General features: G+C 51.7%; 42 protein-coding genes. 27 read left to right on the forward strand and 15 right to left on the reverse strand.

What is annotated here, in order from left to right:
• Positions 1-798: 798 nt before the first annotated feature.
• The 4 genes from ACG2F4_RS12755 (at position 799) to ACG2F4_RS12770 (ending at position 4,713) form a co-directional block, all read left to right on the forward strand.
• Positions 799-1,638, forward strand: coding sequence for a ZIP family metal transporter (locus tag ACG2F4_RS12755; protein WP_395261261.1), 840 nt, complete (start codon positions 799-801; stop codon positions 1,636-1,638).
• Between the two features lie 125 nt (positions 1,639-1,763).
• Entirely contained in the window at positions 1,764-2,144 is a 381-nt protein-coding gene (locus ACG2F4_RS12760; protein ID WP_395261262.1) for a response regulator, read from the forward strand.
• Positions 2,145-2,565: 421 nt separating this feature from the next.
• Positions 2,566-3,678, forward strand: coding sequence for a fatty acid desaturase family protein (locus ACG2F4_RS12765; RefSeq protein WP_395261263.1), 1,113 nt, complete (start codon positions 2,566-2,568; stop codon positions 3,676-3,678).
• Between the two features lie 564 nt (positions 3,679-4,242).
• On the forward strand, positions 4,243-4,713 hold the full coding sequence (locus ACG2F4_RS12770; protein ID WP_395261264.1) for a hypothetical protein: 471 nt from the start codon (positions 4,243-4,245) through the stop codon (positions 4,711-4,713).
• 13 nt (positions 4,714-4,726) lie between these two features.
• Here the strand turns inward: ACG2F4_RS12770 and ACG2F4_RS12775 are convergent, their stop codons facing one another.
• The 4 genes from ACG2F4_RS12775 to ACG2F4_RS12790 form a co-directional block, all read right to left on the reverse strand.
• Positions 4,727-6,202 (reverse strand): PH domain-containing protein, encoded by a 1,476-nt coding sequence (locus ACG2F4_RS12775; protein ID WP_395261265.1) that lies wholly within the window; start codon positions 6,200-6,202, stop codon positions 4,727-4,729.
• Positions 6,195-6,677 (reverse strand): PH domain-containing protein, encoded by a 483-nt coding sequence (locus ACG2F4_RS12780; protein WP_395261266.1) that lies wholly within the window; start codon positions 6,675-6,677, stop codon positions 6,195-6,197. Before ACG2F4_RS12780 ends, ACG2F4_RS12775 begins: the two co-directional genes overlap by 8 nt.
• A 307-nt stretch (positions 6,678-6,984) precedes the next feature.
• Positions 6,985-7,161, reverse strand: coding sequence for a histone H1 (locus tag ACG2F4_RS12785; RefSeq protein ID WP_395261267.1), 177 nt, complete (start codon positions 7,159-7,161; stop codon positions 6,985-6,987).
• Between the two features lie 118 nt (positions 7,162-7,279).
• Positions 7,280-8,581, reverse strand: a complete 1,302-nt coding sequence (locus tag ACG2F4_RS12790; RefSeq protein WP_395261268.1) for an MFS transporter — start codon at positions 8,579-8,581, stop codon at positions 7,280-7,282.
• A 494-nt stretch (positions 8,582-9,075) separates the two neighbouring features.
• Here ACG2F4_RS12790 and ACG2F4_RS12795 point away from each other — a divergent pair, with 494 nt between their 5' ends.
• From ACG2F4_RS12795 to ACG2F4_RS12850, 12 genes are all read left to right on the forward strand, one after another.
• Positions 9,076-9,660: a hypothetical protein gene (locus ACG2F4_RS12795; RefSeq protein ID WP_395261269.1), complete on the forward strand. Its 585-nt coding sequence runs from the start codon at positions 9,076-9,078 to the stop codon at positions 9,658-9,660.
• A gap of 967 nt (positions 9,661-10,627) precedes the next feature.
• The gene (locus ACG2F4_RS12800) at positions 10,628-12,394 is read left to right on the forward strand and encodes a metallophosphoesterase (protein WP_395261270.1); all 1,767 of its coding nucleotides are present in this window, start codon (positions 10,628-10,630) and stop codon (positions 12,392-12,394) included.
• Positions 12,395-12,413: 19 nt separating this feature from the next.
• The gene (locus ACG2F4_RS12805; protein WP_395261271.1) at positions 12,414-14,744 is read left to right on the forward strand and encodes a GMC family oxidoreductase N-terminal domain-containing protein; all 2,331 of its coding nucleotides are present in this window, start codon (positions 12,414-12,416) and stop codon (positions 14,742-14,744) included.
• 19 nt (positions 14,745-14,763) lie between these two features.
• Positions 14,764-15,792 carry an alpha/beta fold hydrolase gene (locus tag ACG2F4_RS12810; protein WP_395261272.1) on the forward strand — a complete coding sequence of 343 codons (1,029 nt, stop codon included), beginning with the start codon at positions 14,764-14,766 and terminating at the stop codon, positions 15,790-15,792.
• A 24-nt stretch (positions 15,793-15,816) separates the two neighbouring features.
• Positions 15,817-16,704 (forward strand): acetoacetate decarboxylase family protein, encoded by an 888-nt coding sequence (locus tag ACG2F4_RS12815; protein ID WP_395261273.1) that lies wholly within the window; start codon positions 15,817-15,819, stop codon positions 16,702-16,704.
• A 136-nt stretch (positions 16,705-16,840) separates the two neighbouring features.
• On the forward strand, positions 16,841-17,314 hold the full coding sequence (locus ACG2F4_RS12820; protein ID WP_395261274.1) for an anthrone oxygenase family protein: 474 nt from the start codon (positions 16,841-16,843) through the stop codon (positions 17,312-17,314).
• Between the two features lie 65 nt (positions 17,315-17,379).
• On the forward strand, positions 17,380-17,823 hold the full coding sequence (locus tag ACG2F4_RS12825; protein ID WP_395261275.1) for a DUF4345 domain-containing protein: 444 nt from the start codon (positions 17,380-17,382) through the stop codon (positions 17,821-17,823).
• Positions 17,824-17,838: 15 nt separating this feature from the next.
• Positions 17,839-18,222 carry a patatin gene (locus tag ACG2F4_RS12830; protein ID WP_395261276.1) on the forward strand — a complete coding sequence of 128 codons (384 nt, stop codon included), beginning with the start codon at positions 17,839-17,841 and terminating at the stop codon, positions 18,220-18,222.
• 19 nt (positions 18,223-18,241) lie between these two features.
• On the forward strand, positions 18,242-19,909 hold the full coding sequence (locus ACG2F4_RS12835; RefSeq protein WP_395261277.1) for a patatin-like phospholipase family protein: 1,668 nt from the start codon (positions 18,242-18,244) through the stop codon (positions 19,907-19,909).
• A gap of 185 nt (positions 19,910-20,094) precedes the next feature.
• Positions 20,095-21,078, forward strand: coding sequence for an N-acetylmuramoyl-L-alanine amidase (locus ACG2F4_RS12840; RefSeq protein WP_395261278.1), 984 nt, complete (start codon positions 20,095-20,097; stop codon positions 21,076-21,078).
• Positions 21,071-21,820, forward strand: a complete 750-nt coding sequence (locus ACG2F4_RS12845) for a hypothetical protein (RefSeq protein WP_395261279.1) — start codon at positions 21,071-21,073, stop codon at positions 21,818-21,820. Before ACG2F4_RS12840 ends, ACG2F4_RS12845 begins: the two co-directional genes overlap by 8 nt.
• Before the next feature lie 266 nt (positions 21,821-22,086).
• On the forward strand, positions 22,087-23,322 hold the full coding sequence (locus tag ACG2F4_RS12850; protein WP_395261280.1) for a Gfo/Idh/MocA family protein: 1,236 nt from the start codon (positions 22,087-22,089) through the stop codon (positions 23,320-23,322).
• Between the two features lie 392 nt (positions 23,323-23,714).
• On the opposite strand, the gene ACG2F4_RS12855 is transcribed toward ACG2F4_RS12850, so the two are convergent.
• Positions 23,715-25,196, reverse strand: coding sequence for a histidine kinase dimerization/phosphoacceptor domain -containing protein (locus tag ACG2F4_RS12855; protein WP_395261281.1), 1,482 nt, complete (start codon positions 25,194-25,196; stop codon positions 23,715-23,717).
• A 1,051-nt stretch (positions 25,197-26,247) separates the two neighbouring features.
• Between ACG2F4_RS12855 and ACG2F4_RS12860 the strand changes: the two genes are divergently transcribed.
• Positions 26,248-26,892, forward strand: coding sequence for a LuxR C-terminal-related transcriptional regulator (locus ACG2F4_RS12860; protein WP_395261282.1), 645 nt, complete (start codon positions 26,248-26,250; stop codon positions 26,890-26,892).
• 237 nt (positions 26,893-27,129) lie between these two features.
• Positions 27,130-27,621, forward strand: a complete 492-nt coding sequence (locus ACG2F4_RS12865; protein ID WP_395261283.1) for a DUF4149 domain-containing protein — start codon at positions 27,130-27,132, stop codon at positions 27,619-27,621.
• 102 nt (positions 27,622-27,723) lie between these two features.
• Here ACG2F4_RS12865 and ACG2F4_RS12870 read toward each other — a convergent pair whose 3' ends face one another.
• From ACG2F4_RS12870 to nirK, 3 genes are all read right to left on the reverse strand, one after another.
• Positions 27,724-28,386 carry an SCO family protein gene (locus tag ACG2F4_RS12870; RefSeq protein ID WP_395261284.1) on the reverse strand — a complete coding sequence of 221 codons (663 nt, stop codon included), beginning with the start codon at positions 28,384-28,386 and terminating at the stop codon, positions 27,724-27,726.
• Positions 28,387-28,398: 12 nt separating this feature from the next.
• A complete protein-coding gene (locus tag ACG2F4_RS12875) occupies positions 28,399-29,187 on the reverse strand; it encodes a formylglycine-generating enzyme family protein (RefSeq protein ID WP_395261285.1) in 789 nt (262 codons plus the stop codon).
• Between the two features lie 124 nt (positions 29,188-29,311).
• Complete coding sequence (gene nirK, locus ACG2F4_RS12880; RefSeq protein WP_395261286.1) at positions 29,312-30,754, reverse strand: copper-containing nitrite reductase; 1,443 nt, start codon at positions 30,752-30,754, stop codon at positions 29,312-29,314.
• A gap of 474 nt (positions 30,755-31,228) precedes the next feature.
• Here nirK and ACG2F4_RS12885 point away from each other — a divergent pair, with 474 nt between their 5' ends.
• The 3 genes from ACG2F4_RS12885 to ACG2F4_RS12895 are packed head-to-tail and all read left to right on the forward strand — an operon-like array spanning position 31,229 to position 35,991.
• Positions 31,229-33,304, forward strand: coding sequence for a multiheme c-type cytochrome (locus tag ACG2F4_RS12885; protein ID WP_395261287.1), 2,076 nt, complete (start codon positions 31,229-31,231; stop codon positions 33,302-33,304).
• Positions 33,305-33,316: 12 nt separating this feature from the next.
• Positions 33,317-35,125, forward strand: a complete 1,809-nt coding sequence (locus ACG2F4_RS12890) for a CRTAC1 family protein (protein WP_395261288.1) — start codon at positions 33,317-33,319, stop codon at positions 35,123-35,125.
• Positions 35,126-35,133: 8 nt separating this feature from the next.
• Positions 35,134-35,991 carry a tetratricopeptide repeat protein gene (locus ACG2F4_RS12895; RefSeq protein WP_395261289.1) on the forward strand — a complete coding sequence of 286 codons (858 nt, stop codon included), beginning with the start codon at positions 35,134-35,136 and terminating at the stop codon, positions 35,989-35,991.
• A 213-nt stretch (positions 35,992-36,204) separates the two neighbouring features.
• Here ACG2F4_RS12895 and ACG2F4_RS12900 read toward each other — a convergent pair whose 3' ends face one another.
• On the reverse strand, positions 36,205-37,470 hold the full coding sequence (locus ACG2F4_RS12900) for a serpin family protein (RefSeq protein WP_395261290.1): 1,266 nt from the start codon (positions 37,468-37,470) through the stop codon (positions 36,205-36,207).
• A gap of 854 nt (positions 37,471-38,324) precedes the next feature.
• On the opposite strand from ACG2F4_RS12900, the gene ACG2F4_RS12905 reads away from it, so the two are divergent.
• The 3 genes from ACG2F4_RS12905 to ACG2F4_RS12915 all read left to right on the forward strand — a co-directional run bounded on the left by ACG2F4_RS12905 (position 38,325) and on the right by ACG2F4_RS12915 (position 43,241).
• Positions 38,325-39,932, forward strand: a complete 1,608-nt coding sequence (locus tag ACG2F4_RS12905; RefSeq protein ID WP_395261291.1) for an AAA family ATPase — start codon at positions 38,325-38,327, stop codon at positions 39,930-39,932.
• A gap of 215 nt (positions 39,933-40,147) precedes the next feature.
• The gene (locus ACG2F4_RS12910; protein ID WP_395261292.1) at positions 40,148-41,983 is read left to right on the forward strand and encodes a sulfatase-like hydrolase/transferase; all 1,836 of its coding nucleotides are present in this window, start codon (positions 40,148-40,150) and stop codon (positions 41,981-41,983) included.
• Between the two features lie 124 nt (positions 41,984-42,107).
• Positions 42,108-43,241 (forward strand): site-2 protease family protein, encoded by a 1,134-nt coding sequence (locus tag ACG2F4_RS12915; RefSeq protein WP_395261293.1) that lies wholly within the window; start codon positions 42,108-42,110, stop codon positions 43,239-43,241.
• 399 nt (positions 43,242-43,640) lie between these two features.
• Here ACG2F4_RS12915 and ACG2F4_RS12920 read toward each other — a convergent pair whose 3' ends face one another.
• The 3 genes from ACG2F4_RS12920 to ACG2F4_RS12930 form a co-directional block, all read right to left on the reverse strand.
• Positions 43,641-43,871, reverse strand: coding sequence for a hypothetical protein (locus ACG2F4_RS12920; protein WP_395261294.1), 231 nt, complete (start codon positions 43,869-43,871; stop codon positions 43,641-43,643).
• A 143-nt stretch (positions 43,872-44,014) separates the two neighbouring features.
• Entirely contained in the window at positions 44,015-44,419 is a 405-nt protein-coding gene (locus ACG2F4_RS12925) for a TraR/DksA family transcriptional regulator (protein WP_395261295.1), read from the reverse strand.
• Positions 44,420-44,750: 331 nt separating this feature from the next.
• Positions 44,751-45,290 (reverse strand): carboxymuconolactone decarboxylase family protein, encoded by a 540-nt coding sequence (locus tag ACG2F4_RS12930; protein WP_395261296.1) that lies wholly within the window; start codon positions 45,288-45,290, stop codon positions 44,751-44,753.
• Between the two features lie 410 nt (positions 45,291-45,700).
• Between ACG2F4_RS12930 and ACG2F4_RS12935 the strand changes: the two genes are divergently transcribed.
• Positions 45,701-47,131 (forward strand): AMP-binding protein, encoded by a 1,431-nt coding sequence (locus ACG2F4_RS12935; protein ID WP_395261297.1) that lies wholly within the window; start codon positions 45,701-45,703, stop codon positions 47,129-47,131.
• A 45-nt stretch (positions 47,132-47,176) separates the two neighbouring features.
• On the opposite strand, the gene ACG2F4_RS12940 is transcribed toward ACG2F4_RS12935, so the two are convergent.
• Positions 47,177-49,717 (reverse strand): RND family transporter, encoded by a 2,541-nt coding sequence (locus ACG2F4_RS12940; RefSeq protein WP_395261298.1) that lies wholly within the window; start codon positions 49,715-49,717, stop codon positions 47,177-47,179.
• A 543-nt stretch (positions 49,718-50,260) separates the two neighbouring features.
• On the opposite strand from ACG2F4_RS12940, the gene ACG2F4_RS12945 reads away from it, so the two are divergent.
• Together ACG2F4_RS12945 and ACG2F4_RS12950 are read left to right on the forward strand one after the other, a co-directional pair.
• Positions 50,261-51,118 (forward strand): family 16 glycosylhydrolase, encoded by an 858-nt coding sequence (locus ACG2F4_RS12945; protein WP_395261299.1) that lies wholly within the window; start codon positions 50,261-50,263, stop codon positions 51,116-51,118.
• A gap of 67 nt (positions 51,119-51,185) precedes the next feature.
• Entirely contained in the window at positions 51,186-52,742 is a 1,557-nt protein-coding gene (locus tag ACG2F4_RS12950) for an arylsulfatase (protein WP_395261300.1), read from the forward strand.
• Between the two features lie 153 nt (positions 52,743-52,895).
• On the opposite strand, the gene ACG2F4_RS12955 is transcribed toward ACG2F4_RS12950, so the two are convergent.
• Positions 52,896-55,697 carry a cation-translocating P-type ATPase gene (locus ACG2F4_RS12955; protein ID WP_395261301.1) on the reverse strand — a complete coding sequence of 934 codons (2,802 nt, stop codon included), beginning with the start codon at positions 55,695-55,697 and terminating at the stop codon, positions 52,896-52,898.
• A gap of 397 nt (positions 55,698-56,094) precedes the next feature.
• Positions 56,095-57,243, reverse strand: coding sequence for a chemotaxis protein CheB (locus ACG2F4_RS12960; RefSeq protein ID WP_395261302.1), 1,149 nt, complete (start codon positions 57,241-57,243; stop codon positions 56,095-56,097).
• Positions 57,244-57,671 lie beyond the last annotated feature (428 nt).

A 57,671-nucleotide genomic window follows, 5' to 3' on the forward strand; every position in this document is an offset into this window, starting at 1 on the left:
GCTTTCAAGCGCCGGCCGCCTCTCCCCTTTTGCGTGCCGCCATTCCCCAGACCCCGAGGGCTGCTTGCTACCATATTGTCAACAATCCAATACTAGTAACCGGTAACAAATAACTAACCCGCGCCGCCGCTGCGTTTGCACCAGACGGCTCATAAATCCAAGGCCGGATTGAGAGGACCCGTCCTGAAGGGGGAGATCGTATGAACGAGGTATAGCACCATGCCCAAGACCGAAAGAAGTTCTGTCTGACGAGGGAGCGAGCTACAAAATATACAACCTGGTCTTTCCCGGCCTTGAATGGGGCGCGGAGGCCGAAGCCGGCGTTTGTGGATGTTGCACCGGTGAGGGCTTTGATAGCGGGCAACTTGCGTGACGGACCATCAACATCCACGCCTGCACAGGCTGCAGCGGGTGCCCCATTCACCGCCTTGATTTTTTGGTTCCTTTTGTATCAAGACAAAAGGGACACCTCGGTTGGGGAAAATAGTCTCCTGTTTCATATTAAGGCTTCGTTATCCTCCTTCCCTGTTCACTTTTTGAAAGATCAAGAACGAACAAAGTACATGCAAACGTAAATATCTTGGGTTTTCCTGAAGTGTTTCCAGTTCGTTGTCGACTCACCAATAAATGAAAATCCCTCATCCCGAGATAATTAAGTCGCTGCGGCACCCGGAAATATCAATTTCCTGTCCGGAGACATCCTAAAAAAATCATTTTAGCCTTGGCTAATTTATTTTTTGTTTTAATCAACTTTTCTTATTCTTTGCTTTAATCATTTTGAAATACAGGTATTTTCATATGGCGGATTTTATTGAACTTAAGGAATGGTTTCTTTCGCTCGGGGCTATCAACCAGAGCTTACTAAGCGGAATTTTTACGTGGACCCTGACAGCACTGGGAGCAGCTCTTGTGTTTTTCTTCCGAACAATCAATCAAAAAGTGCTGGATGCCATGCTGGGTTTTGCCGCGGGGGTGATGATAGCAGCCAGTTTTTGGTCACTGCTCGCCCCGGGTATAGAGATGGCGGCAGCGCAGGGAATACCCGGATGGCTGCCGGCGGTTATCGGCTTTTTAGTCGGTGGCGTATTCCTGCGTGTTTGCGATGCCTACATGCCCCACCTCCACCTTGGATTTCCGATGGAGGAGGCCGAGGGACCGGAAACCTCCTGGCGCCGGGCCACGCTGCTGGTGCTGGCCATCACTATTCACAATATTCCCGAGGGTCTGGCTATCGGCGTGCTGTTTGGAGCGGCCGCCTCCGGTATTGAAGCGGCGGGCGGAGCCACCGTGGGAGGCGCCATCGCCCTGGCTCTGGGCATCGGCATCCAGAATTTTCCCGAAGGTACCGCCGTCTCCGTCCCCCTTCGGCGCGAGGGCGTATCGGTTGGAAAAAGTTTTTGGTACGGTCAGCTTTCGGGAATCGTGGAGCCGATCTCCTGCGTAATCGGGGCGGCGGCGGTGCTGCTTGTTCAGCCGATCCTGCCGTATGCCCTGGCGTTTGCCGCGGGTGCCATGATCTACGTAGTCGTGGAGGAACTTATCCCGGAGTCCCAGCTCTCTGGCAACACCGATATAGCGACCATGGGAACCATGATCGGGTTCAGCATCATGATGCTTTTGGACGTCGCTCTGGGTTAAAAAGATCTTATCTGGGTTAGAATTTCCAAATACTATAGCCCGGGAACCTCTGAATTTATTATGTTTGCCCTCCATTGAAACAAAGCATAACAAGGGCGTTGCAAAGCCCATTAAATTCAGTTGCCGTGAGTGCCACCGCTGCAAAAAAAATCCTGATTGTTGAAGACGACATGATCATCTCCATGGTGCTGGAACGGATGATCGAAAAACTAAATCACCAAATTGTGGACACCATTACGACCGGTAAGGGTGCCATTAAAGCAGCACTGACTACAAGTCCTGATCTCATCTTGATGGATATCCAGCTTAAGGATGATACGGATGGGATAGATGCAATGCGGGAGATCAAAAAAGACAGGGATATTCCGGTAATCTATATTACGGGCAATTCGGATCTTTACAATCAGAAAAGGGCTAAACAGCTGGGATACCTGAAATATATGATCAAACCGGTCCGTATGGATGACCTGAAAGAAGCGATATCCAACTATTTTACCGGCAACTAGGATGATGTCAAATCCTGGATTTCGGCCGTTACTTCCAGAACGCGGATAAACACCGATCATCCTGATCTATACAGATCGTTCATACAAAATTCTGTCAAAACTACTATTCCGTGGTGATCTGCAGCATCAATGTTAGCTGCGTCCCAGCAAACCTGAATATTCCTATTTTTACATGACCCAGTGCCATAATCCATAAACATATAACCCAGTAATCGCCTCTATCAAGAATCTTTCCGCATTCATTACAACTCCCTGCCCTCCACTTCAAGGGGAGATAACAGGGAGTGCCATTCTCCAAATGAAAAGGCGGAAATAAGTTTACTTTTCTACCAGTCATTTCACCGGCCCACGCTATTTTGTTTTGGGCAGATAAAACCGTAACTAACCTGCTTAATAGTAATGTGGGTTAAATACTTATCTAATGGGTGTAACACGAGTTTCCTTTGAACGAGGCAAGGGCAAAGGCTTTGCCAGAGATCTAAAGCAGCGGGTCAATGCATATTTTGAAGAAAACGGGCTCTCAAAACATGCAAATGCGGAAATGGTCGTCAAGACCGTCGTTTTGCTTTCGCTCTATTTTGGGGCCTATACACTCATCCTTACCGGCTGGTTTTCTCCGCTTCAGATGCTCTTTTTCTGTTTTGTGATGGGGATCGGCATGGCCGGAATCGGGTTTTCGATCTCGCATGACGCCCTGCACGGGGCCTATTCATCCAACAAGAAGGTCAATAATATTCTTGGACTCAGCTTTGATCTGATGGGAGCCAACGGGTATATCTGGAAGATTACCCATAATGTGATACACCACACCTATACGAATATTTACGAACACGATGAAGATCTTGAAGTTGCGGAATTCATCCGGCTCTCCCCCAATGCAGAACACAAACCGATCCACCGCGCACAGCACATCCTGGCGTTTTTTGCCTACAGTTTTGCCACCCTGTTCTGGGTATTTGTCAAGGACTACTGGTATTTCCTGAAACCCAACCTGGGTCCCTACGAAAATAAAACCCACCCGTTTTCCGAGTGGGTCACGCTGATCGTGACAAAGCTGCTCTACTACAGTTATATGCTGGTTATCCCCTACCTGCTGCTTCCCATCGCCTGGTGGCAGCTGCTGATCGGGTTTTTAGTGGTACACCTGACCGCCGGCCTCATCCTCGGTATCATCTTCCAGCTGGCCCACGTGGTTGAAGGGACTGAACATCCTGAACAAAATGAGGAGGGCAATATCGAAAATGCATGGATGATTCACCAGATGGAAACCACCGCCAACTTCGCCCACGACAACAAGCTGCTTTCCTGGTATATCGGGGGACTCAATTACCAGATCGAGCATCACCTGTTTCCCAAAATTTGCAGTGTTCACTATCCGGCGATCAGCCGAATTGTCAGGGAAGTCGCCGACGAGTATGACGTCCCCTACAACTACAATGAATCGTTTTACAAGGCGATCCGCTCTCACTACCGCACGCTCAAAATTTTCGGGCAGTACAAGCAGGTCCCTGCTGAACATCTGCCATCATATTAATGTTTTAGCTATCTTGTTTATACGGTTTCAATAATTAATGCCGGTCATAATTTCGTCCGAATAGGGGAAAACAGGCCTGCAGCTGGAATTTGAATCCAGCAGGATTACCTGTTATGAGTAGCAAACGTAAAATATTTTCATAAGGACAGCTGGAATCCCTTATTTCGGAAAAGTAAGCGACTACATCGTTGAAACGTGCAGTTGCGAGGTCAACCTCATTGGACCGAACATTTATTGTCAGGAACCTTTGCGGAACCTGTTATTTTGCTGGAAGGTGGCTGTACTACTGACCTTATTGACCTTTTGACGGGAGTACAACTCCCTCAGAACGAGGCATTGCGGGTTGCGCAAAGTTCTCTGTCAAACCATATTGTGTATTGAAAGACCAAAGGGATATCACGTTTGATAAAATAGTGCCATTTTTCTGCGAGGCTTCCTCCTGAAGTACCACATCGACCGACGAGGCAGCTATGTCGGCTATCGGAAGCCTGATCCGTAACGAGTTTCTGAAAAGAGAGCGGTTAAAACCAGAACAACCAAATACAATGTTGGGAGGAAACGATTATGGGTGTCAACTTATTTCTTGCTGGTGTGGCCGGTATCGTCGGAGCGGCGGTTATGGCATTGTTTATCTATCTGTTTAAAGCGGTGGGATATAACCTTGATATTCCGTGGCTGCTGGGTACCCGTTTTGTTCCGATTGAAGATCGCAGCAGGGCGTATACCGTGGGCATGACGCTTCACCTGCTGCTGGGAGCATTTTGGGGAATATTCTACGTTTTTACTCTTTCCGCCATGGCCGTTACGCCCAACTGGCCGGCGGGAATCATGTATGGAGTATCCCATAGCATTTTTATCGGGGCCATGATCGGTATTCTCTCCTCCGAGCATCCCCATATTGGTGAGGGGAAGGCGATGAGTGATCCCGGCATGTTCGGCCACCAGTGGGGAATCGGGGTGACGGTGGAGCTGTTTGTGATTCACATTATCTACGGGGTTTCGACCCTGGGGATCTACTACAACCTGTTCCTGTAGAACCCCTGGCTAACTAAAATCCCGGCAGCTTCAATTTCAACTGTTCGGCAGCCAACTCGCGTTGCTCGGCATGGACCGAAGGCCATTCCCAAAAACCGAGGGCTGTCTCCACATCCAGGTCGCGCACCGTAAACCGGTGACCCTCACTGCCGGAAGCAACCGTAACGGTAAAATGAGCCAGACCCTGCCTTTCCTGGAACGGGTTGGCGTTGACCTGTACGGTTTGCAGCCTATAGCGCTTGAGAATCACCGTATTCCTGCTCAACAACCGGTAGCGCAGGATCATCGTGTCGTTATTGATGCCGATAGCTGCATCCTTGTGCTGTTGATATCCCAGGAACAGGGCCGGAAGCAGCAAAAGCAGGGAATAGTAGCTAAGTGGAAGCAGCAGCCAAAGCGGAATGACAATCGCCAGTGCCGTCAGCACGCTTCGTACGATGTAGCGGCGCACCGATCGGCGGGGAGGTCGAACGGCGGGCGTCTGCTCGGCATATTCCGGCAATACCTGTTCCACAAAGGCCGCTACCTTTGCTTTCGGGATGAGGGGAAAAAGCATCACCGATTTGCCTCCCTGGTCGCCGTAGCCAGCGCTGTCCAGCTTCAGCGTCGCATAGCCAAACGGCTGCCGCAGCAGCTCTTCTTTAACCTGGACTGCCTGTATCCTGTTGTATGGTATCGTGAGCTGCTTCTGTTCAAAAATCCCATGGGATATAACCAGCTCATCCTCCTTAAGCTGAACCGAAAAATTTCCGTAGGTAATGACCGTTCCGAGAAATGAGAGTATCCACGAGACCACCAGGATAAAAATGACCGAACTGACAATCAGTGACGTGCTCGCCGTGGTCGGGACCATCGATTCCAGGTAGCGAACCATCTGCTCATCGGAAACCAGCTGGTCCAGCTGCGAAAATACCGTACCCACGATCGAAAGGGCCACCCCCAGCCTCCCGGAGGTCGAGGCGGCAACAACCAGATCTTTTGCACCCAGGCGGTATATTTTCCGGGGCGTTTCCACCGCTGTCTCCTCATCATCGGCCTCCTCCGCATCCGTCCGTTCTTTCCGCAGCTTTTCCCGGAGTTCGCGGGCAACCTCTTTGGAGACAGCACTTATCTTCGCCTCTTTTGAGCTGCTTCCCGCCGTCTTGACCTGTACTTCCACCAACCCAAACATGCGCTGCAGGATCCCGGAAGTTATATCGATCACCTGCACACGATCTTTGGAGATATACAGCTTCTGCCGCATCAGCACGCCCGACTCAATGACGAGCTGGTCCTCTTCAATCCGGTAGGAAAAACGGAGCCACGACAAAATGCCCCAGACCAGCAGCACGACGATGGTGCCCAGTATCCACGTCAGGTTCAGCAGGGTCTCCTCATCCCCGCTTCCCCCGACAAACAGGATCACCAGAATCGTAATAAAGTTGCCCCGAACAATTTCGAGCACTTTGGTAATGGCCGCTACGGGATGTTGTCGGCGGGATTCAAACATCTTCTTCGGCTAGCCGGGCAAAATTAGAAATTTGGTTGCGAACTTCATCCGCAGTTTCATCGTCGAGGGCCGGGATCTCATGGGTCGTCGCTGCCGTAGTTATCGCCACACTTGAGAGTCCATACTTCCGTAAAATCGGTCCCTGCCGGGTATCTACATGCTGAACGCGTTTTACGGGAATCAGGGTTCGCTTGATCACGAAAATACCGCGCCGCAGGTCGACCTCGTGCCTGTCGATCTGGTAGCGCCACCGCTTCCAGCGCAGGCTCGGCAAAACAGTAGCTGCCGCAATAGTGACAACAAGCGCACATATTCCCACCAGTATATTGAACCACCAGGGCGGTCCCTCCCCCTGAAGAGTCAAAAAAACCAGGAAAAGAGTAATCAGGCAGAGAATGAACGCCCAGATCATTCCACTGATACGCCAGGCTTTGATCGCTGTTTTCGGTAATCGGTGCTGTGGTTGAGATCTCACTATACTGCTGTTAGCGGTGCGTGTTACTTGTCAATTCAATACATCTTCTTATCCGCACGGGATCAGAACATGAAATTTATTGCGTACTTTACCAAAGCCTCATATAATAGAGGTGTTTGCAAAGCCCTCGTATAGTAAGCATTCAAATACTAATGACACAAACCCAATTGTGGCCGTACTTTCTTTAACGGATGTTCCGGAAAGTCCTCCATAAAATTACACCATCTCTGCAAGCCAGCCCGGATATAAAAAAAGCCACAGTGAGCCGTGGCTTTTTATCTTATATCCTGTATCCTGAACTTAAAAATCAGGACCGGTTTTTAACATCCTGAATTTCCAGGCGAACATCCTGGGCCAGCTTTTTTAGTTCCTGAAGGCCCTTCCTGGCACGCGTACCAGCGGCTTTATTTCCTTTTTTATAAAATTTATCCATATCGCCTTCAAGGCTGCTGATCAATGTTTTGATTTCATCAAATCGACTCATTTAGTTTTCCTTATTGGATTATTGTTAATTGACGCGGTTATCACTGCGCCCCGATTAGTTATCAGCTAATGCTGAAATTTATACAGCAGCTAATGTATCACTTTACCGGATAAATCGATCACCTGTTTTCATTTTCTAATGTTTTCGGGGAGGTGACAGCTGGAACACCGAACATGAGAGCCATACCGATCATAAAAAACAATACGATAACGCTCATACCGATTCGCTGACTCCCGGCCAGGTAGGAGAGCCAACCGACCAGGATCGGTCCCACAAATGCCGTCACTTTTCCGGAGAGAGCGAACAGGCCAAACATCTGGTTGCGGAGCTGTTCCGGTGCAATACGTCCCATATAGGTACGGCTGGCAGCCTGTACCGGGCCGACAAAGACACCCAGCAGCAGTCCAAATACCCAGAACCACAGCTCAGCCGTTACCAACAGTACCGTGGTTGTTGTCACAATCAGTCCCGCAAGCGAAAGGAGGATCGTTTTCTTGCTGCCCACCCAGTCATCGATCCAGGCAAAGAGCGCTGCTCCCACCCCGGCCGTCAAATTAAGTCCAATGCCGAAGATCATCACATCCTGCTCGTTCATGTCAAACGTTCCCGCCGCGTAGATTCCCCCAAAGGCAAAGACTGTGGCGAGCGCATCAATAAAGATCATGCGTGCAATCAAAAAGCGCACAATCGGCTTATATTTTTGCACATTCCGAAGTGAGGTTTTGAGCTGTCTCCAGCCACTGCGCACGGCGTCCCCGATCCTGATCGTTTTTCGCTCCAGGTCCGGCGTAGACGTAAACAGGGGAATAGAGAATACGAGATACCACGCCGCCACCAGTAGAAATGTTGCCCGTACATGCTCGGCCCCGGCCGTCTCAAGGCCAAACGGGGGTACCTCCACCTGTATAAAAACAACAAGGGCCACGACCAGGCACGCGAGTCCCCCGGCATACCCCAATCCCCAGGCCCAGCCCGACCAGCGACCCATCCGCCTGTCTTCAACGAGCGTGGGCAACATGGCGTTATAAAAGATGATTGCAGCTTCGGAGCCGACCGTACCGAGAAAGATAAGCGCCAGTGCCAGGACCAGGTAATCGTTGCCGGGTTCCACAAACCAAAGCAGGGCGGTGGCCCCGATGCACAGCAGGCTGAAGCCCAGGATCCACGGTTTGCGACGGCCCGTCTGGTCGGCAATCGATCCCAGTACCGGTCCCAAAACGGCGATCACAAGTCCGGCGGCTCCGATGGTATTTCCCCACCAGGCGCTGCCGGAAGCATCGCTTTCAGCCACCGAAGAAACAAAATAGGTAGCAAATACAAACGTCTGAATAACGGCAAAAAAAGCACTATTTGCCCAGTCGTAAAGAGCCCATGAGAAAAGTGCCCATCGTGAAACCTTCCCATCCCGAATATCTTTCATAGAATACCTGTTTGGTTAAAACGCCGGATGAAGTTGCAGAATAATCGGTAGCGGACTGTGCAATCCGCTGTATACCCGGAAAATCAGTATCGAATATAGGAGATTCTGTGACAAGCTCAGAATAGGTGTCTTTACTGTCAGTGAATGTGGCCGAAGAACTGCTTTGAACCGAGCTCTCTTTTTTGCTCTTTCGAGCAGGTGTTGGTCCTCTTGATCAAACCCTGATTTTTTCCATGAACCGGTGCTGGTAATATTCAGCTGCAAATTCTCCTAATTTTTTGGGTACCGAAGAACTGAAAGAGAGGCTTTTCTGTTTACAGTTGAACGATGCTTTTTTAAGTTTGTTCAACATTTTAGCAGGGTGACAACAGACCCTTGCAAAATCAGAACACGAAACAATATTTACTGCGAGTCAGCAGTTGAAGGACAATACCTGTTGGTATCATTCGACTGTTGTGAACCATCCACACAAACTTCAAAACACCTGAACCTTTATGACCTCCAACGCCCGAGACTATATCTACATTTATGACGAGGAGAGTCATAAAATTATCGTAATTGACGGGGAAACCGGCGAAGAGATCGACCAGAAAGAGGATCGCGTCACCTCCCTGCTCCGGTATTTCAGTGAGGAGGGAGAAACTGCCAAACTGCGCAAGTTTGCCATATGGTGTGCCCACCAAACCAACAGGGAGCTAAAACCGATCCAGGCGAAAATGCTTGACCTTGCAGAAAAGGCGGTCTACGGCAAGGCTGACACCCCGCAACTCGAAACCCTTTACCAAAAGACCGAGGGCACGGCTGTTGCCACCAACACGGTAGGGCTGCAGCACGGGTCTACGAACGCCCCGGCATTTCTGGCCACCCGTGAGTGTGTCAATCCGGATCCCTATCAGGGGGCGCTGCAGGCAGCGCGCTTTCACCGTCTCTGGGCCGACCTCGTTGCCCGGGAGACCTCAGATGAGGAGAGTGCCCAAAAGAGCTATCTCAGAGAGATGGAGGTAAGCGCCGCGGAACAAACCATCCAAAACACCGAGCAGAAACAGATTGACCGGCTGCTGGACCTGATGAATGAGTGAACCCTCGATCCTCCTTCTCGCAGTTGAACAGCAGAAAATGTAACGTCGGCCCGAGTCAAATACTTTTGAAGGCAGAATCCTGCATCCGAGAAAATTATTTTATTTTTTAATAAGGTCTGGTATACACTGAAAATGGAATTCCGCCTGAAAAAAAGCTGAGAATTTGACAACTTTTTGCTGCACAGATGACCGTATCCTCTTCTAAAACAAAATAAAACAACATCTTACGCAAAAATTAATAGCTTTTTAAAAAGCAATTATTAAATTGTAACAACTTCAACCCCGATAAGCTCTTGAACTGTGGTAAATTGCAGAGATAATGTGATACGGGAACGGTTGAGAGACATGTTGAGATATTCGCTGTATTTGAGGAACCTTTGCAGAACCTGCTATTTTGTTGGGAGGTAGTTGTACTACCGCGACCTTATTGATCTTTTAACGGGAGTACAATCCCTCAGACCAGGGAATTGAGGGTTTTGCAAAGCCCTCTTTAAAATTTTCATCTTGATACATTATCGACAGAGGTGACGGGCCCATATTAATATGGGTGGGTATCGAGGGACAAAAATTATACGAGTCTCCGCGAGTAAACAGCACTGCCCTTCGTGAATATTCGGGTGGATTTGTCTCATTCGCGTTTGGAAACACTCAACTTTTGGGATATGCAATATAGTTAACAGGAGAGCTTTGCAGGCATCAAGCATCATTCAATGAAGGGATCGAAAGGGATGAAATACAACATACCAGGATTAACATTGATGCCCCGCATTTCAGCGGATTCACATGAGTGGAGTGCGAGGTGTCTGCACATGCCTGTTTCCGGTGCCAGGGATCAAGATCAAAGCCGAATCGAACTCCCCGTTGGAACGCGTCCCATTTTTGATCGCCCTGATCCCCTCCCTGCATGCTTCAAACCATTTCTTTTACCTGTTACCAGCTAACAAAAATCGAAATTTGCGAGAATTTTATGGACAACAAAAATACAGAATCCGGGTCCCCAAACAGCTTGGATTCCTTTGAACGGATGGACATGGTCGACTGGTACAGCCCCGCCCAGCTTGCCTCAACGGGAATGAGGGCGGTTGTATCCGCCGTATTTGGAGACTATGCCGACAAACGGGAAATCCAGGCCGCCCTGGAACGGAACCAAAAGGCGATGAAACCGTTTGATTTCTCCGAACGAAGCGAGCTTTGGATGGACTACGTTTCTGATCTGGGGTCGGGCTGGGATTCAACCTACAGTGTGGCTTACCTGCTGGGGCGCGAGTCGCTGTCAGCGGCAGACCGGCAAGGAAACAAGCATCATCTCAAACGAGGAAATATACTGGTAATGGGGGGCGACGAAGTGTATCCCACGGCCACTCCCCTGGAATATAAAAACCGGCTGGTGGGGCCCTACACCTCGTCCCTGTCTTATGTCGATAAAACCGATGACCCTCCCACCCTTTTTGCAATCCCAGGCAATCACGACTGGTACGACGGGCTTTCCAGCTTTCTTAAACTGTTTTGCCAGCAGCGCTGGATCGGCGGCTGGCAGACGCGACAGACACGGAGCTATTTCGCAGCAAAGCTCCCTCACAACTGGTGGCTTTGGGGCATCGACATCCAGCTTAGCGCCGATATTGACAAACCCCAGATCGACTATTTTGACGAGATGCACAAGCAGGCTTCCAAAGGCGACCGAATTATTTTATGTACCTCAGAGCCGGTCTGGGTATACCAGGAATACCAGCCGGATGACAAACCGTACCGCAACCTCCGTTTTTTTACCAGCCGCTACACTAAAAAGAAAGAGAAAAAGCTGAATTTTCGGCTGATGCTCACCGGCGACATGCATCACTACACCAGTTTTAAAAATACTGAAAAGGATCCGCCAGACTGGAAAATAACGGCCGGCGGAGGAGGGGCGTTTGCCCATCCCACCCACCAGGTGCCCGACCAGCTAAACCTGGAGGAAGGAACATATGAAAAGAGTGCAGCCTTCCCGGATGAAAGTGAATCGCGGCGAATGGCGCTGAATAATCTCAAATTTCCCTTTATAAACCTGAGGTTCGGAGCGCTGTTTGGATTTGTTTATATGCTCTTCGGTTGGATTATCGGGACCTCCGGCACCGGATCGGCCTCTGTTATGCATACGTGGGCCGCAACAGGACTGACTGAATGGGCCCGGGTTTGCAGTTCAACAGCCACCCTCCTGGCGGGAAGCCCCGGTCTGTCCCTGCTGTTATTGCTGCTTTTTTCCGGAATCCTTGCTTTCGCAGATACCAAACGCAAAAAGCCGGCTGCCTCCTGGATTGCGGGCCTCATGCACGGGGCACTGCAGGTTGTGCTGCTTATTTCAGCAGTATGGCTCACTTACTACCTTGTTTTTGGGGTGGGCGGGTTTTTACCCGATACCGTTTCTGGCATTGGATTAAGCGCCCTGGCGCTCCTGGTTTTCGGATGGCTTTTCAGCGGATTTGCGATGGGATTCTACCTGATGAGCACCACCCTGCTGCTGAAGACCCACGAAACGGAGGCTTTTTCCTCATTCCGGGGAGAAAATCACAAGAATTTTGTACGTCTCCATCTGAGTGACGAGGGCCTTACCCTCTACCCAATAAAAATTCCCCGGGCATACAAACACTGGGTAAAAGCAGAGGGAGACCTCAGAAAAGGCGCCCCGCGGTATGTGCCCAGGGCTGGAGACCATTTGGAATACGGGCTTATTGAAGATCCGATTGTCATCAAATAACATGAATACGGAGGTTGCCATGCAACGTTTGTCCTTACCCATCGAAAATATAAAAGAACATTACGAAGTCGTTGTAATTGGTTCGGGCTATGGCGGCAGCATCAGCGCCTCACGGGTAGCACGGGCGGGGCGTTCGGTGTGCCTGCTGGAGAAAGGGCGTGAAATCCATCCCGGCGACTATCCCGACCATGAAACCGAGGCTCACAAGGAGATGCAGATGGATATCGAAGGTGATCATATCGGAGCGGAGACGGGATTGTACGACTTTCGTTTTAACGAGGATATCAACGTATTCCAGGGATGTGGCCTCGGGGGCACCTCCCTGGTAAACGCAAATGTTTCCCTCCCTCCCGAAGATTGGGTGTTGGACCGCGAGGAGTGGCCGGAAGCGCTTCGAAATGACCGCCAGACCCTTGTGGAGTGCCAGGAGCTGGCCCGCCAGATGCTGCAGCCCGTGCCCTACCCTGACGATTGGCCTACGCCCGCCAAGCTCAAGGCGATGGAGATCTCTTCGACAGAGTGGGAGGGCGACCCATTTTACCGCCCCCCCATTAACGTCAGGTTCGAGGATGGAAAGAACGCCGCGGGTGTCCACCAAAACGCCTGCACCGGGTGCGGCGACTGCGTTACGGGTTGTAATTACTCCGCCAAAAACACCACACTGATGAACTACCTGCCCGACGCCAGGCGGCACGGGGCGGAAATTTTCACCCAGACCGCCGTCGATCGGCTGGAGCGCAGCGAAGAAAACTGGATTGTGCGGTACCGGTCCATGGATACGGGGCAGGAAAAGTTCGGTGGCCCCACCAGCTTTGTGACGGCAGATATCGTTATTTTGGCGGCCGGAACACTGGGGACGACCGAGATCCTGCTGCGCTCAAAAGAGGAGGGACTCCCCCTCTCCGACCTGCTGGGCAGGCGGTTTACCGGCAACGGGGATTTCCTGGGATTCGGGTATAACAATGACGTCCGGGCCAACGCCATCGGGATGGGGCACAAAGAGCCCGATCCCCAAGATCCGGTCGGTCCCTGCATTACCGGTATTATCGACCTGCGGGATGAACAGTACACCAACGGCAAACCGACCGACGGAATGGTCATTGAGGAAGGCGTCATACCGGGGGCACTGTCTGCCTTTGTGCCGTGGCTGCTCTCATTTGCATCAAAATTTACCGGGGACGACACCGACAGCGGATTTCGCGATTTCCTGAGGGAACTGTGGCGCCGGCTGGGCTCACTTCTCGGGGGCGCCTATCGCGGGGCCGCCGAGCACACCATGACCTATCTCGTAATGACGCATGACGACGGGCAGGGGAAGCTCTTCATGAAAGATGGGCGCATTCGGATTGACTGGGACGAAGTAGGCCATCAAAGTATCTTCCAAAAAGTCAGTGATAACCTGCGCAAGGTCACCGATCTGCTGGGAGGGACCTATATCAAGAATCCAACCTGGAATAAGCTCTTCAGGCACCGGCTGACCACCGTCCACCCGCTGGGGGGCTGCATCATGGGTGAAGATGCCGGCAGCGGGGTCGTCAATCACAAGGGACAGCTGTTCAGGGGAGCTGACGGCACCGAGGTCTATGAAAACCTGTATGTCAGTGACGGCTCCATCATCCCGCGCACCCTGGGAGTCAACCCCCTGCTGACCATCTCGGCGCTGGCTGAACGAAACTGCGTATACATGGCCCGCGATCGCGGCTGGGAGATCGACTACCACCTGGATGGCGCCTACCAGCAGCAACAGGAACACCAGGAGCCCGGTATCCAGTTTACGGAGCGGATGAGCGGTTACATAGCAAAAGGGGCGGAAAGCTACGAGGCGGGTTATGAAAAGGGTAAAGCCGGTCAATCTCCCTTCGCCTTTATACTGACCATCCGTTCAAACGACATTGAACAGATGTTGGAGAACCCCGATCACCCGGCCAATATGTTCGGATCGGTACAGGCCCCCGCCCTTTCCGAGGATGATCTCTCGGTTTCGGCGGGCACCTTCAACCTGTTTGTAGAAGATCCAGAAGATGAAGACACCCGGTATATGCGGTACCGGATGAAGCTTCGGTCGGAGGAGGGCGAAATCTACTATTTTGAGGGCCATAAAACGATTCACGACGACCCGGGATTCGATATCTGGAAAGATACCACTACCCTTTTTATCACCGTGTATGACGGCCCTGATGCCGAGGCGCCGGTCTGGGGCAAAGGAATGCTCAGGATCAAGCCCGATGACTTTCGCAAACAGATCGGAACAGTCCAGGTCACCGGAGTATCACGCAACATCGAAAAACTGAAGTACCAGGGTAAATTCCTGAAATTTTTCTCTGAACATATTGTCGACGTATATCTCTGACCAACAGCGAGGGTTTGCTATGGAATCGAAATACATGGAACGTACGATCCCTTTCCGGGCCGGCGACGGCTTGCAATGTAATCTGGTGAATGTAAAAGGGGAAGAACGTCCTCCCAGGGGGCCGGTCTTGGTGGTTCACGGGGCCGGCGTTCGGGCCAATATCTTCAGGGCGCCGGTAAAGACCAACTTTGTGGACTATCTGGTTCAACAGGGATATGACGTGTGGCTGGAAAACTGGCGGGCCAGTATCGATATCGGTCCGAACGAGTGGGATCTGGACCAGGCGGCTCAGCATGACCACCCCGAAGCGGTAAAAAAAGTGGTGGAAGAGACCGGCTACGACGAGATCAAGGCGGTAATACACTGCCAGGGCTCCACCAGCTTTATGATGTCGGCCGTGGCGGGTCTGGTGCCACAGGTCAGCACCGTTGTCAGCAATGCGGTTTCTCTTCACCCGGTGGTTCCCGACTTTTCCAGGTTCAAGCTCAGCGTGGCGCTCCCCCTGGTGGCGCTGGGTACCAAATATCTGAATCCCCAGTGGGGCAACAGGGCCAGCGGGATCTTTCCCAAGATCATTCGCACTCTTGTGGAAGCCACGCACCACGAATGTGACAACGGGGTGTGTAAGCAGGTCAGTTTTACCTACGGCAGCGGCTTTCCCGCACTGTGGAAGCATGAAAACCTGAATGACGCCACCCATGAGTGGCTCAAACAGGAGTTTGCCGAAGTACCGATCCGTTTTTTTAACCATATCAAAAAGTGTATCAGGCAGGGACACCTGGTGGCCTTCCAGGACGATGGGGAGCTGCCGGACGACTACACCGCCCGACCGCCCGACACCGGAGCTCGCTTCGCCTTTTTTGCAGGCGAAGAAAACCTCTGCTTTTTACCCGAAAGCCAGGTCCGCACCCACAAGTACTTTGAACAACGGGAGCCCGGGCGCCATGCCCTGCACGTACTGCCGAAATACAGCCACCTTGATGTTTTTATGGGGCAAAATGCCGCTGAGGATGTTTTCCCGCTGATTGTGGAAGAGCTTGAAAAATAACCTGAAAAAAAGAGGACTTATTAAATGGGAGTACCCAAAAGGATAAAACGATATGAAGGCCAGCACGCCCTTGTCGACGGCATCCCTTATGTAATGCCGATCAATTGCGTGGATTCACCGGCCCTGTTCGCCGGGTTTCAAATTAATGCCGACAAGGCCCGGGCTTTTCTGCCCGGTAATGAACTTCATCCCTTTCGGTTGTGGAATGGGAAAGGGCTCCTGCTGATTACCGTCATAAACTACCTGGAAACCAGCATCGGCAAATATATCGAATTCAGCGTTGCGATCGCCTGCACTCACGGCCGCAAGCCCGCCCCCCGTCTGCTGCCCGGACTGATGATGGGTTTTTACGGGACCGGTCAGTATGTCGTCGACCTGCCGGTCAGTTCCGAGATTTCGGTCAAGGGAGGAAAAGGGATCTGGGGCATGCCCAAACACCAGGCCAACCTGGATTACGAGATAACCGATGATACCGTAAGCAGCCAGTACGAGAAAGACGGGCAGTTTGCAATGCGGATCGAAATCGACCGGCCTTCCCGTGCATGGATCCCGTTCAATATCGGGGCCACCAACTATTGCCAGTTCCGAAACATGCTGTTCGCCTCCTACATCTACTTCAAGGGGAAAGCGGGATTTCACCTGTTCAACAGTGCGAACGCGCGCCTTTACATCGGTGACCATCCCCGGACAGCCCCCCTCCGGGAGCTCGAAATCGACGGGGATGCGATTTTAACCGCGTTTATCCCGGAAGCCAACGGCATCCTGGACGATCATTTTGACACCTGGTTTTTAACGTATGATGAGGCCCCGGAAACCATGCCGGAAGGAATGGAGAGCGTAGTCGACCTGGGATTGAGCGAAGAGTGGCTGGCGTCTCCCTCAATCACTGACTACCAACAGTTCAAAATCTGATATGTCATTCATGTTAGCGAATCTTCCAGGTTCACGCCTGTGAATAAAAATATCGGATTTCTAACCCGGCAACGGCAAGCCCACAGGATTTTACCGTCTTCTAACTCTTTCGTTAATCACGCAAACAGGAGCAGCCATGAAAAAATTATTACTCAAAATTAACAAGGGCATTTTATTTGCCTGTGTATCCATGTATTTCGGAACGGGATGGTCGCTCGTCTTTTTCCAGTTTCCCTCTGCAGAAGGACTTACGCCCGACACCTACTACGAACAGTTTGTCCCGCAAGTCACGCGAGCCACTGATTTTTTTACCATTATGACGATGGTGATGATGGTTTCGGCCGTCATCATGATTATTGAGCACTGGAAATCGGTAAAAAAATGGTTTCCAATTGGCGTTTTGGTCGGCGTTGTTGTCGCCACGCTGCTAACCATGCTCTACATCTTCCCCTATAACGAACGCATGGCGGAGGGCATTTCCCAGATGGCCGAACTGCAGGAGGTGCTTGGAAAGTGGATGCGCCTGAATGTGGTCAGAGTCTCCATATGGACCGTGGAATGGTTGTGCATGCTGCTTTATTTCCTGATCGACTTCAACGAAGATCGTTAGCCCGAATTGCTTATCGCCAACACTGATATTCCAGGGTGTGATAATGCGGAAAGCCAGATGATATCATGAAATTTGCCGCCTTTTTTTTCTTCTATTGCTATATCGGGCTGGTCCTGGCTGCCGGTTTTTGGGGAGCGTTCCTGGGAGCCGACTTTGATCACCAGATGCTGTTCAAGCTGGATACCGGTACTCTTTCGGAATACTCGCGAACCAACATGCTCAGCCAGTACCGTTTTTTAAGGGCAATGGAGTTTGGATACGGCCTGTTCGCCATCACGTTCAGGAAGGAAATCTTTTCCGTCAAAAAATTTAACCGGCTGTATCTTGTCATCATGCTGGCGGGCGTACTGGCCCGCATCGTTTCACTGGTGGATGAAGGCTCTCCCTCGGCCCTGTTCTGGTTCTTCCTGGCCTTCGAATCTCTCGGCGTGGTGATTATCTATATTTATTTCAACCAGAAAAAGAAACCTGAAACAGCAGAGCACACGCACAGAAAAATCAATAGATAACAAATCTTCAAACCCATGGCCTATCGCAATTACCTGAAACTAATTCTCAAAATTATCGCCCTGGTTACTGTTGCCAGCGGGCTCGTACAGATGTTTATTCCCGATTTTGTACTGGGGATTATCGGCGGTGAAATAACCGCTTCCACCCTCCACTTCTTTGGAATCGTCGGCATGTTTATGGTCTTTTTCGGCGGACTCCTGTTTCACGCACTCAGCGTAAACAGGCCCCTCCCCGTGGCGATTCTCTGGTGCGGATTCCAAAAATTTGGGGCGGCGGTGGCCGTGGGCCTGGGGGTCGGGCGTGGACTTTTTTCATGGCTGGCCCTGGGCGTGGCGGGTTTCGACCTGCTCTCGGGCGTGCTGATCATGATTCACTGGTATTCGATCAAGAACCGTTAACCTGAATGCAAAGGCCGATATGATGAATCAAGATCAACATATAGTTTCCGGGAGTCCTCCTGAAGGATATGAAGGTCCCAAACGCTCTCTTGTGCTGGCCGGCGGAGGGATGCGGGTCGCCTACCAGGCGGGGGTGATCCGGGCCTTGCTGGAAGAAGAGCTCTGTTTCCACCATGCGGACGGCACCTCCGGGGGGACCATGAATCTTGCGATGCTGTTCTCCGGTCTGTCACCGGAGGAGATGGGAGATCGCTGGCGGACGCTCGATGTCAAAAAGTTTGTCTCCATGCTGCCGTTTGATAAATACCTGCGCCTCCACAAGACGGAGGCGATGGGCGACGCGGATGGAATCAAAAACCATGTCTTTCCCCATCTCGGTATCGATCCGGAGCATATCCGCAAAGCGGGAGGAATGGAGGGAACGTTCAACGTGTGCAATTACACCCACAAGACCAACGAGGTGATTCCCCATACCCGGGTGGCCCAGGAGCTGCTGGTTGCCGGTATATCACTCCCGATCTTCATGCCGGCCGTGGAATACCGGGGAGAGGAATATATCGACTCGGTATGGATTAAGGATGCCAACCTGATGGAGGCGGTTAAACGGGGCACGGAGGAGATCTGGCTGGTCTGGTGCATCGGCAATCACGGCATCTACAGGGACGGCATGTTTGACCAGTACGTTCATATGATTGAGATGAGCGCAAACGGCGCGCTGTTTGAGGAGTTTGACCGTATTAAGGAGCTGAACGAGCGGATTAAAAACGGAGATTCTCCATACGGGCAGTCCCGGCCTGTAACACTGCATGTGATCAAGCCGGAGTACCCGCTGCCGCTGGATCCCGATTTTTTCTTTAACCGCATCGATGCCTCAACGCTTGTTAGCATGGGCTATGCTGACGCCTCCCGCTATCTCTCAAATTATGACCCCGCGGGCGTCCCACTCTCTCCCAACGCAACCCGCATGAAAGATCCGGCGCCCGGTATCGCCTTCCGGGAGACCATGGAAGGTGGATTCAGTCTCCATACCGGAGATCCTGAAGATGGTGCCCGGAAAGGAGCAGAACAGAACACCCGGTTGTCGCTGAGCGCCTCCATATATGTCCACGGCCTGCGTCATTTCATGGAGGAACCCAACCACAGCGCCACCATGGCCGGACATGTCAGTTTTGCCCCGTTCGACGATTACCTCCCGGCCAAAACAGGTGTGTTTAACCTGTTCGTGGAAAATGACGATACCGCTGAAAAGCCGAACACCAAATGGATGATTTATGAAATGGAGTTCGAATATGAAGGCACATCCTACTACCTGGCGGGAAAAAAAGAGGTGCGTGACGATCCCGGATTCGACCTGTGGACCGATACCACGACCCTGAACGTATACCTTCACGAAGGTACCGACAAAACCGGTCCCGTCGTCGGAGCCGGCGTGCTGAAACTCAGCAAGGGAGAACTGGTGAGCCTGCTTCGCTCAATGCATGCCATCGACGCCCGTGACACCGCCGAGCGGTTCAACCTGGTGGCAAATTTCGGGGCATTCTTTTTGGGGGAACTGTGGGATTCATACAAGAGCCTGGCCACCGGCAAAGATGACGCGAACACAGGTAGCCCCTATATCCGACCGATAATCATAATATCGGTACTGGCGATCATTATATTTTTGATTTACTACCTGTTTTTCAGATAACCCAAACCTGAGACCGTTGCCCGTATAATTATTGATTACCAGGACAGCAGTTATTCGCCCGAACCGCATGTTGGTTTTCAGTTTTGTGCCTGACATATTGATTGTTCTTTTATTATCGTCAACAGATTTTTCCAAACATAAACGTAGCCTGATTTCAGTAATTTTCACACAAACAGAAATAAACTATGGCGCTGCAGATTAAAAGAGACTGGCAAATGCCGGATGCGGAATATTTTAAAACGGTCAGTGAAAAAAGCGGGATTTGTGTCCACCACACGGTGGGCGGTACCGCCCGTTCTACCTTCAACTGGTGGAACCAGGATTCCCACATGGTGGGGACCGCCTTCATTATCGACCGGGATGGCGCGGTCTACAACGTGTTTGATCCCGAATGCTGGGCGTGGCAGTTCGGCCTGCCGTGGGATTACGAAGAAAAGATCGCGTTTGAAAAACGGTTCATCGGTATTGAGCTCGCCAGCGAAGGCGGACTACTGGAGGAGGATGGAAAATTTTACTGTTTTGACCGCATCTCTCCCCGAACTGAAAAGCCGGAAGATGAGGTCTTCGACGCGGGATCCGACTACCGCGGCTACCGCTATTTCGACCGTTACGAGCCCGAGCAAGTCGACTCACTCGTTGAGCTGATTAATCACCTGTGCGATGAATATGATATCCCGCGCCGGGTGCAGGCCGAACCCACCCGGTATTACGGGAAACAGCTGAAAAACTTTGAAGGAATCATCGGCCACACAATGGTGCGCAGGGATAAATCTGATCCCGCCCCGGATCCCGAGCTCTGGGAGCGGCTTATCGACGGTTGTAACCTGGAGGTGGTCGGTTCGGAATCGGAGCAGGATCCGGATGAACCCGATTCCGAACGCCCGGAAGAAGAGGCCCTGTCCAAACAGGAAATTGAAGACCTGTTCCAGCACAATATAAGGGCACTCAACGAAATGGACGTGTCGGCCGGCAGCATGGTAAAAGGACTGATCATGGAACTGGAGCGGGGAGAGCGCGATACCTACATAAAACTCCGGGATCCCGAACCGGGAGGCCACACCATTCACTACGATTTCCTGGAGGGAGACAACGACCTTGTTCATCGAATAGGCAAGGCTCTTGGATTCAAAAAAATCACAAACGACACGCTGGAGGTACGCCATGGATAGCTTAAAGACGGGACTCATCATTGTAAGTGTCATTGCCGGTCTGCTGGCGATCGGGATGTCCTACTTCCTCGGCAGGGAAATCAACCGGGAAGAGATTCAGCGCGCCCGGATGGAGATGCAGCAACTGCGGGCCTCACGCGACTCAATCCAGGCGATCGTGTCGCTCAAGGACTCCCTGCAGTCACTGCTGAGCAGCCAGGTCAGGCAGCTGCAGTCGGAGACCAACAGGCTGCGAAATGAAGTACAGGAGCTGGAGGAGCAGCGCAGGGAGGACCAGCTTACGGTGCGTTCAATCCGGAAAAAAGAGGACCTGCAGGATCGCCTTGAGAAAACGTTCCCGGAGATGGCCAACTCCGACTGGGGCGTTACGGAGGTCTATAACGAAGAGGCGGGCGTCGGCGTGGAGTACCTCCTGGTCCCACTCTGGTTTAGTGAGACGTTTATTATTGACCATCAAAATTCCGAATCCTACAAGCAACAGCGGGACAAGCTGTTTGCCGTGGACTCCCTCCACCAGCAGGTGAGTGTGCTCAAGGACAGCCTGTTCACCCTGGAACGCGAAAAAGCCCAGGCCTATGAGACGGGATACAACGATGCCTACGTCAAGTATGAGGATCTCAACGAAAAATATATTGACCTGCTTGAACGGCCCCCTTCGGTTGAGCTGGGATTCCCCAAATGGGGTGTAATCGGCGCCAGTGTGGGGGCAGGTGTACTGATCGGAACCCAAATTAAAAAGTAATACACCGGCAACGAGCGGTCTCTTTGCTTTCACTCACCGCGATCCCCTCGTGGAATCCATTCGGGATGAACTCGTCTGCCACTTGCCGCTTGTTGCTGAGTTTGTTACCATCGAAAGCAGATGATATGATGTTGCCATGCACTACAATATTAAGGAAAAGGGGGCTTTGAAAAACCCGGAGTTTTGTTCACGACCAAAGCCTGAGCGGAATTGAGCAAAACTACGGTTTTGCAAAGCCTTCGAAAAGTAAAGTACAGGAGACTTACATGTTGAAGATCGGATTCGCGGGATCAGGATTTATTGCACATTTTTTAGCAGAATCGATGCGGTATGTTCGGGGTGTTGAACTTGCGGGTGTTCTCAACCGCAGCGGTGCCGGAGAACTGGCCTCGTTTGCCCGGGAACAGCAACTCGGGGCCTGCACAGTCTGCGATTCTGTCAAAGAACTCTGCAGGACCAGTGACGTCATCGCTATCTTTGCTCCCAACTTTGCACGGGTTGGCATCGTGGAGGAGATCGCCGATGCTGTCAAAAGCGGGATCGACCTGACGGGCGTGATCGCCGAAAAACCGCTGGGCCGCACGGTGGAGGAATCGCGCCGACAGGTTGAGCTGGCCGATGAGTGTAACCTGCTTACCGCTTATTTTGAGAACCAGGTCTTTATGCCCGCCATTACAAAAGCCATGGCCCAGCTCGAGCCTCAACAAAAGGCGATGGGTCCTCTCACCCTGGCCCGTGCCGGCGAAGAACACGCGGGACCGCACAGCAGCTGGTTCTGGGATCCCCGCAAGCAGGGAGGCGGCGTACTCTCAGACATGGGCTGCCACAGTATCGCCGTGGCCTGGTATGTGCTCACCCCGATCGGCAAGCCGCTGGATTTCCTGGAACCCGTAGCGGTATCGGCCGATACCTCGCTGCTGAAATGGGGGCAGCCCAAATATCGAACACAGCTCAGGGAGCGTTTTGGAGTGGACTACGAGGAGACCCCGGCCGAAGATTTTGCCACCGGCATCATCACGTTCCAAAACCCGGAGACCAAGCAGCGCGTCAAAGCCCAGTTTACGGTCTCCTGGATGTACGACAAACAGGGACTCCGCCTTAATTTGGATGCGCTCGGACCAGGTTATGCCATGGAGATGAATTCGCTGGACTCCCCTTCCGAAATCTTCATCGGGGACGAGGCGGCGGATGCAATTGCGGATGCCGAGCTGGCCCTGGAAAAGTCGACCGCCTCCCGCGGACTGCTCACGGTACAGCCCAATGAAGCCGACCTGTATGGCTATGTGGATGAACTGATTGATATGAGGGATCGCTTCAACCAGGGACGCGATGCAACGCTGGACTGGCATTACGGGCTCGAGGTCACTCGCCTTGTCCAGGCGGCTTACCTGGCGGCCGAACGCGGCGAGACACTTGATTTGACGGATTCCAAAATACAGGAGGAGCTGGAGAGCTATCAATCGCTTATAGCACAGGGCAAGGGGGCGGAAATTTTGTATTAGCGGGCTTTGAAAAATCAGGGGTTTTGGTCAAGGTCAACGCTTGAGTGAATTTGAACCCGGAGCTTACAAGCTATAAGCGATGATTTCAAATTCGCGAAACTACCGAGATTAGCCAAAACAACGGTTTTGCAAAGGTCTCTATTAGTCTATTCTTACTCACCGGGAACGGTTGCCGCCGTTGAAAACCCCGTTTTTATTTAAGTGGTTTAACGGGATGGGGACATTCATTTTCTGTTGACTGACATAATTTAGCCAATAACCAATTCCTAATAACCGATAACTGCTTTTTGACAGTGATTTTGGTCGTTGTTGTTTATACAAAACGAACACCTCGTCCACGGGAAAAAGCTGCCATTTTTTTGAAAAATTCTGCCATATGCGGGACACTTGGGCTATGCCTGGCCATTGATGGGAATCTCAAACAAAAAGTGGGCGCCGTTGCGGTTCTCGATCTGCATGCGGGCGCGCAGCTGACTCTTGAAGGTTTCCACCAGCATCAGACCGAGTGAAGATTCCATTTTCTCGCGAAAATCCGCGGGCAGTCCGTCGCCATTATCAGCAATCGACAGCCGGTAGACGTCCTCCCCTTTCTTAAGCTTCACTTCCAGCACGCCCTGCTCTCCGGTAAATGCATGTTTAAATGAATTTACCACAAGCTCATTGACAAGCAGTCCGCAGGGAATCGCCCGGTCGATATCCAGGTGAACCTCGTCAATGTCGAACCGGAGCTCAACGTCAGAATTAGGTCCGACAAACATGGATCTCAGGCTTTCGACCAGTTCCTCGATATACGTTTGCATCCCGATATCTGTTACCGTGCTGGTGCGGTACAGCTTGTCGTGCACCAGCGCCATCGACTGGATCCTCGACTGGCTGTCGCGCAACACTTGTTGAGTCTCCTCATTCTTTGAACTGTCCATTTGCAACTCTATCAGCCCGGAGATAATTGCCAGGTTGTTCTTCACCCGGTGGTGAATCTCCTTGAGCAGCAGTTCCTTCTCCTCCAGCGACTGCTGAATTTCGCGCGTCTTGCTTTTGACGCGCGACCTCAATGACACAATCCACCCCACTCCCAGTACTGTAACAACCAGTCCGATAATACCCAATGTAAAAAGCGTATATTGTGTAAGGCCTACGGTCTCCAAATCCCCGGGGTCCCGCAAGAAGATGTTGTAGCCCTCCCCTTCCACCTTGCCGGGATTATACAGGCTCACGATTCCCGCCACCCGCACCCGGTCGCCACTGGCCAGCGATTCGGTATCAAATTGAGAATAGAGGCTGTGAAAATTGGATACGTAGAGCTGTACGGAACGTGCTACACTGTCGGACGGGGTTACCACCAGGTATTTCCCGTTGTATTGTGATCCCTTTCCCGTAACCGTAGCGGTACCTCCCACCAGCATTCCCTCGTAGGTCTCCAAATTTCTCAGGGCCCTGCTCATTGGAACAGGCCCCGGTAACGGGGATTGAGGCTCAAAGACCTCATATTCCAGCACCTTTACTTCAGTCATCCCGAAATACTGTTGCACCACCCCTGTTACGACCAGGCTGTCTCCCCGGGCGATCGGCTGGTCAAACGACCGGGCAAACAGGGAGAGTCCCGTTGAATCGTCCTGAATAAAGATCTGCAAATACACCTCATGCAGCAGACCGGTTTCGATACTGGCTAGACCGGATACCGTGACCGTATCTCCCAGCATATCAGGCGTTCCATCTCCATCGCGGTCAGCTTTGACCTGGTGCAACGGCGTGAACTGGTCTCCAAGAGCCGATTGGGCTGACGCAGACCCCGTACACCAGATTCCCACGAACAGGACGGTCAGTATTGCAAAACCGATATTTCGGCTAGAACTGTGATAATTCCTTGTTTTCATGCTTAACGTCTGCTGGGGTTAATAGGTTGCCAAATTGCACCGGCTTGGGTTAAGGAATTGCAAACAGGGCTGTTCATTTGATGAATTAACCGGATTATTTGTCCCCGGACAACACTCCTGGTTTTTCAAAGCCCTCGAATTCAAGCTTAAACTGTTGATATTATTTCATATCAACATTACCTGTAGCTCAAATTTCAGTACTGTTGCGAACGGCTGTGAAATTTGGCTGCACACTTCATCAAACGGGGACATGATGGGCTTATGAAAAAACCAGTTGCCCGTGGCATATTTCAACAGCCACTGCAAATGTACCATCTTTTCTATCCCGGCGGAGTTTGTTTAATACCGATGAGATAGGAGGCTGCCGTATCCGGGCCCGGATTATTCACAAAATCCGACTACAAATCCTGGTAATCTACTGCAAACAGGCTTAATTAATGGTCTTACATAAAATTTTATTAAGTTTAAAGAGGACGTTTTGCAACGTCCCTGTTTCTGTACCGTTTTCATTGCGAGCATGTAAAGAATCTCCAATCAGGATCTTGCGGCTGGAGAGATCGTCATTCCATCGTAGTGACAGCAGATTTTGCAAACGTCAGCTAAAAATACTAAATACAATCAGTTAACGATTAAATTTCCCATCACAAAAAGTAGGTTAATCCCGAAAGAATTAAAAACCCTTTTCTGAAATCCCATTAACCAGAAAAGAAAATAGGCTTTTCTACCTACGCCGAAAAAATAGGTGTTTTACGTGTTTCAATTGTGTTGCTATTTGAAGAATATAGCGGTGCATTTAATTTATTGTTAAACTTTTTGTCAGCTACGGTAGAAAGGCTTTCGTTGTCATCTTTTCACCTCAGTTGTGGTACAACGCATCATTCTTATCAAGATGAAAAAGGGTTGACCTGCACCCCGTTGCGCGTTACTTGACGACCGACTTCACCAGGGTTTACTCCTGGAGGGCGTGATATGCTACTCATCGTTGTGAAAAGTTGTACTGGCGTCAGATTTAGAATCATAATTTTTGGACAGCTTGGTTGAATATTCCAATATGGACAAGAGTAATATTTTAGTCGTTAATTTTCACAAACTCGTCAGGGATGGTATTATATCCATGCTTGAAGCGACCAACACCTTCAACGTTTTTGAGGCCCAGCGGAAATCCAGCATTCACCAGGTTTGTCAAGAACAGAAAATTGATATCGTCATCTATGACGTGCAGATTTCCAATATTGACAGCTTGTACCTGACAAGAGAGCTCAAGGGTAATTACCCGGATATTGAGATCCTCACTCTCTTTACGACGGTAGACAAGGAGACCATCAAAAAGCTGCACAGCGAAGGAGTATCCGGCTACCTGCTGAAAGACTCCGGGCGTGATGAGCTGCTTGAGGCGATCGACACCCTGCTGGAGGGCTCCATGTACTTCAGCGACAAGATTACGCTGACTGCCATACAGATACTGGACGGTAATTCGCAAGCAGATGGCAGCAGCTCAAACTCTCACCCGCTGACGGATCGCGAGCTGCAGGTACTCGACCTGATCGTAAATGAATTTACAAATCCGGAGATCGCCGAAAAGCTTTCCATCAGTGTCCGAACGGTCGATGCCCATCGAAGAAACCTGCTGCAAAAAACAGGCGTCCGCAATACGGCCGGCCTGGTGCGGTACGCACTAAAAAACAAACTGGTGTGAGCTGCACAGTACAGGAACAGTATACCGAAATTGCCCATTTTTTATGCAGCTGACGGTAATCTTGTAGTCTTATCTTCTTCATTTGGTGAATTTGAGGATTTTTTGTTGCTTCGGGTATGCTCGCTCGACCAACAAGCTTTGGGAAACCGCCTGGCTCATATACCGAGTTCAAATTGCATTGCGAACCTTCATCCGGGCAACGTCCTGAAAAGCAATAACATTCTTACAATTCACCATATGTACTACCTGTCGGTTTATCTTCACATCCTGTCTGCTGTATTTTGGATCGGTGGAATGTTATTCACCATTGCCGTTCTGGTACCGGCATCGAGAGACCGATTGCTGGTAGAAAAGAGAGGAGCTTTTTTTAAGCTGATTGGAGAAAAATTCAGCCGGATTTCCTGGATTTTATTCCTTGTCCTGATAATCACCGGCATCACCAACCTGACCAGCCGGGGCATTCCCGTGAACAGCCTGCTCGACTCTGCCTTCTGGCAAGGGTCATTTGGTTCCAGGTTGTTTATTAAGCTGCATCTTTTTGCCGCGGTACTGGTTTTAAGCGGAATTCACGATTTCTACGCCGGTCCGAAGGCCGCCCGGTTGATGGATAAAGATGAATCTGCCTCAAAAACCCACTTGTTCAGAAAGATAACTTCCTGGATCGGCAGGATAAATTTTGTATTGGGGCTGGTAATCCTCTATTACGCCATTCGCCTGACGAGGGGCTAGTGTAGTTATCGGTTAATTGGTATAGTCGTTATTAGCCTGCCATTATTTTCTGCATTTACCACCTTGTCATGTCTGTTTTTCGTAAAAATCTGCTTCTCCATATTAACCGGAAACATGTTGCCCGATAATCTTAACAATTTTGCCAGGCTGATCCTGTAGCTTTTCTCGCTGGTGGACGATCTCCCCTTCTCTGTTTAAAACCGTAATCATATTGGAATGGGTAAAATCCGTTTCGCTGATACGTTTGTATTTTACCCCCAGCAGTGCCGCTATTTCCAATACATCCCCCTGATTCCCGTTCAGCAGGGTCCACTCATCGTCAGAAAGATCATTTTCAATCGCAAATTCAGTGAGTCGGCCTGGCGTATCCCGTTCGGGATCGATGGAGATAATAGTGAAATTGGTTGCGGACCGGGCTTCTGCCGGCAATTGATCCCGGATTCGTTTCATATCCGCCAGTATACGGGGGCAGGCATGCTCGCAATGGGTATACACCATAGCAACAACCTGCACCCTGCCACGGAGAGTTCTCAATTCCACGGAATCACCGTGGCGGTTATGCCACAGGCTGCTCACGTTATAAATCGATTCGTCCGTGGGCTCCCCCGAATCCATCTCCATATTTGCATGGGCTGCATGTTCCCCGTTTGACCTATTCATCTCATCCGGTGGAGAGTGCCGGGGGGCGGTGTCCTCTCCCCCCGTGCAACTCCCAAAGATAACAGCGATACTCAACAGAATGACAGTTATGATATGGTACTTCATAGTTAAATTAATTTATTCTTTGTCCCGGGCGCATCGAAATCCCAGGTTGCCTACCGCGAAGTCGGCTTCCAGGCTACCCCGAAAGGCGTAGCGCAAAAAAGCGGCGTAATTTGCCTTGTCGGAATCGGCAGCCGCAGAACTTCCCGCAGCGCAGTAAAACTGTTTCAGCTCTCCTTCATCAGCGCGGGATTCTCCGGTAATAAACACCGTATTAAAATCCTGCACCCATTCCCAAATCAGCCCGTGCATATCATGCACACCGTGGTAATTGGGCTGTCTCTCCCCTACAGCAGGCATTTGATCAGGGTTGGGGCGACTGTACCAGTCCAGGATTTTACTTACAAAGGCTTTATCCCGACTTGCCAGCGGTTTTACAGCACTGGCTGAAGCCACATACTCCCACTCGTCCAGGGTGGGAAGCCGCGTCCCTTTCCATCGCGCGTACGCACGTGCCGCGAACCAGGAAACATTCGTCACCGGGCTATCAGCGTGCACGTTTCGCCCGAGTTCAAGATCCGTCGCCCAGTGGCGGAGATAGCTATCGCCGGCAAACACACTTTTTACCCGTGAACGCCGCCATTTCTCATTCTCTTTCACAAATTCCAGGAATTCGGCGTTGGTTACCGGGTGGATATCGATATAAAAAGGGTCAACGGTTACACTGTCGCCGGTAGAGCTGTAAAACGGCATAAAGGTATCCTGTTCAACAGCAACCATCCCCTCCGGCTGTGCGGGGGCCGACTGATACAGTAGTCCCCACAGGAAAACTGCCAATATAAACAAGGAGTAAATTTTCATCATCTAGCTATTTAAGGATTTTGGAAACTATACCTCGTTAGCAACCAAACGGATTCAACAGAGCTTCCGCTCATTTGCCGAACATTTAAAAAAGCCACCCTTGCGCATGCAACGTGTTCCTTAAAAATTATTCCACCGGACCCTCGGTGCGAACGCGTTCCACATCCTGCGGGGTGACCCGGCCTCCATCGTTGTCAAAGCTGTTGAGTATATAGGTGATGACGTTGGCAACCTCCTCATTCGTCAGGTTTTGCCGGGGCATGATTCCGTTATAGGTCTCCCCGTTAACCGTAATTTCACCGGAAAGCCCGTGCACCACCGCGCTGATCCCGCGATCCGGATTCTCATTCAGGTAGTCCGAGTCGGCTACCGGGGGAAAAGCGCCTTCAATACCTGAACCATCCTGCATATGGCACGATTGACAAACAGAGGCATACACCTCCCGGCCGTATTCAATCTGCTGCTCAATTGTTTCAGCTACGGGAATCGTCCGCTCTTCTACCGGAATTTCCTGGGTAGCTCCCCCCTCCGGCTGGTACACCTGTTCCAGCTGTTGACCGGTAAATACGTTTTCATCTTCTTCGCCCGAGACCGCCAGCGTTGCGAGCGCTCCCTTGTTAAACGCACGGAAAATGGCGTGATCTACCAGGATATAATCTCCGGGCACTTCCGTCTCAAATTCAACAATCGCCGATCCCCCGGCCGGGATAGAGGTCGTTTGCACATTTTCCTGGATTCGGTCACCGCCTTCGTAATGGACCTTGTCCAGGATCTCCCCGATAACATGGAACGAAGAGGTCAGGTTTGGTCCGCCGTTTCCGACAAATAGCCGCACCTTGTCACCGCGCTCCGAGGTGATTGCATTTGAACCGGTCATCGCCCCTACAGCACCGTTAAAGACCACATATTCCGGATCCTCACTGATCGCCCGGTCCATATCAAACGGCTGCAGGCCGCGTTCTCCATAATCCCCTTCGGTATAGAACTCACTCTGCATCACGTAGTACTCTTTATCCACTTCCGACAGTCCCTCGGCCGGTTCAATCAGGATGAGCCCGTACATGCCGTTGGCGATATGCATGCCCACCGGCGCCGTTGCGCAGTGATACACATAGAGGCCGGGATTCAGCGCCCTGAATGTAAATACGGTTTCCCGCCCCGGGGCTGTAAACGTTGACTCGGCGCCCCCACCCGGACCGTTAACCGAATGCAGGTCAATATTATGGGGGAGCTTGTTATCGGGGTGGTTTTGGAGGTGGAATTCAATCATATCCCCCTCACGGGCCCGGATAAACTTGCCCGGTACCGACCCTCCGAAGGTCCACATGGTATAGGTGACGCCATCGGCAAGACGCATCTCCTCTTCGGTCACCTCCATATTGACAATCAATTTTGTGGCATGATCACGCTCAATCGGAGGGGGAACATCGGGCGGCAGTGTCAGCTCGGCGACTTCTTCACCGACAATCTCCGCTGTTTCCGGATCAAAATCGTTATCTGAAGAGCAACCGATAACTAATCCGGCTACTATTAGTAGGCAACAACTCTGCAATATTGTTCTGTGAAGCATGACCATCCCCGTTTTATTTATGGTTTAATAAAATGCCTTGTAACATCCTGTCTGTCACCGGTATCCCAACCTCCAGTTTCGTGAAAACTGTTTCCCAGGACTCTGACCAGGAAATCATTACCTCCGCACAGTATGACAGGTGGGCTTGAAAACTTTTGGAAGTGAAAGGCGTACGTTATGATATCCCTTCTGAATATATAGCATCTCAATCCTCCTTTGACAATATTATGAAAAACTCGGGATTATGAAACGCTGTTTTGCAATTTGGACTCTGTATAAAAAACAAGCACACCTGACCCCGGTCCGATGAAAATTTCGATATTGAGGGATTAAATCTTATTGATACCATCCCACTCCCCTTTTTCGCTGATATAACTAAGCTTGTCGCCAGCCCAAAATACAGTTGAAAATATGGGTAAATCTGATTATCTATAAAAGACAAAATAGTCTTAATACCAATTAAATTCAGCGGGAATGTCAACTGGGGATACCTCTGCCAACGACCAAAAATGGACCCGTCCATTGCTCATTACGGTTGCCGGGTTTCTTTTATTTGAAATGATAACCGGCCTTATAATCTATTTTTTGCCGTTCGGCATCCCCGCACAGGTGTCTATCATTATTCATACCGCGATCGGTATTGCCTTTTCAGTTCCCTACCTGGTCTACCAGGTGCAGCACTGGCGGGCCTACCGGCACCGGCCGATGAATGAAATTAAGTTGACCGGCTATATTTCAATGGCATCGGCCCTGGCAGCTATCATTTCGGGGTTGGTGATAACCTGGCAGGCGCTGTTTTCAACCGCCGTAAGCACGGCCTGGGACAAAATCCATATCCTGGCCACGTTTATGCTGCTGGCCTCGGTATTGCCACACGTGGGATTAATTTTGATCCGGGACTACAGGGCGCGGAAAAACCCGCAAATGAAATCCAGGATTCGATCCGAAAAAGCGTTCGGCATCAACAGCCTGCTGGCAGTGACAGCCCAGTTTGGTCTCGTGTTCCTTTTTATCTACGCTTTTGAACCCGTAAAGCTGAACAACGAACTGCCGGAAGATTATCACCACCTGAACGAAAGCAAAAATCGGCCGTTTGCTCCCAGCCTGGCCACTACTACCGGTGAAGGTATCGACGATCGGCTGCTGGGCGGATCCGAATCGTGCACCACTTCCGGCTGCCACAGCGAGATTGGGAAAGAGTGGGAAGCCAGCGCACATCGCTACGCGGCGGAAGATCCCATCTTCCGGGCGATCCAAAAAACGATGGGGGAACAGAAAGGGCCGATTTCAACACGCTATTGCGGGGGATGCCACGACCCGATCTCCCTGTTTTCGGGTACCAAAAACCTGTTCAGCGACAGCCTCACAAATAACGTTGGTCTACAAGAAGGGATTTCCTGCGTATCATGCCATGCCGTAAAAGAAGTGGACGTGTCGGGCAATGCCGACTATACCATCGCACCGCCCGAACGCTACATGTTTGAACTGAACGACGGCAAGGCAGCCAAGGCGATCAGTGACTTTTTGATACGGGCCTATCCCAAGAAACATGTAGAGTCCTACCAGCGTCCCCTCCTGAAAACGCCGGAATTCTGCGGAAGTTGTCACAAGCAATATATCGACGAAGAAATAAACAACGTGGGATGGGTGCAGCTGCAGAACCAGTATGACAACTGGCGAAAGAGTCGCTGGAATCATCCCAAACAGCCGATGAAAACGGTGGAATGCCGCGAATGCCACATGCCGCTCGTTGCTTCCAGCGATCCGGCCAGCGGAGATCCCCTGGATTATAATCGCTCAGAAGATGACGGCACACATCGCAGCCACCGCTTCCTGGGGGCCAACCAGATGGTGCCCGGCATGCTGGACCTGCCCGGGGCCAAAGAGCACCAGGAGCTGACGGAGCAGTGGCTGCGCGGGGAGTTCGAAATCCCCGAAATCGCCGACAAGTGGGTTTCCGGTCCCTCGGTTCCCATCGAGGTTATGGCCCCCTCCCGTATTGCTCCCGACGCCGACCTGGAATTCAACGTTACGATCACCAACAACAAGGCGGGCCACAACTTTCCCACTGGGCCGCTTGACATGATCCAGGCCTGGCTCCAGGTAGTTGTGACCGACGAGGAAAGGAACCCAGTCTACACGTCCGGCATGCTGGATGAAAACCACTTTATAGAACCCGGTGCCTTTATTTTTAAAGCGGAGCCGGTGGACCAGTACGGCAATGTTATCGACCAGCACAACCTGTGGGAGATGGTGGGCGTCCGCTACAGCCGCGCAATCTACCCGGGCCACTCGGATAATGCACAGTACACCATATCGCTACCGGATTCCGCGGGGGCGCGGCGTTCTGTAGCCCTGAAGGTGAACTCGGACCGGGTTGCCGGGGTGACTTCTCTCCATATCACGGCACGCCTGCAGTACCGCAAGATAAACCAGTACCTGATGAACCTGATTTTCGAAGACCACGAGGAGCAGCCCACCGCCCCCATTACCACCTTGTCGGCTGACAGCACGACCGTGCATGTCACAGCACCCCTTTCAACCCGTTAACCCTTCAACGCCATGTCCAGACGCCAAAGAAAAATTATAATGACCTCGCTGTTCATTACGGCCGTTTTCCTGCTCTCTGCGTGGTTTCTCTGGGAGAATGACCCCACCCCGCAGCGATACATCCCGGGCGAGCAGGTGGAAGGCGTAACCACCCGCCTGGATCGCAGGGTGCCCGACGACTACCGGCCGGTTACGTTCCGGGATGCCACCCGGGAGTCGGGGATCGACTTTTCCCATTTTAACCATGAACGCACCTCGCAGCTGGCGGAGGATATGGGATCGGGCGTGGCCTGGTTTGATTATAATAACGACGGGTGGGACGACCTGTTTCTCGTAAACTATGCAGAACCATTTACCGAGGAACCGGTCTCGGATCTCGCCCCCGGCAATCGCTGCAAACTGTACAAAAATAATGGAGACGGCACATTTTCGGACGTCAGCCGGCAGTCCGGGCTGGACCTGGCGATCCGCGGTATGGGTGCGGCTCCCGCCGACTTTGACAATGACGGCTGGACCGACCTGTTCGTAACGGCCTACGGGCAAAACCGGTTGATGAAAAATAACGGCGACGGAACCTTTTCCGATATCACCGGCCGGGCCGGGCTCAGTGACTCCGAACAATTCTGGGCCGGTGCATCATGGGGCGACTACAACCGCGACGGGCACCTGGATCTTTATGTCACCGGCTATGTTGATTATGAATACCTGAACCTGCCCGCCGACAAGCTGGCAGCCGAGGAACCGCCCAGTATCAATCCGTCCACGTTTGAGCCGGTGGGCAACCGGCTGTACCGAAATAACGGAGACGGCACTTTTTCCGACGTGTCGCTCCAGGCGGGGGTGACTAACGAGGCCGGCCGGAGCCTTTCTGCCTCGTGGGTGGACCTGAACCAAGACCTGTGGCCCGACCTGTATGTAGCCAACGACGTTTCGGACAATGTGCTCTATCTTAACAATGCCGACGGAACCTTTACCAATGTAAGTCACCGTGCGCACGTGGCAGATTACCGGGGCGCCATGGGGCTGGCCAGCGGCGACTGGGATAACGACGGGGACGCCGACCTGTTTATCACGCACTGGCTGGCCCAGGAAAACGCCCTTTATACCAACCGCTGGAGAGATACGCTGCAAGCCGGCAGCGGAGCCGGACGCACCCTTCGGTTTACGGACGATTCGGCCAATCACGGGCTGGGACAGTCGTCCCTGGACTTCGTGGGCTGGGCCACCTCGTTTCTCGATTTTGACCTGGACGGCCGCCTGGATCTTTACGTGGTAAACGGCAGCACCACCCAGTACCCGGGCAATCCCGAGCGACTGAAGCCGATGCCGGATCAGCTCTTCTGGAATGCAGGGCGAAACCGGGGCTTTTATGATGTGTCGTCGCAGAGTGGTCCCTACTTCTCCAAAAAATTTGTGGGCCGCGGGGGCGCCGTATCGGATTACGACCGCGATGGAGACCCGGACCTTTTTATCCTGAATCACAACGATCAGGGGATTCTGTTGCAGAACAGTGCAGCGCGCGATCGAAACTGGCTGGCCGTAACACTGGAAGGCACATATAGCAATCGATCGGCCATCGGAGCACACCTGCGGCTGGTCAGTGGAGAGATGGTGCAGGTACGGCAGGTGGGATCACAAAGCTCCTATCTCTCCTTTAACAGCCTGAAACAATATTTCGGGCTAGGCACCCGTCAACGGGTGGATACCCTCTCCATCCGGTGGCCCAGCGGTAAAACCGATACTTTCCATAACCTTGAACCCAACCAATTCCTCAACATCACTGAAGGTCATCCGGAAATTTCTGCCGTATCTCTAAAATGAATTCCCATATGAAAAAAACCTGGTCCATCATCTTTTCGACATTGGGCATCGCCTTTTTGGTAATTACCCTCTTTAAGCACGTCCCGGAATCCAAACCGACGTTCCGGGAAGAAGCGGCCAGCCAGGAGAGCAATAGGAATAATGAGCAGGTGGTTGAATTCTGGGAGCTGTACAACAAGGCTACGGACCTACGTATTGCCGGGAATTATCAAAAAGCGGCCAAATACTACCGCGGCGCCCTGCAAAAAGATCGGGAACATCTAAATACCATCTATTACCTGGGAAGCATGGAACTGGCCCTGGACCATTTTGAGAAGGCGGAAAAACGGTGGCATTCGCTGATTGATCAAAATCCCGCAAGTGCACGCGGTCACGTGCAGCTGGGAACAATCTACAGCTGTCGCCGGCCGGACAATTCACTTTTTGACCTGACAAAAGCGGCCCGTCATTTTGAAAAAGCGTCCAGCCTGAATCGCGAGATTACCGGTCCCCTGCTGCAGCTGGCTAAAATTAATATTTTAAAGCGGCGGTATGCCGAAGCGGAACAACGGCTGCAAGAAGTGACTCAAAGCAATTTCCGGAGCCTTGAAGGATTTTTCCTGCGGGGCTACCTTGCTTGGAAAGCGGGAAATACCGCGGATGCACAACGTCATCTTGATCAAAGCCGGTCAATAGCCAAAGGCAGCGAAAAATTTGCCAACGTCGGGGAAGGGACGACCAATTCCGGAGAAGACCCGATGTTTGACGAAACCGGCCGCTGTGCACTCTTTTCGTCTGAAATCCATTCGCTCTTAACTACCAATCGAAGTCGTTCTATAACTGAACGCTACCGACAGTTTGAGGATAAACTGGATGCATATAATTAGCCCGGATTGATCCACTCATCTGCCTTCAAAATCCAGCATCCAGATCAGGATGGGGCATCCCTCACCCGCGTAGCATGTAATGGAAGGCTTAACAAAGGCGTTACGAATTCATTCAATCAGATCGGCTTACTCCGGTATGGTATTTTCAGTCGGGTGACGGCGAACCTGGAGTTACAAGGAACCGCACGGAAAAAAGAGCATAATTCGTCTCACTTATCCGGAAGTGGGATCGCTCATGGTACCGGCAAACAGGATCGTCTGCGATTCAACTTCACGAATCACGTAGAAAAAGGGGCGGTTAAACCGAACGGTCGTCGTTTGGGGCACGCTGGTAATCCCGATGCCCACGGATGTGGCAGCAGCCGCTTCGGTTCCCTCCTCGTCGACACGAATAAATGTCTTGTGGCGCGTTTCGCTGATATGGAGATCATCACTTTCGGGATTTATTCCGCTAAAATCGGATTCCAGCGGATCAAAGGCATCGGTAATGCCCATATCCCGGAGCACGTCCCTGAATGCGTCGATCTCGTATTCCATCTCAAATTTGGGCAGTTCCAGGTTGAGCGTGGTTTCACTGAAACCTTCGGTTACCTCCTGCCACCTGTTCCAGTCCAGATTACCGATCCAATCTTCCAGTTTCATCGATTCATCCGGCAGTACCAGGGTCATCGCAAATCCGGCATCGCCGTAGTACAAATTAACCGCCTCGTAGTTATCGCCCTTTTTGTAGAGCATGCCGTCCTGTTGCTCCATTTGCATCATCTCCGACTCCACGCTGGATTCACCGGAGCGGTAGAAAGGCTGTTGACGGGTGTTTTCCGGGTCAAAAGGATAAGTCCAGTTGCCCTTAAAATATATAGCATTAGCCAGGTACATCACGGTGAGCGGGTCGATTGGACCCTGTACAATGTTGTTGATCAGTCCCCCGGTTTTGTCATCCACCCAGCTGTTGATTCGACTTACTGTTTCAGGATCCGCGAAATCAGCCGCTTCAATGGTTGCATCGTAGTAGAGCTGGTTGGTCTCCAGGAACTCATCTTCCACGGAAAACGTATCCCGGTACCAAATTGCATTGGCGATCTCAAAACGCACGTTGTCATCGAACTGTACCAGCAGGTCCATCAGTTCCCGGGCCGACTGGTTGACCTCTTCCCGGCTCATCCCGCCCATCCCGAATGTCTCCCGCATCTGCGTATAGGTTTTGGATCCGGCTCCGTTCATGGTCATTCCGTAGGCCATCAGGATACTCAGGGGAGAAACGAGGTGATTGCTATTCGGATCCTTGTCCACCAGGTGCCTCACCAAATCGAAACCGAATCTCCCTCCCCCGTTTACCAATTCAGTCTCCTGCTGCGTCAGCGCGCGTGGGAGGTCCCGACGCTCGAACTGGTTCGGTTGTGGTTCTGCTGTGTTGAAGGCATTACAACCTATAACAACAAAGCAGGCAAAAAATGTGGCCAAAAATTGATTGATACGCATTCCCGTTGGGAGTCTTGTGCTGTTTGATTTACGTCGGTGCGGTTTTCGGGTTACCCAACCTGTGATATTGGTTGTACTGTTTATACACTTTACCAAAACGGGATAACTACCGCTTTATTTAGCCTGCATTTCTCACCAAGAAATTGGTTCGTATGCAAGGCGAAGTGGTAATCGCAAGCGAAACGTATATTGATACGTTAAGTGCGCGATTACCATCTTTAACTAGCAGACGGGACAATTTCCTAGCCCGCTACAAACTGTTATAGCATGTTCAGTTTTAAAATCAATGCAACTCACTGTATATCAAAGCATTATGAGAAATTTATATTCATTTTTGTGAGAAATACAGGTTAGAGCGTACTCAAAAGTAATTCCTTCCTCTGCTGCCTCATGTTATTGGATGTGCATTGAAGAGGACTTTGCAAAACCGTTGTTTTGGTCAACATCGGTAGTTTCGCGGATTTATAATTGCATCTTTACCAGCGTTGGTTTCCCAGCGGACCGAGTTCAATGGTTTAGCACAGGCGCGGTTTGGTTATTTGTGAAGAGGTTACTTGTTAAAGACAATTAATTCCTGACAACCAATAACTAATCTCCGGCGGTGTATATTGCGGTTCGTTTTTTTGATCATTCAAAAAACGAACAGGGAAAGTCGGTAAGGAAGCTTTAATAAGAAAAAGAGCCCTTCATCCAGGAGAATGTAACTCCCCGGGACGGAAGTGCTTCTGGCTGAGTACCATATAGCAACAGGATCTCCAATTCCGAATCGGAAAAGCAGACATCAAAAGGGATGAATAAATTTATATATTGACTAATTCACAACAGTATTCCCACGATAAAATCCGTTATGCCACATGGCGCTTACTTCTGATCAATATTCCCGTCTCCTCCAGTTCCTTGAGCAGACAGATTCATATCCCCACCAGCCGGAAGAGGTGAAGCATATTCAAACCCACATCTCCCATGTCTTTATGGCGGGGGACTACGTGTACAAGATAAAGAAACCGGTCGATTTTGAGTTTCTCGACTACAGTACACTTGCAAAGCGCAAACATTTTTGCGAGCAGGAGGTAACACTAAACCGACGTCTTTGCGAGGATGTCTACCTTGGTGTAGTACCGATCGGCAGGACAGGCGGCACATTCGCGCTGGAAACACAGGAAGCCGATATCGTGGAATACGCGGTAAAGATGAAAAAACTGGACAGTGAGTATTTCCTGCACACATTGATTGAACGAGACAACCTGACCAACGATCACCTGGAGCGCGTTGCCGACAAGCTGGCATCGTTTTATACCGCTCAGCAGCCGGACGATCAGATCCTTCAGTACGGTACCATTGAAAAGGTTAAATTCAACACCGACGAAAATTTCAGGCAGACCCGCCCGTATATTGGTGAGACAATTGATCAGCTCTCTTTTGACGCCATTCAGGCATACACCGACAGCTATTTTAAATGGCGGAAGAGCCTGTTTCAGCGCAGAATTGAAGAAAACCGGATCGTTGACGGGCACGGCGACCTCCACCTCGACCATATCCATATCACCCCCGAAAAGGTTCGGATCTATGACTGCATCGAATTTAATGAACGATTTCGTTATGGTGACTTGGCCGCCGACCTGGCATTCCTGGCAATGGACCTCGATTTCAGGGATCGCTGGAGAGAGGAGCGCTATTTTGTGAACCGGATGGCCGACAAGCTTGACGATCCCGATCTCCCCGGAATACTAACGTTCTACAAATGTTACCGCGCCTACGTCAAGGGAAAGGTCAAGAGCTTGCAGAGCGGAGAAGAGGAGGTACCCCGGGCGGAACGCCGGGAGGCTGCCGGGATCGCCCGCCGATATTTTGATCTTTCGCTGCGCTATGCCCTGCTGGGCTCGGAACCGACGGCCTGTATCGTCATGGGGCGGATCGGCAGCGGCAAGAGTACATTGGCCGAAATGATGGCCGAGACGCTTTCACTTCCGATCTTTTCATCCGACCGCATACGTAAGTCGATGGCGGGCCTGCCGCTGCACGAGCGAACGCCGGATGAAACCCGCCCGGACCTCTACTCTCAGGCGATGTCTGACAAGACCTATAATGAACTTCAACAGCGGGCGATCGAACAACTGAAGCAAGGGACAACAGTCATACTGGATGCGACGTACAGCGATCGGCAAAGCCGGAAAAATCTGGTGGAGCTGCTGGCCCGCCATAATATGGATTACCTGTTCATCGAGGCGAACGCCTCGGACGAAACCATCAAGGAACGGCTGAAAAAGCGGGAGGGTGGCCAGGTGGTATCGGACGCCCGGCTGGAAGATTTTGAAGCGCTGGATCAAAATTACACTCCGCCGGCGGAGATAGCGGCCTCACACCTCCTCTCTGTCAGTACGGAACAACCGTTCCTGGATACCCGCGAAGAGCTCTACCGAAAGCTGGTAAAGCGCCACCTCGAAAAAGAGAAAGATACATAATACTACTGGTCCCTGGTCCCTCGTCCCTTCGGCAGATAACTTTACAGAGAGCCGACCACGGTTTGCTCAATCGAAAAATAGATGCTATATACCCTGAGTAAGGAAAATGTGGAATTTATAAGGCATTTACCGGTCACCGGATTTATTATTAAGAGGGTTTTTAATAAACGGTTTTGCCAAGATCTTTAGAAATAAAAAACAGGGATGAGGACAACATGATGATTAAAACACGTATCGGGGTTATCGTCTTAATCGCAATATTGGGCTGGGGATGCAGCCCGGAAGAAGAACCTTCAGTGGAACGACCCAACATTTTATGGATCACCAGTGAAGACAACAGCCCCTACCTGGGCGCCTATGGAGATTCACTGGCAGATACCCCGAACCTCGATCGACTGGCCGAGCGCGGGACCGTGTATGAAAACGCATTTGCCACTACCCCGGTCTGCGCGCCCTCGCGGTTCACTCTTATCACCGGGCTGTACGCCAACGCAATGGGTACCGAAAATATGCGCAGCACGTTTCCCATTCCCGAACAGATCCGGTTTTTTCCCAAGTACCTTCGGGATGCAGGGTATCATACCACCAACAATGTAAAGAAGGATTATAACACGATTGATCAACCCGAAGCGTGGGTGGAATCCAGCGACAGCGCCACCTATAAAACACGGGAGCCGGGCCAGCCCTTCTTCCACGTGCGTAACTTTACCACTACCCACGAGAGCCGGCTGCATGATCCCATTGATACACTGATTCATGACCCCGAAGAGATGGAGCTCCCCCCATATCATCCGGCAACCGCGGAGATAAAGAGAGACTGGGCCCATTATTATGACCAGATTACAAAAATGGATACGCAAGTGGGACAGGTGCTCGACGAGCTGGAGGCTTCGGGGGAGGCGGAAAATACGATCATTTTCTATTACAGCGATCACGGTGGCGTGCTCCCCCGTTCAAAACGATTTATGTTTGAATCGGGGCTGCGCGTGCCGCTGATTGTCTATTTCCCGCCGAAATATGAGCACCTGGCCCCGGAGCGGGACCGGACCGACCGGCTGGTCTCGTTCGTGGATTTCCCGAAAACCGTATTGAGCCTGGCCGGAATAGAGCCGCCGGAGTATATGCATGGCAAAGCGTTCCTAGGTGAGTATGAGGATACCCCGCGAACCTACGTGCATACCTACCGCGGGCGGATGGACGAGCGTTTTGACCTGGTCCGGGCGGTGCGGGACAAAGAGTATCTCTACGTGCGCAACTATATGCCGCACCGAATCTACGGGCAACATTTGGCATATCTCTGGCGGGCGCCCTCGATGCTGAGCTGGCACCAGCAGTTTCTCGGGGGAACCCTGGATGACACCCAGCAACGTTTTTTTGAGACCAAGCCGGCCGAGGAGTTGTACAGGATAGATGCCGATCCGCACAACGTTAACAATCTTGCGGGAGATCCCGGGTATCAGGAGGTCCTGCAGCGAATGCGCGAAGCCAATGCCCAATGGATTCGGGAGCAGCAGGACCTGGGATTTATCCCGGAAGAGACGATCGACTCGCTGCGCGGCAACCGACCGTTGTATGATGCGGCCCGCGAACAGTCGATGCCGATCGATGAAATTATTGAGACCGCGGAACAGGCTACCCGCAATGCCTCAGACAACCTGGAGTTTTTGGCCGAACAGATGGATCATTCCAACGGGGCCGTCCGTTTTTGGGCTGCCACCGGGTTTTCTGTAGCCGAGCGCCAGGCGCCACAGGTGGAAGAAGTCCTGAAGCGTCACATCGATGATCCTTCGCCTGCAGTGCGCGTAGCCGTGGCGGAAGCGCTGTACCGGCATGGATTCCGCACCGCCGGTCTGGAATTGCTGGAGGAATCGCTTCAAGCCGACCATCCTTTTGTAAAACTGCGGGCGCTCAACACAATTGAAGCGTTGGAAATAGAGGCGCTCCCCGGCCGCATGGAGCAAATGATACAGGACCTGCCCGGGATACATGATGACGAGTGGGGCACCGATTACTATATCCGGCGGGCGGCGACATCCATAGTTGGCGAATAATCTCGGTTGGAATATTCGCAGGAGGAGTGCCGGGTAGCAAGTAATCCTAAAAAAGAGATATAACCAATACGTTTTTTGTTCTACCGGTAAACCTGCGAACTAATACACTAAAAACAGGAGAACGATGAAAAAAATGAAAGGGTCACTGTCACTTGGGCGTGTAAAAGGTATTCGCATCCAGGTGCACTGGACGTTTCTACTGCTGATTGGATGGGTGGTATTCCTGGAGTTGAGCAGGGGCAACGATCTGGCCGCCATTTTCTGGAGCATCGGTTTTGTAATGGTGTTGTTCGGTTGTGTCATTGCCCATGAACTCGGACATGCCCTGACGGCCGCTCGATACGGCATAGGCACCCGGCAGATAACACTGTTGCCGATAGGCGGAGTGGCCAGCCTCGAGTCGATGCCGGAGAATCCGAAAGAGGAACTGCTGGTAGCCGTCGCGGGTCCCGCGGTGAACCTGGTTATCGCCCTCCTTTTATACCTTGTGGTCCCGGTTGGTGACTTCATAAGCCAGGATCCGGCTCAGCTGGAAGAGACGCTGAGCGCAATCAACGCGGGTAATTTCCTGTTTTACCTGTTTTCAGCCAACCTGATGCTGGTACTTTTTAACGTCATTCCGGCCTTCCCGATGGACGGGGGACGAATTCTGCGAGCTCTTCTTTCAATGAAAATGAACCGGATGCAGGCTACCCAGATCGCCGCCTGGCTGGGACAGATGGTGGCCCTGTTCTTTTTCCTGTTTGGCCTGCTGTTTAATCCCATCCTGGTACTGATCGGGGTCTTTGTGTTCTTTGGAGCGCAGGGCGAAAACATTATGGTCCAACAGATGACGTTGCTCAAAAATCGTTCGGTTGCTGAGGCGATGATGACCGACATTACGGTCCTGGAACCGGATGATCCTCTTTCCGAGGTGGTCGATCTGGTGCTTTCAGGCACAGAGCGCGATTTTGTGGTAGCTGCGGACCGTCGCGTGGAAGGCGTTCTGTATCAAACGGACCTGGTGGCGGCGTACCGGAATGGCCGGGGAGATGCCCGGGTAAGAGAGATCATGAATACCGATGTTGAACCGCTGCATCCCGATGAACCACTGAGCGAAGCATATATCAAAATCCGGTCAAGCCAAAAGGGGTTTTTCCCTGTTGTGGACCGTCAGCAGCTGGTGGGAGCGATAGATCAGAATAATATAAATGAGTTTATCGTCTTCAAGTCCTACCCCGGCATCACCGATCGAGCGGAAGTTCCCCTGAACACCTAGTGTCGTTATAGAGGTTTTTGAAAACCGTTGTTTTGACCAATCATTGTATTTTCGCGAATTTGGAATCCTTACTTATAGCTAATAAGCTCCGGTTTCAAATTCGCTCAACCTATGACCTTGACCAAAACCCCTGGTTGTTCAAAGCCCTCTTAGTAAGTAATGGATCGATGCTTTCCTAAATACCTGGAAGATCTGTCAGAACATGCAGACCACTGATATAATACTGGTGTCACGTCAAATCCCGGAGTTCGGTCTGTTGGATACCCCCGATCATGCCGAACCACGCAGGCAGCTGGGAAAGATACTGTTAGAACTACTATTCTGCGGTAATCTACAGCATCAGTGTTATCTGCATTCCAGCAAACCAGGATATTCATGGTTGACATGGCACTGGAGCTACTACTGAATTTCCAGGGCCTCATCAATCTTTTCGATCACCTTTATGTGGGCCTCCTCGTTGGTTTCCCCGAACCCGCTGACCGTGCGCCCGCTGTCATTGCGGGCGGTTACCTGCACGCCATCCCACTTTTTCCTTACTTTGTGAACACTGAATCCCCGGTATCCCTGTTTTTGAAGGATCGATATACGTTCATGAAACAGGTTTTCCTGCTCTCGATCTTGTGAACTCATACCTGTCACCGCTGTTTTTTGTGGTAAGTGATTGTGGTTATGGTAAAACCGGGTACTGCCGCTGTTGGAGTGGGCGAAGCGAGATCCCGCCCCTGCTGCTGGTAGTCTCCATAAAAGGTGCCGGGCACGTATTGGGAAGCTTTCTAACCATCCTCTGCAAGCCCCTCCTGCTTGGCCTGAATACTGTAGCGGGTATGGGGAACCGCTTCCAATCGTTCTTTTGAAATCGGCTTGCCGGTTGCCCGGCACATGCCGTACGTGCCTTTCTTTATCCGTTCCAGGGCGTCGTTGATCTCTTCTATAAATTTTTGCGTGCGCTCTTTCAGTTGATAATTCAACTCCTCCTCTTCCACATCCGATCCAACATCCCCCATATGGTGGGCAATCGAGGAATAATCCGCATCATCGACCTCTTTAAGATTGGATATGCTGTCATCCAGAACGCCAAGTGTTTGCAGGGCTTCTTTGCGTTTCTCCAGTAAAAGCTTTTTGAAATGACGTAGTTCTTTTCGGCTGAAATACTCCTTGTTCTTGTTGGAATTCATCATGTCGGCCCCTTCCATTGTTTAGTTGAATACTGTCTTGTAGAGGACTTTGCAAACCGTTTTTTTGGTCAATACCGTCATTTTTTGCAGAGCCCTCATGTATTACTAATAATTATTGACACCGTAGACTATAGTAGAAAAGACCAAAAAGATGTAGTGCCAGAACTTACGCCAGGCTGCCGGTACCGGCCAGGAACGGCAGCTGTTGTTGCAGACGCCGTCCCTGGAACAGCTGCTGGCAGACCAGGGACAAAGATGGAATTCACCGCCTTGCAAGGCTTCCCTGCCCTGGATCCGCACCACGTAACAATCCCAACCAGCCTTTTAACCGCAATCAGCTGAATCTCAGGTACCCTTCCGTGGCCAGTTCTTTGCCGTGCTGGTCATACACTTCCTGGTTATCGGGGGCAAATGTGCCGAGTCCGTCTACATACCGGTTGTACATGCAGAATGCGGCCGCAATAAGTACGGTGTCATGAATTTCCTCGTCGGTTGCACCCTGCTCCCGGGCATCCACAATATCCCGTTCTGTTACATGTTTGCCGCCTTGTTGTACCTGCGCCGCGATATGCAAAAGCGCTTTCATCTTTGCACTCACCGGGGCAGACCGGTAGTCGTCCTGGACCTGTTTGACCAGTTTTTTATTACCGTCCAGCAGGTGACTGGCGGTGGCGCCGTGCGAGTTCATGCAAAACTTGCACTCGTTGCGTGCGGAAACCAGGCTTGCGATAAGCTCGCGTTCTCCTTCCGTCAACGTGGAGTCTCCCCGCAGAAGCACCTGGGCCAACTCCGAGAGCGGTTTGGCGGTTTCCTTGAATTGAGTCAACAGTCCGACAATACCGGGAAGCTGGTTTTGTAGTTCGATGTGAGCCATAAAATATCCTCGTTTACTATTTAATTGAATATGTATTATTGTAACTGATAGATCTGCAATTAATCTGACTTAATCAAGTAACATGTCAATGACTTGTCATTTTTAATGATAATATTTAACCTGCATTTTTGACCAAGAAATCGGTTTGAATGCAAGGCAATGGTGGAAATCGGTATCGAAACGTATCGTTATACATTGAATGAGCGATTTCCACCATCAACGCAGCATACGAACCAATTTCGCAACTGGCTACACACTGTAATAGTATTTTTGGTATTGAAATAAATGTAACTCACTAAATATCAAAGCGTTACAAGAAACATAAAATTTTACTCGTGAGAAATGCATGTTAGGGCCAGTGATAAACCAGGAGCTTTTCCCGGACCTCTCAAAATTAGAAAGACTATGTGATGGCTAAAGCAGGATTTTTTGAACAGACAAACCGTTACGTGCTTCCCAACCTGATCGATTACGGGAAGGTATACGATTCCTTCAGGTGGGATAAATATGTTACCGAGTTATCCGGTCTGCCCGACGGGGGATTGAATATAGCGTATGAGGCGGTAGACCGGCACGCCGGGAGTAGTCTCAGGAACAGGATAGCAATACGCTGGCTCGGAAGGGACGGGTCAACGGAAGAGTTTTCGTATCGCCGACTAAAAGAGGTGACCGATCGGTTTGCGAATGTGTTACAGGAGCTTGGGATCGGAAAAGGCGCCGTCGTCTCTACCCTGGCGGGCCGTATCCCGGACCTTTACATTGCTGCGCTTGGAGCGTTCAAACAGGGCAGCGTGTTCTGCCCGCTGTCGCCAGCTTCTGGGCAGGAATCGATTTTCCGGCAGTTGAACGAAGCGAAAGCGCGGGTATTGGTAACGACGGAAGCACACTACCGGCATACACTGGAGAAGGGGGTGGACCAGTTGCCCCACCTTGAATATATACTGTTGACTGATGTTGACAAAACGCAGGATCGCTCCACATACTCATTAAAGGTACTGATGAGTAAGGCGGATAAACAACTTAACATCTGTCCCACCGACCCTGACGATGCCGCCCTGTTTCATTTTACCAGGGGTGCCACCGGGAAGCCGAAGGGGGTAATCCATGTACACAAGGCTGCCCTGACCCATTATATTACCGGCAAATTTGTGCTGGATTTCCACCGGGATGACATCTTCTGGTGTACTGCGGACCCGGGGCGGGCGACGGGAATCATCTATGGGTTGTTGTCTCCTCTGCTGCACGGGATCACGAACCTGGTCGTGGAAGCCGAGTGCGACGCCCCGTTGTGGTATCAGACGCTGGAAGAGGAGATGGTGACGGTCTGGTACACTGCCCCGTCCGACATCCGCCACCTGATGCAGTCCCATATCGATGTAAATAGCGAGCTTAACCTGAACGCTCTCAGGCTTGTCCAGAGCGGTGGGGAGCCATTACATCCCGAAGCGGCGCGGTGGAGCCTGGAAACGCTGGATATGCCCGTTCTTGAGCACTGGTGGCAGGCGGAGACCGGTGGCATTATGATCGCCAATTTCCCGGGAATGAAAGTCAAACCCGGCTCTGTGGGCCGCCCCCTGCCGGGGATCAGTGCCGCCATAGTGCAAAAGGGGAAGTCCGGCAAACGATTGCGATTTGTTGAGGAACCGGGAGAAACGGGCCAGCTGGCACTAAAAGCGGGGTGGACCTCGATGTTTCGCGGCTACCTGGGCCAGGCCCGGCAATACAGCGACAGCTTTGTTGACGGCTGGTATCTAACCGGGGATTGGGCTCAAAAAGATGCGGATGGCTATTTCTGGATTCTGGATCGTGCCGAACAGGGAGAATCAAAAACTGCACCATGAAAAAGTGAAATGCCCGATGTGCCGGGTGTCAGATTTGCTGGCTTGTCAACGTGGAGAGCCGCCTCCCGGTTTTTCCATCATGTAAAGCATGGATGGCAACACGAGAATTGCTGCCAGCAGCGCAAGACTTATCCCCAGTATGGCTACTTCACCAATCGAGCGCATTCCGGGATGAATAGAAAATAAAAGCCCTCCAAACCCGAGCATGGTGGTAAAGGTGCTTACCGTTATGTGTTCCCCGGTTGATCTGAGAACACGCCTGATTGAGCCTTTTCCCTCCTCAAGGTATCGGTGCACAATATGGATTCCGCTGTCGTCGCCGATCCCCAGTATGGTGGGAAGAACCACCAGGTTGTAAAAGTTCAATTTCCAACCGATTATCTCCATAATGCCGAAGAGCCATATAAAGCTGGCAGCCAGTGGCACCAGGGCAAGGAGCATCCATTTAACACCACGCAGGATGAGCATTTTGAAGAGGATGATGAAAATGAGTGTTAGCATGACCATGAGGGGAGTCTCGGAAATCATCAGCTGCAGCATGTCGGAGGCAACGATCGAGGTGGAGCCTGCATAATATGTCGTCCCGTCGGGCAGGGTGACTTCACCGACATCATCTGCAAACGCAATTGAATTGCGCCCGTCGGCCAATCCTATCGACGGATGGATGATCACCAGGTTGCCGACGGCTCCTGAAGCAGAAGTAAATGGAGCGCGCAGAAACTCAGGTACGCGGTCCAGCGGAATGGGTTCCCGGGTTTGCGAGGCTCTTTTCAGTCTCTCCAGGTCACTTGAAGATTCGGAGGAACCCTCCAGAAAAGAATCATTCAGCAGCTCACGGATATCGGATATTTTTTCAAGCTTGATTCTTGCTGCCTCGCTTGAGAGCGGGTAGCGATCCTGAAAAGTTTCGACTTCCCTTATGGTGGGACTCGTCGTGTCAGTCCTGGCCCGATGGCGCAGGATATCGGCTACTAGTGGCGCATCTTCTGAATTATTTACTATGATGTATGCCGAATTGCGGGTCCCGCGGTCACTGTACGCCCTCCAGACCAGGTAGTTCCGCCGGTTGAACTCTTCATAAGTGGGTTCCAATTCTGCAAAGTCGTATTCAAACGAAAATTGATCAAATTTTACAAAAGAAAGGGTGGTCATCACAACGGCAATCGCGACAATACCTGCGGAGATAATCTTCCAACGCCGGGTATTGGTGGGTATGGACGACGTTGTAGTTACAGATGATGGATTACTCTTTTGTGTCGCCAGGGTGTCGAGGGTTAGAAACGGACTTTTTTCCAGCAGGACGATGAGAGATGGCAAAAATACGAGGTACGCAATGATCGCAAAAAGCAATCCCGTTCCTGCAATAAATCCAAACTCACTAAAGCCTTTGAAATCTGCGAGTGTCAGAATAAAAAAGGCGGCAGCGGTGGTCAATCCCACGACAAAAATGGCTTGCCCGGTGGTCATAAACGTCGTTACAATGGCCTGTTCAACGGAATTTCCCCCACCGCGCTCTTCGGCATAACGAGCGTAAAAATGGATGCCAAAATCGACCCCCATTCCAAATAAGAGAAGTCCCAGGGTTGAGGTCATGATATTGAGGCTGTTGAACGTGAGCTGCGCAATCCCAAACGTCCAGCAGAGGCTGAGTACCAGGGGCAACCCCATAATAAGTGCATGTGCCGGGGTGTGGGAGAGCTGTTCAATAAGCCATCTTGCTTTGAGCTTTTTGCCGTATCGAACCCGGTACCCCTTGTAGTAGAAATAGCATGTAACCGCCAATAACAACATGAAGACCCCGGTGCCAAAAGAGGCGATGACATCGCTGGTGATGGTCTCAATCTCGATCAGTGTCCGTAGTAACCGACCCGCTGCCGCCACCTCCATTTCAGGATGAAAGGACGCTGGATTGAGATCTGCGATTAGCGCATCAAGTTCGGCATATGCATTACGGATGAATGACAGATCGGTCTGGGTACCTTTTGGAAACAATTTGACAGCCAGCACCGCAGAGTCGGCCGACATGATGTATTCCGATCCCACGAGCTCACTGTAGCGCCGGGCCAGCTCCGAACCGACCGAGTCTGACTCGATCTCCTCTTCCTCCAGTTCAAAATAAAAGGGATTGGCTTGGCGGCGCGATTCCTCAATCGCAGTTTCAAGGTACTCCTGAAGCTGGTCAAGTTCCTCCCCGGTTGCAAAGTAGAGTGCATTATTTTCCAGAAAATCGATATTGCGTCGGAATTCAGCCCGCACAAAGTAGGGTTCCCCGCTTGTGGGATTTATTAGTTCAAGGGCCCGGGGAACGAGCGTTTCTGCAAATCTTTTGTTGGCTTCAAAAGATGGGCTCTGGATAGCCACCGCGGCCTCGTGTTCTCCTCCCACTTGTTCCCGCAACGTATTCAATGCCTGGACGCTGGGGTAGTCCCTGGGAATCAGCTTGGAGAGGTCATTGTCAATCTGCAGGTTACGGGCCAGCATGAACCCCGCCGTGGCCAACAGGATACTTGTTGCCAGCACCTTCAGGGGGTGCCGGGTTACAAACCGGATGCCGGGCCGAAGATGATTAAAGAGCCAGTCGATCATTGAGGGAACTCCTCATTGATACCATTAATGGGACAAGGTGATCGGGGCGAATTAAGTACCTCGCGCATGATCGGTCGTTCCTGCATCTTCCTTCCTGTTTTACATAGCCTCAGTAGTTTGGGTAGCATATACCCGTTGATATGAAAATAGAACTTATACGTGGGAGTAGAGGAATCGCTTTTACTCAATATCGTGTGGAGTGGAGCAGTACTGATATGTAAGAGAAGTCCCTACAAGAACACTTTGCAAAACCGTGTACGAGGCAGTACCGGGGCTCCTGCTGACAATCCGATATCTGCATTCGAATATTTGCTGAGTATTGATATATTGGATTTTTAACAGACTTGAAGCCGGGGAGGAATTTCTGAAGCAGCAGGCAACATTGAGCAGGCTTGAACGGACAGAGAGAATAATTATGGAAATCCGGGGCTCTTTGATGATATTACCTGGCGAACAGTTCCGCAACTGAATTCCTGTACTTTTTACAGGGACATAACGAATAACCGATACCGGAAGATGCTAAATCGAATACCAGTTTTATTGATGATGTTGGCAGTTGCCGGCTGCGGTCCCGCGGAACCGTCTCCTTATCAGCCCGATAATACACTTCCTGGTATCGAGGGTTATGAGCTCGTATGGCATGATGAATTCAACGAGGGAAAAAAGCCCGATACATCAAACTGGTCGTATGAACACGGGTTTGTTCGGAATGAAGAATTGCAGTGGTATCAGTCGGACAACACCCGCATCGAGAATGGAAGACTGGTGATTGAAGGGCGCCGGGAACGGGTAAAAAATGAGTTTCACGACTCCACAAGCTTAGATTGGCGAAAACATCGACCCTTTGCCGAGTATACCTCCTCAAGTATCAATACGCGGGGCAAGCAGTCATTTCAGTACGGTATCGTTGAAGTTCGCGCGCGCATCGATACCGCCAGGGGCCTGTGGCCGGCCATCTGGATGCTGGGCACCCATCCCGAACGCGGTTGGCCCGCCAACGGGGAGATCGATATTATGGAGTACTACCGGGTAAACGGGGAGCCCTCTATCCTGGCCAATGCCGCCTGGGCGGATGAGGAACATAATCCAATTTGGGATGACGAGAAGATTCCGTTTGAACAGTTTCTTGAGAACGACCCGGAGTGGCCGGAGAAGTATCACACCTGGAAAATGAAATGGGACGAGGAACGAATCAGGTTATTCCTGGATGACCAGTTGCTGAACGAAATTGATCTCGCTGAAACACTGAATCCGGATGGGTTTAATCCTTTTCACCAGCCCCATTATATCCTGCTTAACCTGGCAATCGGCGCCAACGGCGGGGATCCCTCGGGAACAGATTTCCCAAAACAATACGAGGTGGATTACGTCCGCGTATACCAGGAACGCAACGATTCGTGAAGCCGCTTGAAGTTCGGGCAAAGAAAACGGGAATTTTAAAATTCAGTCACATATAAAAAGGAACAAGATGGTACAATTAAAACCGGTAACAAGGCAGGCGTTAACAGGAATACTGGTATTGATGTTGGCTTTCTGCTTGGGATGCAGCGGGGAGGACAGTCGGGAAAAAAATAATGCCAATCCGAACATTGTGCTCGTGCTGGCCGACGACCTGGGCTACTCAGATATCGGGGCGTACGGGTCCGAAATCTCGACTCCAAACCTGGACCGCCTGGCCGAAAACGGGATCCGTTTTACCCGCATGCACAACACCAGCAAGTGCTTTCCCTCGCGGGCGGTGCTGTTGACCGGCCTGTATGCCCAGCAGAGTGGGATGCACGAGCAGCCGGAAGATTTTCACCATTCCGTGATGTTCGGAGAGGTACTGAAGCGGGCGGGCTATCGCACGCTGTTCGTGGGGAAGCACCACGGTACCGACAATCCGCATGAATGGGGATTTGATCACTATTGGGGCCTGCGCGACGGCGCTGCCAACTACTTTAATCCCGGCGAACAGCGCCCCTCCGATCCGGGTCCCCCCGCCCAGAAAGAGTGGGCCTACCCGCGCACATTCGCCTTTGACGATTCGCTGGTGGCTCCCTTTACCCCTTCCGAAGATTATTACGGCACCGACAGCTGGACTGACTGGTCGATTGAGCTTCTCGGGCAATACGAGGAAGAAGAAAAACCATTCCTGCTGTACTTGTCCTACCAGGCCCCGCACGACCCGCTGCAGGCGCCTGAAGAGTCGGTCCGAAAATATGAAGGTGTCTACGAGAACGGATATGAGGCGATTGCCCAGGCCCGGTATGAACGCCAGATCGAAATGGGCCTGCTGGACGACCGCTACCCCCGACCGGAGCCGGAATACCCGCAGTGGGAGGAGCTGAGCGACTCGGCCCGGGCCGACCAGGTCCGCCGCATGCAGGTGTATGCCGGCATGATCGACCGGATGGACCAGAATATCGGGCGGCTGATCGAGACCATTAAGGCGATGGGAGAATGGGAAAACACGCTGTTTATGTTTGCTTCCGACAACGGCGCCTCGGCCGAGGTCGTGCAGATAGGTGAGGGACCAATCGGATCCCTCACGCGCTGGGCCTCCCTGAAGGAGGACTGGGCGAACGTGGCCAACACGCCGTTCCGAAAGTACAAAAACTACTCCCACGAAGGCGGCACGGCCACCCCCTTCATCGTGCACTGGCCGGAAGTGATTGCCGATGGAGGAGCGGTGAATCACACCCTGACCCATTTTATTGACCTGATGCCTACCCTTATCGACATAACGGGAGCTGAATACCCGGAGCGCTATAAAGGGGAAGAGGTGTATCCCCTGGCGGGCGTTAGCATGCGGCCCCTGTTTGAAGGTGGAAACATAGAACGTGAGTCCCCGCTTTACTACGACTGGGGAGAGGGAAGTGCCATCCAAACCGAAGAGTGGAAACTGGTGCGCTGGGGATCCGAATGGGAGCTGTACGATATGCAGAACGATCGCACGGAGACAACCAACCTGGCGGGGGAACATCCGGAAATAACCCGGGAGCTGAAACAAAAATGGCGGGAATGGTCCCAAACGTGGAAATGAAAAAAAGAGACACCTCGTCTGAACAATCGTCTCTTGTTTCACATTAAGACTTCTTCATCAGCCTTTCCCTCTTCATTTTTCACCAAGAATAAACTATAAAATCAACGGCAGCGATGTACGGTATGCTTCCAAAACCTGGAACAAGTGATCTCGCTACAATGCCCCAAGTCCGGCAGCCTGGCTGGTTCTTTTGGATTTAAGCCAGATCCAACTCTGGCCGGCGATCAACGGGATGAGGCTAAATCCGAGTACGATTCCCCATCCAACAATTCCCGGAGGCTGGACCTGGAGGACGGCTGCAATCGGTGGAATGTATACCGCCAACAGCAGGAGTAACACGCACAGGAGCAGCGCTCCCCACACCCACCCGTTTCGGATTATGGTGTTATCAAGGATGCCCGAGGAGCTGCTGCGCATGTTGAAAACATGCCACAGCTGTGTCAGCGCCAGCGTCAGGAATGAAAGCGTGACAGCAGCACGATTATCCAGTTCCAGTACCCAGAGGGCAATATACAAGACGCTCAACACCGATCCCGTAATAATCAACCCGTAAACGAAGATGCCTTTCCAGTGCGTGTCGTCCAGTATCGGCTCCTCGGGCGGTCGGGGCGGCCGCTCCATGACACCGTCTTCGGCCTCTCCCACGCCGAGAGCCAGGGCCGGAAACACATCGGTAACGAGATTCAGGAACAAGATCTGGAGCGGAAGAATCGGCAGGGGAGTCCCCAGCAGCGAAGCGATTCCCACAACGAGCACCTCGCTGACATTGCATGACATCAGGTAGTAGATAAAGCGACGAATATTTCCAAAGATAATACGCCCCTGCTCAATAGCGGCCACAATCGAAGAGAAGGAGTCGTCGGTGAGCACCATGTCAGCCGCCTCGCGGGCCACCTGGGTACCCCGCTGTCCCATGGCAATGCCGATATCCGCTTTTTTCAACGCCGGGGCGTCGTTGACGCCGTCTCCGGTCATCGCCACGATATGCCCCTCTTGCTGGTAGAGCTCGATCAGGTTTAGCTTCTGACCCGGACTTATCCGAGCGAATATAGATGTTTCCAATACCGCACGTTTCTCTTCCGGCACGGATTCCAGCTCCTCATTCGACGGCAGATCATTTCCGTGGATAACCTCTGGCAGCTCCTCCTCCCCACCAAGCAACCCGACGGCCCCGGCGATATACCGCGCCGTTTCGGACTGGTCTCCGGTGATCATGATGACACGTATGCCGGCTTTACGACAGCGCTCAATAGCCGGTGCAATATCTTTCCTGGGGGGATCCAGCAGGGCAACCAGTCCCGTGTAAATGAGATGTTCGTAGGGATCTGCTTCCGTCTCATCCGAGCCCTTATAGGCAAGCGCAAGCATCCGCAGTCCCTGTGCCGCCAGCTCCCGGTTTACCTTTTTCAACTCCTCTTTTTTTTCTGGTGTCAGGGGTTTCACGCTGCCCTGTTCCAGGATGCGATCGCACACCTCCATCACAGCTCCCGGTGCTCCTTTTACATGGACCCGGTACTGACTCTCCCCATCCTCAACCCGGTTCCAGGTCGCCATCATCTTGACCTCCGGATCAAATGCCTCTTCCCGCACTTCAGGATACCGTTCGGCCAGATCGGACACCTCAATTCCAGCTTTTCTCCCTGCGGTCAGCAACGCAATTTCAAGAGGATCTCCCGTGCCACCTCCGGACCCGGCATCCCCACGGGGGGCACCCCGGTTGTCCAACGACGCATTGTTGCACAAGGCCCCGATCTCAAGCAACCTCGTCAGGCCCGGTTCCGGTTCCAACACCGGTTTTTCGCCGGTACCCCCGGCTGTTCCCAATCCGTTCTGTTCGGTTACTGCCAGGTCATTCCCTTCTCCGTCCGCATCCAGCTCTATGGGACCTCCGGGCAGCACCGCCATCGTTACAGTCATCCTGTTTTCAGTCAGCGTACCAGTCTTGTCGGTGCAGATGATGCCGGTGGCCCCGAGTGTTTCCACGGATGAGAGCCGGTTAACAAGGGCATTCCGCGAGGCCATAATGCGGAGTCCCTTGGCCAGGGCGATGGTGGCTACCACCGGCAGGCCCTCCGGTATGGCGGCAACCGCCAGGGCGATACCGGTTTCTATCATCAGAAAAAGCTCTTTACCGGCAACAATACCGGAGATCACCACAAACAGGGCGATAATAAGCGTCACAATAATGAGACGGTGCCCCAGCTTGTCGAGTCGCTCCTCGAGCGGTGTCTGCTGCTCCTCCGCTTCCTCAACCAGCGACGATATGGTTCCCAGTTCGGTCTTGGTGCCGGTCGCCACGACTACACCCTCCCCGGAACCGCGCGTGACAGCGGTCCCCTTGTAAAGCATATTCCGGCGTTCTGCAAGAACCGTATCCTCGTCAACGGGATCTTTCTCTTTTGCCACCGGAAGGCTCTCCCCGGTCAATGCGGACTCATCCGCCTGCAGTCTTGAGGCCTCGGTAATACGGAGGTCGGCCGTAATAATATCCCCTGCCTCAACAAGCACAATATCTCCCGGTACCAGGTCGGTGGCATCGATCTCCTCCACCCGGCCCTCGCGCCGTACCCGTGTTCGCATTTTGCCCAGCTTAAAAAGGGCTTCCATGGAGCGTATCGCACGAAGCTCGGTAAAAAATCCGATCAGCGTATTGATGATAATGACCACAAGTATCGCCCATCCCTCAATCCATTCTCCAAACCAGAATGCTACCGCCGCGGCTGCCGCCAGGAGCCCGATGATGAGACTTTGAAACTGTTCTGCCAGGATGAGCCAAAGCGATCTCTTCTTGTGCTCCCTGAGCATGTTGGGACCGTATTGCTGCCTTCGCTGATGCACCTCCTTCGCGGAAAGCCCTTTTTCGGGATCGGTGTTACATTCACGAATCACTTCGTCCGCCGGTTTTGCCCACGTCGCTTGGATGTCGCCCGGGGAGGTGGAAGGGAAATCCTTCATGGTCGGCCGCTGAGATATGACATTTTTGGGATGCAATGCGCTGGGATGATGAATGATTACAAGAGGTTAATACTAAATTCGCAACTCGACAAGCTGTACTCGCCAACTGAAAGTGAGACTCACTCTAACCAACAGTCAGCGAATACACAAATCTTGAGGCCTTTCCAAATCATTTACCCCTATTATGAGCTTGTCACAGAATCTGTAAATCACGATGTACCTTTTAATCGAAAGGGGCCTCCCCATGTTCAGTATGACTGCCCGGTGTTGCAAAGGTCTTAATAAATAATTGAAAAGGGAGCCCATCATCCGTCGGACGGCAAAACCTTTTACCCGACGAATCATTGAAGATTCTCAAATACTACCTGCACAGTGCATACAGGTAGTGTCACAGGCCCTAATTCAACGTACTGAACAGGTGCCGGTCGATATTTCGGGCAGGTATTGACTTTACCGGCATCGCCTTTTCCTCAACCGAATCGGAACTATTCAGGGTGCGGATGGCGCCCTCATCCCGCAAAACAAACTGCCGGAGCATCTGTTCAACCGGAATCACGGCATCACAATATCTCTTTTTTATGACGGCCAGCGGAAGATCCCCCACGAGGGCAGAACGGTGATCCTGGACCAGCACATGTCCCCCGGCCTGCCTGACAGCCCCCGCTCCCGCAATACCATCAGTGCCGTAGCCGCTAAGGATAACCCCCAAAGCCCCGGGTCCGTACAACCGGGCTGCGGACCGAAACAGCAGGTCGATGGAGGGACGGACCCCATTTTCACGTGGACCCCGATGCACTTTTAGCTGGGTCTCGTTGCCGGTGCGGAACACCTCGGTATGGTACCCGCCCGGAGCGATCCATATCGTTCCCGCTTTTAACGGAACCCCGTTTTGAGCTTCTCGAATTTTGAGCGCAGACAGCTCGTCGAGCCGGTGTGCGAGCACTTTCGTATAGTATCTTGGAAAATGCTGTACCACGACGACGGGAACAGCGAAATTTTCAGGCAATGTTTCTATCAGCCTGAAAAGGGCGGGCGGTCCCCCGGTGCACCCTCCCACGACAATTAGATTCAGCGGCCAGACTGATTGAAGATCTCCCTGCCTTTGCTCCTCCGCCGGGGCCGGCAATGGCCGTTTTTTTCTGCCTTTCGCCTTTAGCGATGTTTTGACAATAGGAAGCAGCCGCTTGGCCAGATGGCGATCGGCAAAAAGCATGGAATTACAATCCGCCGGCTTGGTTATCACATCAATGGCCCCCAGTCTAAGCGCAGCTATGGCGAGCGCTGCACCCGGTTCCGAGCGCTCGCTCAAAATAACAACCGGCAGATCCGGAAAGCGTATCTTAATGGTGCTTAGCAGGGCGATCTCCTCTACCTCCGTCGGCTTGACACCCAACAGAAGCAGGTCCGGGGCTGCGTGGGAGATATCCTGAACGGCACTACCGGGGTCCCCACTGATAATCAATCGGTATTCGGACTGTTCGCGCAGTATCTTGGCGATAGCACGACGGGCGATCAGGTCGCTATCGATCAGTAAAAGAGTCTTCATTTTGGTATCCTCTTTGCTTTTAAGATTTTTGTTCTCCCCTGATCGATTTTCTTCAGACAGCTCCTGCCACGTGGTTGGCGTACTCAATCCTTTTTTTAAATTGCCTGTGGTAATTCATGGCTGCAGGGAGGCGATTCATCAGACACCTGCAGCAGGGAGATTTAACTTCTCCCGAATATTTCGTTTAAATCTATGTAATCCGGAACACATCTTCTGTAGTATAAAAATTGTGCATGGATGTAAGTTTTTTCACTACAGCTGTTGGTGAGGAGTAGGGAATTATGAATGTAGATTGAAGAATACAGAATTTCGAAGGTGTGCCGAGATGAAGAACGCTGATTTTTCCCCCTTGTGGCAGTTATGATTGAAAAGCGAGTAGTGAGGTTCGAAGGGGGGTGCAGGGGGAATGAGTAATGAAACATAAGGAA

It is taken from the genome of Halalkalibaculum sp. DA3122, from assembly GCF_043951865.1.
GTDB lineage: Bacteria > Bacteroidota > Rhodothermia > Balneolales > Balneolaceae > JAMQKA01.

Coding starts and splice junctions, on each gene's coding strand:
- ACG2F4_RS12755 (WP_395261261.1), top strand. CDS start 799: ATGGCGGATTTTATTGAACTTAAGGAATGGTTTCTTTCGCTCGGGGCT.
- ACG2F4_RS12765 (WP_395261263.1), top strand. CDS start 2,566: ATGGGTGTAACACGAGTTTCCTTTGAACGAGGCAAGGGCAAAGGCTTT.
- ACG2F4_RS12770 (WP_395261264.1), top strand. CDS start 4,243: ATGGGTGTCAACTTATTTCTTGCTGGTGTGGCCGGTATCGTCGGAGCG.
- ACG2F4_RS12775 (WP_395261265.1), bottom strand. CDS start 6,202: ATGTTTGAATCCCGCCGACAACATCCCGTAGCGGCCATTACCAAAGTG.
- ACG2F4_RS12785 (WP_395261267.1), bottom strand. CDS start 7,161: ATGAGTCGATTTGATGAAATCAAAACATTGATCAGCAGCCTTGAAGGC.
- ACG2F4_RS12790 (WP_395261268.1), bottom strand. CDS start 8,581: ATGAAAGATATTCGGGATGGGAAGGTTTCACGATGGGCACTTTTCTCA.
- ACG2F4_RS12795 (WP_395261269.1), top strand. CDS start 9,076: ATGACCTCCAACGCCCGAGACTATATCTACATTTATGACGAGGAGAGT.
- ACG2F4_RS12800 (WP_395261270.1), top strand. CDS start 10,628: ATGGACAACAAAAATACAGAATCCGGGTCCCCAAACAGCTTGGATTCC.
- ACG2F4_RS12805 (WP_395261271.1), top strand. CDS start 12,414: ATGCAACGTTTGTCCTTACCCATCGAAAATATAAAAGAACATTACGAA.
- ACG2F4_RS12810 (WP_395261272.1), top strand. CDS start 14,764: ATGGAATCGAAATACATGGAACGTACGATCCCTTTCCGGGCCGGCGAC.
- ACG2F4_RS12815 (WP_395261273.1), top strand. CDS start 15,817: ATGGGAGTACCCAAAAGGATAAAACGATATGAAGGCCAGCACGCCCTT.
- ACG2F4_RS12820 (WP_395261274.1), top strand. CDS start 16,841: ATGAAAAAATTATTACTCAAAATTAACAAGGGCATTTTATTTGCCTGT.
- ACG2F4_RS12825 (WP_395261275.1), top strand. CDS start 17,380: ATGAAATTTGCCGCCTTTTTTTTCTTCTATTGCTATATCGGGCTGGTC.
- ACG2F4_RS12830 (WP_395261276.1), top strand. CDS start 17,839: ATGGCCTATCGCAATTACCTGAAACTAATTCTCAAAATTATCGCCCTG.
- ACG2F4_RS12835 (WP_395261277.1), top strand. CDS start 18,242: ATGATGAATCAAGATCAACATATAGTTTCCGGGAGTCCTCCTGAAGGA.
- ACG2F4_RS12840 (WP_395261278.1), top strand. CDS start 20,095: ATGGCGCTGCAGATTAAAAGAGACTGGCAAATGCCGGATGCGGAATAT.
- ACG2F4_RS12845 (WP_395261279.1), top strand. CDS start 21,071: ATGGATAGCTTAAAGACGGGACTCATCATTGTAAGTGTCATTGCCGGT.
- ACG2F4_RS12850 (WP_395261280.1), top strand. CDS start 22,087: ATGTTGAAGATCGGATTCGCGGGATCAGGATTTATTGCACATTTTTTA.
- ACG2F4_RS12855 (WP_395261281.1), bottom strand. CDS start 25,196: ATGAAAACAAGGAATTATCACAGTTCTAGCCGAAATATCGGTTTTGCA.
- ACG2F4_RS12860 (WP_395261282.1), top strand. CDS start 26,248: ATGGACAAGAGTAATATTTTAGTCGTTAATTTTCACAAACTCGTCAGG.
- ACG2F4_RS12865 (WP_395261283.1), top strand. CDS start 27,130: ATGTACTACCTGTCGGTTTATCTTCACATCCTGTCTGCTGTATTTTGG.
- ACG2F4_RS12870 (WP_395261284.1), bottom strand. CDS start 28,386: ATGAAGTACCATATCATAACTGTCATTCTGTTGAGTATCGCTGTTATC.
- ACG2F4_RS12875 (WP_395261285.1), bottom strand. CDS start 29,187: ATGATGAAAATTTACTCCTTGTTTATATTGGCAGTTTTCCTGTGGGGA.
- nirK (WP_395261286.1), bottom strand. CDS start 30,754: ATGCTTCACAGAACAATATTGCAGAGTTGTTGCCTACTAATAGTAGCC.
- ACG2F4_RS12885 (WP_395261287.1), top strand. CDS start 31,229: ATGTCAACTGGGGATACCTCTGCCAACGACCAAAAATGGACCCGTCCA.
- ACG2F4_RS12890 (WP_395261288.1), top strand. CDS start 33,317: ATGTCCAGACGCCAAAGAAAAATTATAATGACCTCGCTGTTCATTACG.
- ACG2F4_RS12895 (WP_395261289.1), top strand. CDS start 35,134: ATGAAAAAAACCTGGTCCATCATCTTTTCGACATTGGGCATCGCCTTT.
- ACG2F4_RS12900 (WP_395261290.1), bottom strand. CDS start 37,470: ATGCGTATCAATCAATTTTTGGCCACATTTTTTGCCTGCTTTGTTGTT.
- ACG2F4_RS12905 (WP_395261291.1), top strand. CDS start 38,325: ATGGCGCTTACTTCTGATCAATATTCCCGTCTCCTCCAGTTCCTTGAG.
- ACG2F4_RS12910 (WP_395261292.1), top strand. CDS start 40,148: ATGATGATTAAAACACGTATCGGGGTTATCGTCTTAATCGCAATATTG.
- ACG2F4_RS12915 (WP_395261293.1), top strand. CDS start 42,108: ATGAAAAAAATGAAAGGGTCACTGTCACTTGGGCGTGTAAAAGGTATT.
- ACG2F4_RS12920 (WP_395261294.1), bottom strand. CDS start 43,871: ATGAGTTCACAAGATCGAGAGCAGGAAAACCTGTTTCATGAACGTATA.
- ACG2F4_RS12925 (WP_395261295.1), bottom strand. CDS start 44,419: ATGATGAATTCCAACAAGAACAAGGAGTATTTCAGCCGAAAAGAACTA.
- ACG2F4_RS12930 (WP_395261296.1), bottom strand. CDS start 45,290: ATGGCTCACATCGAACTACAAAACCAGCTTCCCGGTATTGTCGGACTG.
- ACG2F4_RS12935 (WP_395261297.1), top strand. CDS start 45,701: ATGGCTAAAGCAGGATTTTTTGAACAGACAAACCGTTACGTGCTTCCC.
- ACG2F4_RS12940 (WP_395261298.1), bottom strand. CDS start 49,717: ATGATCGACTGGCTCTTTAATCATCTTCGGCCCGGCATCCGGTTTGTA.
- ACG2F4_RS12945 (WP_395261299.1), top strand. CDS start 50,261: ATGATGTTGGCAGTTGCCGGCTGCGGTCCCGCGGAACCGTCTCCTTAT.
- ACG2F4_RS12950 (WP_395261300.1), top strand. CDS start 51,186: ATGGTACAATTAAAACCGGTAACAAGGCAGGCGTTAACAGGAATACTG.
- ACG2F4_RS12955 (WP_395261301.1), bottom strand. CDS start 55,697: ATGAAGGATTTCCCTTCCACCTCCCCGGGCGACATCCAAGCGACGTGG.
- ACG2F4_RS12960 (WP_395261302.1), bottom strand. CDS start 57,243: ATGAAGACTCTTTTACTGATCGATAGCGACCTGATCGCCCGTCGTGCT.